Origin of the sequence: Bremerella cremea (genome assembly GCF_003335505.1) — a bacterium.
Classification (GTDB): Bacteria; Planctomycetota; Planctomycetia; order Pirellulales; family Pirellulaceae; genus Bremerella; species Bremerella cremea_A.
Genome location: NZ_QPEX01000028.1, coordinates 173,015 through 230,685 on the forward strand (window position 1 = coordinate 173,015; position 57,671 = coordinate 230,685).

The window sequence follows — 57,671 nt, forward strand, 5'->3', positions numbered from 1 at the left end:
TGCCCCTCTTAAATGATGAAAACAATTGTCATTTCCAGCGTTGGGGCAAACTGTTTTCTTACTTCTGGCGTTAACAGCCGAGTGTTTCATGAGCCTATCCACCACGATCGTTGCCTACTTGCTGCTATTTACCGTAGGTGGCTTTGGGTTTGTGTTCTTGAATATCGTGCTCGGTAGTCTGTTGCGGCCCAAGAACGCGCACGAAGAGAAGCTGGAAATCTACGAGTGTGGCGAGCCGACGATCGGTTCCAGCTTCGTTCAGTTCGATCTACGGTTTTATGTGGTCGCTCTGTTGTTCATTATCTTTGAAGTCGAGGTTGCCTTCTTCTTTCCATGGGCGGTGGTGTTCGGCAAGTCGACGCAGTTGGCCCAGTCCGATGTGCCGGTCATTGTTCAGGCGGCCGATGGCCAGGAGACGCTGGGGCCTGCTTATCGTGGTTTGATGACTGAACTGGGGCTTCCGACGGATGAGGCCAGTTTGCTCTCGGGCAAGGATGCGGCCGAGAAGGAAGCTCAGATAAAATCGGCCGCCTCGAAGCTGGTGTGGACTTGTATTGCTGATATTGGTGTTTTCTTTGCGGTGCTACTGGTCGGGTTTGCCTACGTTTGGAAGCGGGGTGACTTGGACTGGGTTCGTTCGACAGCCGGTCATGCGAAGAAAGCCAGTTCTGCGGAAAACGGCTGGCGCGATCCAGTCCCGGTTGTTTCTAGTTCGCAAGGGTAGAGGTCGATGGTGATTGACGAGAGCTTGGTTCAGCGATTGAAGCAGCAGTTCGGCGAAAAAATCGTCGGCGCAAATCTGGAGAACGTCGACCCATGGATCGAGGTAGCCCCGGGCGGGCTTGTCGAAGTGTGTCGTTTCTTGCGAGACGAGCCTGCGACTCGCTGTGATTATTTGAACTCGATATGCGTCGTCGATTATTGCGAGGTTGACCCCAAGAAGGCGGCCAAAGCGAAATGGGAGCCTCATCTTGAGGTGGTTTATCACTTGTCGAGTATCCGACTGAAGACGTCCGGTGTGCTGAAGGTGAAATTGCCACGCTGGCAAGATAACGTGGAAGGGCAATTGCCAGAGGTTCCTTCTGTCTGCGAGATTTGGCCCACGGCCAATTGGCACGAACGGGAGGCGTACGACCTTTCTGGCGTGAACTTTGGCGGGCATCCTGATTTACGCCGCATTCTTTGCCCGGAAGATTGGGTTGGTTTCCCGCTGCGTAAAGATTACGAAATGCCGCTCGAGTACCACGGCATTCGCGGACGTTGAGCCAGAAAGAACTTGTTCATGAGTAACGCAAACCAGTCCGAAGTCATTGAGCTCGATGTCCGCACCGACGAGATGCTGGTCAACATGGGCCCGCAGCATCCCAGCACACACGGCGTGTTGCGATTGGTGCTGCGGACTGATGGCGAAGTCGTTTCAGAAGCGGTACCGCATATTGGTTATCTGCATCGCTGTGCTGAGAAAATCGGCGAAAACCTGACGCCACGACAGTTCGTTCCGTATACCGACCGGATGGACTACTTGGCTGGGATGAACATGAATCTCGGTTGGTCGCTGGCCGTCGAAAAGTTGTTGAATTACGACTTGCCCGACAAGGTGCGGCACACCCGGGTTATCATTGCCGAACTGAACCGCATTGCCAGTCACTTGGTCGGCATGGGAACCTACGGACTCGACTTAGGTACGTTTAGTCCGTTTCTGTATGCTTTTCGTGAGCGGGAAAAGATTCTGGACTTGTTGGAATATGTCTGCGGAGCGCGGCTGACCTACAGCTATATCACCCCTGGCGGCGTGACGGCCGACTTGCCTTCTGGGTGGCTGGAAAAATGCTCGGCTTTTCTCGATCAGTTTGAGCCGCAAATTCCAGGCTATCACACCCTTTTGACGACCAATGCCATCTTTATTAAGCGAACCACAGGCATCGGTCTTTTGCCGGCAGAAATGGCCATCGGTTACGGCTGCTCGGGGCCAGTATTGCGAGGTTCTGGTGTCGACTACGACTTGCGCCGCGACGGTGACGCTCGATATACCGCGTTGTACCAAGGGTACGACTTTGAAGTGATTGTCCAGAAGGATGGAAGCTACCCCAAGGATCAGGTTTACCCTGCGGTGCCAGACGAGGCTGTCTTGGGGGACTGTTGGCATCGTTTTTATGTACGCATGCTGGAAGTCATTCAAGCGATCAAGTTGATTCGGCAGGGGATCGGGTTCTACCAACAGGCGACCGGCGACTGGGGAACTCCTATCAAGCTGAATACGAAATTGCCACCCGGCGAGGCCTACTTAGAAACCGAATGCCCGCGTGGGCAAATGGGGTTCTACGTGGTTTCGGATGGGGGGGAATCGATCCCGCGTCGGGCCCGGGCACGCAGTAGTTGTTTTAGTAACCTTTCGATTGTGGAAGAGCTGTGTCGAGGCTGCTTGATCGCCGATATTCCGGCTATCGTGGGCTCGCTGGATATTGTGATGGGAGAAATCGACCGCTGATGTGGTCGTAAGTCTTGGCAGGAAAGGGCGATAATGCCGGCCAAGTAGTTTTCGTCGGACGGCTGTGCCGTTATCATGAGGCCGGTACGCGGCGAGGTTTCGCCAGCATCAAGAACGCACAAGGGACGCGCGCACGTGGGAGAGTACTTCGCAGGCTGGTTTCCCGCCGGATGGGAATTTCTGGGGTACACGCTTGCCGCGCTTATTCAGGCCGTTTTGCTGGTACATGTGATTGCCTTGGGAGCGTTCGTCTTTATCTGGGCCGAACGGAAAGTCTCTGGCCGTATTCAAGATCGCCTTGGCCCAACCCGCACTGGGGGGGCGTTCGGTTGGCTACAATCGCTGGCCGATGGGATCAAGCTTCTCTCGAAGGAAGACTTGATGCCCAAAGATGCCGATCCGATTCTCTTTCGCTTGGCTCCCTATGTCTCGTTTGCAGCTAGTTTCGCGGCTTTCATGGCCCTCCCTTTTGCCTTCGATTGGGTGGCCTTGCATCTCAACGTCGGGCTCTTTTTCCTGATTGCCGTGTTGGGCTTGGAAGTCTTCGGCGTGATCTTGGCTGGCTACTCGTCCGGTTCAAAGTGGTCTCTGTTTGGTGCCATGCGTCAGGCCGCTCAGGTGGTTAGCTATGAAGTTCCGCTGGGGATTTGTGTGGTCGTGCCCTTGATGATTTGCGGCACGATGGATTTGGTCGCGATTGGGGAGCAACAGCGAGGACTGTTTACGAACTGGCTGATCTTCCACGATCCGTTTATTTTCGTGGCATTTTGGGTTTACTTTACCTGTGCCGTGGCCAGTGTGAACCGGGCTCCGTTTGACCTTGCTGAAGCCGAAAGCGAACTGGTCGCCGGCTTTCTCACTGAATACTCTGGCATTCGCTGGAGCTTATTCTTCATGGCTGAATACGGTTCGATGATTCTCGTTTCGGCTTTGGCGGCGATTCTCTTTTTTGGGGGATGGAACGGTCCCCTCCCTGTTTTCAGTGGCTTGATGGATCTGGCCCCCAATTACTTGGGCAACTGCTGGTGGTTCGGAACGCTGGCGAATTTGTTTGGCGTGTTGAACTTATTGATCAAAGCCTCGATCGGTGTGATCGCGATGATGTGGGTTCGCTGGACGTTTCCTCGCCTGCGAGTCGATCAAGTCATCACCATGTGTTTGAAGTATTGCGTCCCCATCGCGGCGGTCTGCTTGCTGGGAGTTTTGTGCTGGACGGCGCTCGGTGTTCCCTTTTTTAACGATTTGCTTCCGTCGCAAGATCGCTCGCTTGTCCGAGAAGGCTGGGTTCGCGACGCTGAGAAACGTGCGGCCAAACGGATCGAGCAAATGGAAGCCAATGCCAAGCAGGGTTCACAAGGAGATGTCGAATGAATCTCCTCGGTGCCGCGATCGACGCGACCATCAACTGGCACAGCGTCATGTTCTACGTGACGTCATTAATCGCGTGCGGTTTTGCGTTGGTCGTTTTGCTCACGAACAACATCGTACGAATGGCCTTCGCGCTGATCGTTTCGCTCTCGGCGATCAGTGGACTGCTGTTTCTGGCAGGGGCCTATTTTGTTGGCACGATGCAGCTGATGATCTATGTCGGCGGAACCGTGGTGCTACTGATTTTCGGCGTGATGCTGACCGCCCAAAAGGCCTTTATTACCATGCGTACCAGCGCCGGCGATTGGCTATTGGGCTTACTGGTGGGCGGGACATTTCTGGCAGTGCTGGTGCAGTTGGCGTTCTCGATACCGCAGTGGGAAAGCTCGAGCTACCAAGCCAAGTCAGATCAAGAGCTAACGGCCTATGTCGCGGAACTGGAACAAGAGATTCAGTCCGGCAAGACGTTGTCGCAAGATCAGCGTCAGAAACTAGTCCAGCTAGAAGTCGAGGCAACCCAGGGCGAACCCCAGCGAACCGGCGAAATTGGTTTGGCACTGGTCGGCTTACGCCCTGACAAAGATCCGCAGCAAAGCGAAGGGCTTTCCGGCTATTTGTTACCGTTCGAGATCGTGTCAGTTCATCTACTAGTTGTTTTGGTAGGTGCCGCTTACCTGGCCCGAGCACGACGACAACAAGGCTAAGTTAGGAAAGGAGGATCGAAGAACCATGCAATTTTTATACGAACCAATCGGGCTATCGCATTTCCTGGCCGTCGGAGCGTTCCTGTTTGTTGTGGGAATTATCTGTATGGCGACGAAGCGGAATGCGTTGGGCATTTTAATGGGCATCGAACTGGTCCTGAATGGCGCTATCCTCAACTTCGTCGGTTTCGCGAGTCCTTATTTCCGAGAAGATAACCTGGGGCTCGATGGTCATTTGATTGCGTTGTTTGTGATTGTCCTTGCGGCCGCAGAAGCTGCCGTAGCGTTGGCGATCGCTTTGAACTTCTACAACAACCACGCGACGATCGATGTCGACAAGGCTCAAGAATTGAAAGGTTGATGGAGACGTTCGCCCCTTACCTTCCGACGCTTCTGGCGACTGCGGTATTGTTACCGTTGGTTTCGTTCTGCGTGATCTTGTTGGCTGGCCCTCATTTGGGAAGTCGAGGCCGGGGGGCATCGTATGTCGCGACGACGGCGATCCTGGGCTCGCTCGTTCTGTCGATCTTCGCGACCGGTATTTGGTTCGGCATGTACCAAACGCCTTCGTCCCATCATGGCGAGGATGCCGCGTCCGCCGAGCATGCTGAAGAAACGCATGCCGCCCCCCCGCATGAACCTCCGCCGGTAATTACCGGGCATGGCTACACCATCGCCACTTTGGCCGGGACCGAGGTGTCGATTAATTACTACATCGACGGCCTGACGATTTTAATGTTTGGCTTGGTAACGTTCATCGCCACGTGCATTCATTTCTACTCGGCAGGCTACATGCACGACGAATTGCATGGCGTTGTCGATCATGAAGCGATTCGCCGCGATGGGGAATCGGTCCGCAGGCCGGGGCGTTATGCTCGCTTCTTTCAGGCCTTGTCGCTGTTTTGTTTCAGCATGTTGGGCCTAATCATTTCAGGCAACTTCCTGATGACGTTTGTCTTCTGGGAATTGGTTGGCTTGTGTTCTTGGTTTTTGATCGGCTTCTACGTCGAACGTCACTCTGCTTCAACAGCCGCGAACAAGGCGTTCATCGTCAACCGCGTGGGTGACTTCGGGATGTTGATCGGCATGATGACCCTGTGGGCTAGTCTGGGGACGTTTAATTTCGGGGATATCGAACGCGAAGCGGACAAGCCTGGTGTTTTTTCGCAGATGCGCAGCGAGAAGGATCATTATCAGTTGGTCGTCCCCGATGGTATGGTCGCGCTGGCCGCGAAGCAAAAAGTCGAAGAACTGGCGCTGTCTGCCGAAGAGCCACTAAGTGCCGCTCAGTTGCAAGCGAAAGTTGACGAAGCGATTCCCCTTTGGCGAGATGGAACCACCGAAGGGGATTCCACACGATACGGTTACATGCTGTTGATCATTGCCGGACTGGGAATCTTCTGTGGCTGTGTGGGAAAGAGTGCTCAATTTCCTCTACACGTTTGGTTGCCAGACGCCATGGAAGGACCGACGCCTGTTTCGGCCTTGGTTCATTCGGCGACGATGGTCGCTGCTGGCGTGTTTCTCGTGGCTCGCTCGTACCCGATTTTCGTGCCGGAAGTTTTGTTGGTAATTGCTTGTATCGGTTGTCTGACACTGCTGATTGGGGCCTCAATCGCCCTTGTCGCGACCGACATCAAACGTGTGCTGGCCTACTCCACAGTAAGCCAACTTGGTTACATGATGCTGGCACTGGGCGTTGGCGGTTGGGCCGCCGGTGTGATGCACTTGGTAACGCATGCTTGCTTTAAGAGCTTATTGTTCTTGTGCTCTGGCTCGGTGATTCATGCGGTGCATACCAACGAGATGCCGCAGATGGGCGGTCTTCGTCATAAGATGCCTTGGACGGCATACACCATGCTGGTGGGTTGTTTGGCGATTGCTGGCGTCGGAATTCCTTCTGCGTTTGGAATTTCGTGCGGGCTAAGTGGCTATTACTCGAAGGACGCGATCCTCGAACAGATATACTCGTTTCGGATTATGAATCCCGTCTGGGGAAACATCTTCTTCGGAATCGCCGCTGGCGGAGCCGTGCTGACGGCGTTTTATATGTTCCGCATGTGGTACCTGACCTTCGCTGGCGAACCTCGCGCACGCAAGAAATACGATCATGCTCACGAGTCACCAAGAGTGATGGTGCTTCCACTGGTGATGCTGGCCGTTCTTGCTGTGGCGGTCGCTTGGCCGATTTACGATTGGTTCGGGTTGCCGACCCTCTCTCGCACGATCGAACAGGCACGCCCCGCTGGAATCTGGAGCGACATGACCGGCTTGGCCTGGCATGTGGTGATGCCCGAGGAATCGAAAGGCCATGCCGCATCGGTAAAAGGACCGGTGGGGCTGATTGCTTTTGCAGCGGCCTTAAGCGGGATCTTGTTGGCCTCGGTTTTTTATCTGTGGCGAACGCTCGATGTGGCGGATGTTCGCAAGACGTTTGTGCCGATTTATGGTTTCCTGTTTGGGAAATGGTATTTCGACGAGATCTACCAGGTTGTCTTTGTGCAGGGAACACTGTGCATTGCGGCCATGGTGGCTTGGTTCGATCGTAAGGTAATCGATCGCCTAGTCGACGGACTGGGCTGTCTGGTCGTGAAGCTTGCCCAGGCGGGCGACTTCTGGATCGATCGACGCGGCATCGATGGCTTGGTGACCTGGCTGGCCGATTCCACCTACGACCTGGGAAGTTGGCTACGCGGCTTGCAAACAGGGCACCTTCGGCAATACGTGATGTTGATCGTGGCGAGCACGGTTACGTTGTTTTTGATCCTGAGCTTTTGGACTTATTCCTTAGCACGTTAGTAAACCCGCGCTGGACTGCCGAAAGGCAATCGCATGGATAACCTCACACTTACCGTCGTTACCTCGCTGATCTTCACGCCTGTGTTGGGCGCGGTCGTGCTGTTGTTCTTTCCTTCCGAGAACAAGCCACTGATTCGCTGGTTTACGCTGCTGATTACCTTGCTAGTAATGCTGCCCACTTTGTGGATGGCGATGCCGTATAGCGAGCAGTTGAGTTTTCAAACCGAATTGGCCGGTGTGCAGAAGGTGATTCAGGTACCTTGGATCCCTTCTTTTGATATCCAATTTTTCCTCGGAATCGACGGAATCAGTTTTCCGTTGTTGATGCTGACGGCGGTGATTTCCTGCCTGGCGATGGGGGCGAGTTGGACGATCGATAAGTACGTGAAAAGTTACTGCGTGCTGTACTTGCTGCTCTTGGCTGGCATGATGGGCGTATTTCTATCGCTCGACTTCTTCTTGTTCTACATCTTCTGGGAAGTCATGCTGTTGCCGATGTATTTTTTGATTGGCGTTTGGGGTGGCCCGCGCAAGGAATACGCGGCGATCAAGTTTTTTCTGTACACGCTATTGGGTAGCGTGTTGATGTTGATTGCCTTGCTGATGCTTTACTTCAATAGCGATCTGAGGCAGCTTTCGGCAGATCAACTCGACGTAGCGCATGTGGCGGCCTGGGACGAGGCTGGGCAACGGCTTACCAGTGAAGCGTACAAGCAGCAGTTGGATGAACAAAAATACCCGGTGCATACGTTTAATATTTTAGCGCTGCAGCAATTGGGGCAGCACACCGATGTTTTCGATCAGGCGATCTTGGCCGGCAAATCGATTCAATGGTGGGCGTTTGTGTTGCTGTTCATCGGTTTTGTCATCAAGGTGCCGAGCGTGCCTCTGCATACTTGGCTGCCCGATGCCCACGTCGAAGCCCCCACGCCCATCTCGATGATCTTAGCCGGCGTGCTGCTAAAGATGGGGGGCTATGGGATTGTGCGAATTTGCTACCCGATTTGTCCAGATGCTGGATACGATTTGGTGTGGCTGGTTTGCTCGATCGGCGTAATTAGCATGGTCTACGGAGCGTTCGCTGCGTTGGCTCAAAAAGACTTCAAGCGGATGGTCGCCTACAGTTCGGTGAGCCACATGGGCTATGTGGTGCTGGGACTTGGGGCATGGAGTGCCACCGTGGGTAACGTTTTCGATCCGATCTCGTGGAGCATGGGCGTCAAAGGGGCTTTGTTCCAAATGATTGGACACGGCATCAGTTCCGCCGGAATGTTCTTCATGGTAGGCGTGATTTACGATCGTGTTCATCATCGCGATCTTGATAAGTTCGGCGGCTTGTACGGCAAGATGCCGGTTTACACGGCGATGGCCATGCTGCTCTTCTTTGCCGGCCTAGGGCTGCCAGGTCTGTGTGGTTTCATTGGGGAAGCATTTGTGGTGCTTTCTGTTTGGAAGTTAAGCGGAGCGTTGGCTGTCGTTGCCGCTTTTGTCGTGATTTTGGCGGCCGCTTACATCTTGTGGGCGATTCAACGGGTTTACCTTGGCCCTGAGTATCGCGGTCCGCATGAAGACGAGCTAAGCGAAATCACCCCGCGTGAGTTCCTCATTGCCCTTCCCTTGTGCGTGTTGGCGGTGGTGTTGGGTATTTTTCCCTCGATCATGTTTCGCTACATGGACAGCACGGTCGACCAGCAGATCGCCGATTTGACCGAGTGGACCGAAGAGGTGAAATATCCTCGCCTGCGTGCCGAACGTGAGGCCGCGCAAGTCGATGAAGATGAAGTTGCCTCGAAAGATTAGCACCGAGCCGTTGACCTGATATGTTCTTCACTTTGGTGAATCATCTGACGTCCGATACTCTCGCCAGCCTCTTGGGCTTTGGGGCGGAGTTGGTCTTGTGCGCGACGATCGTGGTGATTTTGTTGGCTCGGATGTTCCGCTTTTCCGAGAAGATCGATTCCGTTTACTTGGCATTGATCGGAACCGTCGCAGCAATTGCCATTCTTTCGCCTCTGGCTCCCTGGGATATCAGCCAGAGCCCGGCTCGGATGGTTGCCATCGGCGAACTGCCACGCGTGGAACTGTTCACCGGCATGTTGGTTCAAGATGGTTTCGCCGTGGTGACCAAAACGACCTTGCTGGTGTTTCTGCTGTTGTTCTTTTTGCTGGTAACGCTCACAAAAGTTCATCGCCAGGAAGACAACACCGACTTCATCACGCTTATTCTGGGTTCGACCTTGGGCATGTTTCTCATGGTCTCGGCGAACCACATGCTGGTCGTGTTCTTAGCGATCGAAATGGCATCCGTCCCTTCTTACGCACTCGCGGCGATGCGGCGAGGTGATCCGAAAGGTTCTGAAGCCGCGCTCAAGTATGCCGTTTACGGAGCCGGGACGGCTGGCGTAATGCTGTATGGAATGAGCCTACTTTGCGGGATGTTAAACTCGGCCCATCTGCCAACCATGGCGATTCGGCTGAGCCAGATGGCTGGCGAAGGCTTTACGCCAGCTCAAACGGTCATTCTGGTGATGGCCGCACTGATGCTGTTTGCCGGGCTGGCGTTCAAGCTTTCGGCGGTCCCTTTTCATCAGTGGTGCCCCGATGTGTTTGAAGGGGCAACGGCAGAGGTCGGTGCGTTTTTGTCGGTTGCCTCGAAGGCAGCCGCTTTGGCATTACTTCTCCGCGTGGCCTTGGGTTTAGGGGCGATCGAAAGTGCTCCCCAGCCGTTGATTGCTACCGGAGAGGTGGCGGCGAATGTGGTCGAGACGAATCGTACCAGCGAGGTCGCAGCCGATTCGCAAGCGCCAACGGAAGCCATGCAACCGGTGCGAATGTTTATCTCGCTATTGATTGCCGCGATTGCGGCGGTGACTTGCACGTTTGGCAATCTGGCGGCGTTTGCCCAGACCAACATCAAGCGGTTGTTGGCCTATTCCACAATCGCCCATGCCGGTTACATGATGATGGCCGTACCGCCAATTCTTATTCTGGCGCCGATCAATCCGGAGGTCGCTGGTTCCTGTGCGGGATATTTAGCGTTGTATGTGGCGATTTATTTGTTGATGAACCTGGGAGCGTTTGCGGTTGTCGCCTTGGTACGCGATGTTACCGGCAGCGAAGAGATTTCGGACTACGCCGGGATGATCAAGCGGAGCATGCCGATTGCGATTTGCTTCACGATCTTGCTGGTGAGCCTCGTCGGGCTGCCTCCTTTGGCGGGCTTTATCGGCAAGTTCGCCGTTTTCGGAGGCTTAGCTCATGCTTACCTACTTACCGGCGAAACCTATCTGGTTGCCTTGTTAGTGGTGGGGTGTTTGAACACCGTAATCAGCTTGTTCTACTATCTTCGCGTGGTGAAGATCATGACGATCGATCCCGTTCACTCCGAGGCTGCCCCAATGCAGGAGTCGCCTGGGGTGTTGCAGCTAGGCTACTTATGGGGGCTGACGGTGCCGGTGTTGGGGTTGATTGCCGGTTGGGACTTCCTCAATGTCTGGCTCCAGGCAGCCGTGCGTGGTTTGGTAATCTAGCCTAGAAGGACCTGATCGGCATGTTGCCAGACAATCAACACCAGTTGCTTAACCGCTTGGCGGCTCTCCACCATCGTTCGTTGCCGACCTACCTGACGTATGCCAAGCCATGGATACCTGTCGGCCAAGAAGACGATGCCCACGTTATCGATGACATCGCCGCCGATCATCACGAGTTGGTGGAACGTGTTCTGCAGGTATTGGAAAAGGACGATCGGCCGATTCACCTGGGGGACTTCCCCATGGACTATACCGACCTGAACGATTTGTCGCTCTCGTATATTTTGAATGAACTGAAGATCTACGAACGGAAGCTTTTGGCAACGCTAGAAGAGATGGCGCTCTGGGCGGATAAAGATGGCCCCGCTTTTCGCCTCGTTCAAAGAGCTACCGGACTTGCTGTTGGGCATCTGCAAAACTTGGAAGAAATGGGAACCCAAGCCCCTTCGATTCGTCCGTAGATCGTGCCGCCATTTGGGTTCGGTGCGATAGGCTGTTAGAAATTCGCCTTTAGATTCCCCTGGGAGAAACGCAACTCGTGGAATGGTTCGATACGCATGCCCATTTGTTTAATGAAGGGCTGTTACCGCAAATCGACGATGTACTTGCCCGGGCGGAAGCTGCTGGTGTGGCAACGATGGTCGCTATCGGAACGACGCTCGAAGATAGTCGCATCTGCGTCGAATTGGCAGAGCGTTTCCCCCAGGTTTATGCCTCCGTAGGAATTCATCCGAATCATAGCGCCGAGGCTCAAGCTGGGGACTTAGACCAAATCGAAAAGCTGCTTACGCACGAAAAAGTCGTGGCTCTTGGCGAAACAGGGCTCGATCGACATTGGGACTTCGCCCCGATCGAACTGCAGAAAGAGTACCTGCAGTGGCATGTGGCTAAGTCGCGCGAGTATGGCAAGCCGCTAGTCATTCACATGCGAGATTGCCGCGAAGACGTTGTCGAGTTCCTGCAAGCCGCGCGAGCGGATGGCCCTCTGGCCGGAATCTTGCACTCTTACACCGGCGATGCCGAACTGGCGGAACTAGGTGTCGACTGTGGTATGCACATTAGTTTTGCAGGCATGCTGACCTTCAAGCGAAATCAAGAACTGCGCGACGTGGCTAAGACGATTCCGCTTGATCGACTTCTGGTAGAAACCGATTGCCCCTATCTAAGCCCGGAGCCTTGCCGTAAGCAGCGGACTAATGAGCCAGCTCTCGTTGTTCATACCGGTACCTGCCTGGCCAACCAGCGCGGGATCAGCCCTGACGAGATGGCACGAATCACCACGGCAAACGCCCGGAAATTGTTCGGCATTGCATCTGCTTAGCGATGCCTGGGGAGGCTGCCTTGGTTGAGGGATGTCGCTGGTTCGTTAGAATACGGAGACACCACACGAACAAGTCGAACCCCCAAACCTAGGACGTTTATCGATGGTTAAGACCGCCAGCACTATGCTCCCTTTGGGAACATCTGCCCCTGATTTTTCTCTGCTGAATGTCGATTCCAAGACCGTCTCGTTGGCGGACTTTGCCGATGCCAAAGCGCTTGTGGTGATCTTCATGTGCAACCACTGCCCTTTCGTGAAACACTTGGCACCAGCGTTGGCTGAGTTCGGTCGTGAGTGCCAAGCCAAGGGAGCGGCGGTTGTCGCGATTAGCTCGAACGATGTTGCTAGTCATCCTGACGACTCGCCTGAGCAAATGGTTCACGAAGCTGAAAATCGTGGTTACACGTTCCCTTATCTGTACGACGAAGATCAAAGCGTTGCCCAGGCCTACAAGGCTGCTTGCACGCCGGACTTTTACGTTTTTGATGCTGAAAAGAAGCTGGCCTATCGTGGGCAGTTTGATGCCAGCCGCCCTGGTAACGACGTTCCGGTAACTGGCGACGACTTGCGTAAAGCGGTGGACGCCGTGCTGGCTGGGCAACCGGTTCCCGAACCGCAAATGCCCAGCATCGGTTGCAACATCAAGTGGATCGCTGGTAAGGAGCCTGAATACTTCAATCCGGCTGGCACCGTTTAGCTTTATTGCGTGCTGTTATCGAACTAGGCCCTGACGGTGCCTAGTTTTGAGCGGAATCGGCGGCCTTGGAGAGACGTGATCCTTCCGACAAGATCCGAACCATTTCAGCCGCCGAGCCTGTTTTTTGTAGCAGCGTGCGCTGCTGCGAGGCCCAGCTAGGGCGATTGGCAATAACGTTGCAATGCTCTAGATAATCAGTGCATTGCAGCCGTTTGGCCAAAGGAGCCAAGGTGGTAACTAGCCGCTGCGTCATTTGGGGGACCGTTTCGACATCGAAGGTAAACGAATTGACCAACCGTGCCGCAGTACCAAACCTGGCTGCCCGCCATTTGTTTTGCCGAACCATCATGGGGTGGCAGTCGTGCTGATAAGCCCCTTCGTCGATCTCTCGCGATAGATGCACGATCAGGCATTGCGTCATGGCCGTCAGCGCTAAGACATCTTCCAGGCTGCCTGGCATATCGCAAACACGGACTTCCACTGTACCGAAATTATGATGAGGACGAACGTCCCACCAGATCTCGCGAATCGTATTGATGAAGCCGGTGTCGACCATGTGGTTGACGATCCAAACGTACTCGCTCCAGTTACGCATTAAGGTCGGAATGCCAGCGGTTGGCAAGCCTTCCATGATCTTGGTCCGATGCGAAGCCAGGCCGGTATCGCGTGCTTCCCAGAATGGGCTGGAACTGGAAAGGGCGAGTAACAGCGGCAGGTACTGCATAATACGGTCACAAATCATGACCGCTTTATCGCCCGATTCGACCCCGACATGCACGTGCAGGCCTTGAGTGACCAAACGCCGAGCCATCTCTTGTAGAAGTTCCAGCAGGTCGAGGTAACGCTGGTTGGGCGTAACTTTTTGCTCGCTCCATTTCGAGAAAGGATGCGTTGCGCCCCACCACAAGCGAAGATCTAATTTGTCGAGCACCCCTTCGATCTGCTTGACCCGTTTGGTCAAATCTTCTTCCGCTTCGGCCACGGTATGACAGATGCCGGTGTTAATTTCTAGACAGCACTGCATCAGTTCGGGCTTGTAAAGCTCGCGCTGATCCTCTGGCAGTTGATCGAGCACACGATGAATGGCCGAAGCCAATTCCATCGTTTTGCTATCGATCAGGCCGAGTTCCAATTCAACTCCGAGGGTGGGGTAATGGTTGGAACGAAACTCGATTTTTGTCATGGGGTTCGTCCTAGTCCAGGGGCGAATCGTGATGAGTAGGCGAGCGTGGTGTCAGCAATTGATCTTGCCAACGCGAGCCAGGTTCAAGGGCGGCGACGGTGCTGCGTGCCAATAGATTCGCTCCAAAGGCCAGCACGCGTTCGTCGATATCAAAGTTGGTACTGTGCAACATGGGCCAATTGCTTGTCCCAGGCGTTGCGCACCCTAAGCGGATCATCGCGCCTGGGACATGGTCTAAGTAAAACGCAAAGTCTTCTCCGCCCATGCTGGCACGTGGAATTTCGTGAACCGAGGGCATACCCATAAACTCCACACAGTTCTCTTTGAGCAGATCAATCAAGTTGGAATCGTTTCGAACCGCATCGGTGCCCAGGTCGAATTTGACCTCAATCTGGGTTTGCGTTGCCATGGCGATGCCATCGGCGATTCGGTGAATATGACGGATCGTGTCTAGGCGAGTCTGGGGAAGTAGCGTGCGGAGCGTCCCTTGCAGTTCAACCGTCTCGGGAATGACATTGGGACTTGCTCCGCCGTGGATCTGCCCAAAGCTGGCCACTACGGCTTCGTGCGTTTGGGTAACACGCGGCAGGGCTAGGTAAAGTGTGTTAATTAACTGGGCAGCAGCAGCGATCGGGTCGTTGGCTTCGTAGGGGCGGGCCCCATGACCACTAGAGCCGTGGATCTTAATCCAGATCTCCTCACAACTGGCCGTTAGCTCTCCTTTGCGAAAGCCAACTTTGCCAAAAGGAAGGCCTGGCTCCATGTGAGTGGCGATAATTGCCGAGACATCTTCCAAGGCCCCGGCCTTGATCATGTCGCGGGCGCCGGTGCAGATTTCTTCCGCAGGTTGAAAGATAAAACGAGCCCGGATCGGCCAAGGAAGCTCGCCGTTGCGCGCTAACTGCTGTAGAGCTTGAGCGGCCCCAAGGACGACGGTGGTATGGGCATCGTGACCACACGCATGCATGATGCCCTCTTTTTGACTGCAATAGGGGACGTCTTTGCAATCATGTATTGGCAGGGCATCGATATCACCGCGCAGAGCGATTACGCTTGACCCTTCCTGGTCGAACGTATCGAGATCTGCGATGACGCCGCGACCATCAGGTCCCATGCGGACCGATAGTCCTAAGTCCCCCAGAATTTGATAGAGGGTCAGGCTGGTCTGAAATTCTTCGCCGGAAACTTCCGGATTGCGATGTAGGCTGCGACGAAATTCAATCAGCGAATCATTGATTTGGTCGATTTGAGCACATAATCGCGATTGCCAGGCGGTCATTCTGTTGGGAGTACCTCTCAAAACGGGGAATCTGGTACTCCAATCCTACCATGCAATTGGAGTACCAAGCATCCTCAATTTGAAAGGAGGTTGACCCTTAGCCAGAAACGAATTCTGGAGTGATCAATTCAGGGATCGCGCCCAGTTCGTAACCTTCTTTCAAGAATCGCGTCACCGATTCCCGGCCACGGTCGCCGAAATCTATCGTCCAGTCATTCACATACATCCCGACGAACTTGTCGGCTAGTGAATTATCGAGCCCACGGCCGAACTGCAGGGCGTAGTCGAGTGCCGGTTGGCGATTCTCGAGTCCGTAGACGATGCTTTCTTTGAGAAGACGTGTGACTTCGCGAATCGTCTCTTCACCGAGATCTTTGCGAATGCCGTTGGCACCCAGCGGCAACGGCAAGCCATCGGTGCGATCGTGCCACCAAACGCCTAGGTCAACAATTAGTTGCAGATCTTGTCGTTGGTAGGTCAACTGGCCTTCGTGAATGATCAGACCAGCATCAACTTGCTTGCCTTCGTACTCACCGGCGGCGGTAACTTCGATGATTTCGTCGAACGGAACGACCACATATTCGAATTCCGCACCAAGATACATGCGCAGGCCAAGGAATGCCGAAGTGAGCGTGCCGGGGACGGCGATCGTCTTCGACTTCAACTCGTCTCGCGAGTACTTCTGCTTGGCAATGACCATGGGACCATAGTTGTCCCCCATGCTGGCTCCGCACGAGCAGATCGCGTACTTATCGTGCAGATGAGCATACGCGTGGATGCTGATCGCCGTTAGTTCTAACTCGCCAGAGAAGGCACGGCGGTTAAGCGTTTCGATATCGACCAATTCGTGCTCGAACCGGTAGTTGCCGGTGTCGATTTTATCGCAGGCCAGTGCATAGAACATGAAGGCATCGTCCGGGTCTGGACTGTGCCCCACGCGGATCAGTTGTTTCTCGGCCAAGATTCTGGGTCCCTGCCTGATTGGGTGCGCTATGGAAATTCAAACCGTCCATTGTTGCGTGGATTGGCGCTTTCCATCAACCAGGGAACCGAGAGGAAATGGAAGCAATAACGCCCGATTTTCCCCTAGCAGGGGGAATTCTCGAAGTCTGCGCACGAAATCAAACTCTTCGTTCAAGCAAGTGGCCGCAATTTCCTCCGTTTTCGGGATTTACCCCTAAAATCGGCGACGCGGCGATCGGCATCAAGCATCGAACGAGATGCCACCACTATTATTGCCGTAGTAGTCACCGCCATTGTCGTACCCGTAGGAAGTACTGGAACGGGCGGAGGACTCCTCTGAGGACGCGTCGAACTTGCCCATGATCTCTTCCGCATCGGACGAGGTGATTTCACGTTCCTGTTGCGAGGGACGCTCTGGGGCTTCGGGCATCTGCAAGCAAAGTTCTTCCCACGTTTGGCGTTCTTCGTCGAGAACCTTGATCACGCCGTCTAGACGATGATATTCGTCTTCGGCATGCAGTTGGGTAAGTTCCCGGAAAATGAATGTGTAAATGCCAGCAACATCCTTCATTAACTGGCCACCATCCGGGCTGATGTTCGACAGGATCAGCGCGACGATTTCACGACAGCGAAGCAGTTTTTCCCAGGCGGCTTCTTTCTCACCTTGATCGTGCAACTGCTGAGCCTGGTAGGCGTAGCGAATTGCGCCGTTGATCATCATGAGTTGCAATTTCTGCGGAGTCGCCGTGAGAACTTCCGTTTCTAAATAGCTATTAGGAGAATCTGTGCTGAAGGTCATTTAGGTCTCGTCTACAGTCGGGAGAAGTTTTGCGGGGACCACTCTCGGGGTTTTATCGACCAATCAGTGGACTGCCTTTGAGCGAATCGGCATTGCTGCGGTTTTTACGTCCCATCTGCCGAGATGTAACCGATACCAGCGAGCGCAGTCTGGTTATTCTGCAATTTGCCGATGGTCTCTTCTAAGTTGTAGAACTGAGTCAAAAGTTGTTCCTGTTTGCGGGCCAGGCGATCGTTCATCGCCTTGATGCGTTCGGTGTTTAAGTCGGCCCGTGCTTGCAGTGTCACCGCTCGGCTGACCAGCATCGAGTTGCCTCTGCCGGCAAATTGCTCGGTGAGGTTAAATACTTTATCCGCAAAACCGGTCGTTTCCTCGGTAAAGAACTTCTCGACACCTTCTGAATCGCTTGCAAATGCAGCTTTGAGTTTGTTTGTATCGAGGCTCAACTTGCCGGAATCGCTCACATCGAAACCAAGTTGTTGGAGCGACTGGATTTTCCCTAGGCTCGAGAATCGCGAGGTGAGAAGCCCGCCAAGTTGCGTGTCGATTCGCAAGGCTTCGTTCGAACCGAACAAGACACCGGTCGAGTTGTCCGACTCGTTGAAGAAGGTCTTTTCGGACAGCTTATCTCGCAAGGCGTTGTATTGCGTGACGAATTCATCGGCAACTTTCAGGAGCGATTCGTCCGAACTTTGGATGTTGATGTTAATCGCCGATGTTGACGCTTCGTTGACTTTCAGCGAAACGCCATCCAGCACTTCATTAAATGTATTGGTACTGGATGAGGTCAGAATGCCCGTCGAGGCATTCGACGCCGAGCCGAAAAGAAGCAGCGCGTCCTGAGCTTCGACAATTTCATCGAAACCGAATTGTGACTGGCTTGAATCGAGCACGACACGTCCCGATTTTCCCGAGATGTCGCTGACCAAGGATAAACGGTACGGGTTTGTGCCGGTGCCTGTATTCAGGATGCTAGCAGTAATACCGACATCGGCGTCGTTCAACTTCGAGACCAAGTCTTCGATCGTGTCCCCGTCTTCGATCTCGATCGTTGTGACCTCAGAACCTTCGATCACGGTGCGCGTGACACCATCGACCTGTTTCTCGACGCCGGTTCCCAGTAGGCCAAGATCAGCGGCTGTATTGGTCGATCCTCCCTCGGTTACCGTAAGGGTACCGGTCCCGGTCGATTTGTCAATTAAGACAATTCCGTCCCCTGCATCATTGATGCGGGCTTCGACATTCAAGGTGAGTTCCGAGTTGACCTTGTCGATGAGGTCGCCGACCGTTTCAATCGACTGATCTGTCAGATCGAAAGTCCGTGCCTGGCCATCGCTATTACGAATCAGGAACTTACCCCGTTCGATACCCTTGCCACCTTTGAGATCGGATAGCTTCGTATCTTCGTTGACGAACTGGCGATCTAGGCTGCCTGAGTTTACGCTTAGGGCGGTCGAATCATGTTCGATTTTCAGGAGCGTGGCGCTCTCGGTGCCGTCGGCATTGGCAACGATAAAGTTGCTGTTGAACTGTCCACTGGTGTCGGTCAGCGAAATGCCGTTGCCAGCTTCATTGATTTTCGCTTTGACGGCCAATCCCGATTCGTTGATCAGCTGCAAGACATCTTCCACTGTTTCGGCGGAAGAAAGGTCGATATTCGCCGAGACGCCACTGCGGTCGGTGATAGCGATTGTGCCTGGGTCTCCCAGACCATTGCCACCGCCGAGCGACGAAAGCAGGGTGGTCTTCAAGCCTGATTGGAGACGGTCGCTTGTTAGGGTTCCTGCAGAAGCCGTCCCGGTAAGTCCTAGATCTTCGGCAGTCGAACTGTTATTGATGCTTGCGACCGAGAAAGATCCACCGTTGTCCGTCGACAGGTCGATCAGTTCAATGTGATCTCCATCGGCACTAATTTGGGCCCGAAGTTTCGTGGGATCGGTGGCGTTTATCGCATCGATCAGTTCCCCCAGCGTTTGTGGAGTGGAGGCTTCGGAAGCTGCTCCTGCGGTAGTCTTGGCGGTTGCCGAAGCTTTGACGATCCGGTCACCCGCTGCACCGCTTGGCTTGGTGGCCGTGAATCGCGAACTGACTTCCGCATTGTTATTCAGGGCGGTGGCGATATCGGTGGCGGTCGATGCGCCTGCTTCGATTCGAACGGTGATCGTCTTCGAGTCTTCATCGAATTCGACGACCTCGTTGCCTTGGGTGACTGCTCCGTCGGCGACGTAGTTGAGGACGTAGTCGTCGTAGTCGCCCCCTTTGATTTTCGCCGTAAGCGTGACTTGCCCATTACTTGAGTCATCAGGCGTAGTGGCCGAAGACTGCTGAATGCCGCCTGAAGTAACGGCGGTGTCGGTGACATCGACCAGGCCGCTACCATCACTGCCACTGCCGTTGGATGCCGTGAATATAGCGGAGGCGGTCGGATCGTTGTTGATGGCGTCGATCACATTGGTGCCGGTCGAATTGCCAGCATCAATATGAACGGTTAATGTCTTGTTCTGAGGATCGCTGTCATCGTAGACAACCGTTTCTGAGCCGGCGGTGACTCCTGCATCGTCCACGAAGAGAATCGTAACGTCATCGTAAGTGCCACCGGTAGCGTTGGCTGTCAACGTGATGGCCGCGTTGGAATCTACGGCAGTGGTGGTGGCTGTGGCATTTCCTGTCGTGGCGACGGTGGTGACCGAATCCTTATTCGGATCGATGATTCCATCCCCCAGGCCGCTATTGACCGTGCTGGCAGTGAAGTATTGACTCGCCGTGGCGTCGTTAGCCAGGGCAGAGACAATGTCGGAAGCGGTCGTGTTGCCGGCATCGATTTGGAATGTCAGCGTCTTGGCGTTGCCGTCAAAGACGACTGTTTCGTTTCCTTTGGAGACGGTCGCATTATCTTGGAAGATAATCTGCACGCCATCGTATTCGGCACCGTTTTGGACGGAGGTGAAATCGAGACGGGCATCACCAGGTTTGATCGTGGCTGTTGCGAAATCTTCTGGCGCGGCAGCTTTGCCTAGTTCTACTTCCAGCGAAGTGCCATCACGCAGCGAAACCGAAAGGTCGGCTCCATTCCGATTTAAACTAATTCCGTTCCCGTCGTTCAGGGTAGATAGTAGCGTGTTGGTGTGCAGGTTCAGGAGGTCATCGCCCGTGACGGAATTGGCGGCAATGTTGATGCCTTCTAAGCCCAGGTCAGCAGCGGTTGTGCCACTGCCGATTGCTTGAACGATCAGGTTCGAGGTCGTTTGGCCGGACGTATCGGTCAGTTTGATGCGATCGCCATCGACCGATGCGGTTACCTGGATGGTGTCGTTATTGTTGATGGCATCTAAGACGTCGTCGATATTTTGAGCGTAGCTAAGGTCGATGGCCGCGTTGGCCCCGCTACGGTCAGTGATGCGGATTTTTCCTCGTTGAACGCCCTGGCCATTGTTCAGTTCATCCAGCGAGATGCCGTCGTCCAGTTTGGGCCCGTGACTAATTTGGATCGAGCCACTGCTGAGTGGCTGGGTCAAGGATGAGACGCCAGAGCTAAGCAATTGCTGCGATTGAGCAGTGCGCACTGGGGTAAACTGGTAGCTGCCTGTCTTAGGAGTACCGGTAACGGTGGCCGAGAGGAAAGAAGTGTTCGAACTGGTCGCCTTGGCGGCAGTGAATAGGCTGGTTTGTTGAAACTTCTTCGCGGTGAATTGAAAGCTGAGTACGCTCGCGGTCAGCTCCGCGATCGCCTTAGCTTCGTCATTGATCAACTCCGTTCGACTGACGAGAAGGTCGCGTGGTTTTGCTTCAATTGCTAGCAGTTGCTTAACGGTGTCCTGAATCGGGATGCCCGTTACAAGTCCGGTGCTTGCTTGAATGCCTGCCATGGAAATCGATCAAGTGGGTGAGCCGAAACTCACGCAGTAGTCCCAGAGGTTCTCCGCGTCATCTTAATTATCGACTACTAAACAAGGCTGGCTGGATGCTTTTTCTGATTAGGTAAACTTTTCTGGCTGCTGTTTTCCACAAAAAACGCCCGACCAATAATGGCCGGGCGTTTTTTCGTAGGCTTAGGAATTGAGTTTCCGTTATCGGAGGAGACTCAAAACCGATTGTGGGTTCTGGTTGGCGATACCCAACACCGAAGTACCCGATTGGACCAGAATCTGAGCACGCGTCAGCTTGGCCGATTCCGCTGCAAAGTCAGCGTCACGGATCGAGCTTTCGGCGTCGGTCAGGTTGGCCAACGTGTCGTTCAGGGTGTAGATATTCGATTCCAGAGTCGTTTTCTGGAATGCACCCAAGCGACCGCGAAGCTGTGTCACCACACCAATCACTTCGTCGACGATGCTGGCCGCACCACCCACGTCAGCGGTTAGGCTCTTGGCACCGCCAGATCGCAACTCGAACAAACGTCCGTTCACGCCACCCAAAGTCGCCGTGCTGACGCTTTGAATACCGAGACGAGCTTGCTGGTTGCTGACCACGTCAGGACCAAGTTGGAACAACGCACCACCGCCCGAAATTTGGAACTCAAACTTCGAGTTATCGCCGACATCGGCACTCAGCGAGAAGTTAATGTCGAGCGACGAGGTGTTGATCGAGGCTCGCAAACCATCACCAACCGCTTGAATACCGTTGATGCGAACATCGATGTCGGTACCGTCCGAACGATCGGACGAGGCACCAGCTTCGTTGGTCAGGTTGAACGTTCCGCTCAAAGCCTTGACGCTGACAAAGCTGTCTGTACCGTAGCCGGTGGCCTGGAAGGTGAGTCCCAGGTTTTCGAGGTCGGAGTTGCCTTGGAGCTTGGCACCTTGAACGCTACCGTTATCCACAACACCGCCAGATAGGGTCGCAGTATCATCGCTGGTGACCACGCCGGCACCGGTACCGCCGGCAGTGGCAGTAAACAATGCGGCGATCTCAGCGTCGTATTGCGATTCGCTGGAAGTGAAAATGTCCTCGATGTCCGCTGCCGTTGTCACGCCCTCTTCGACAAAGAAGGTCAGTGTCTTGGCGGCCGCATCATATTCGGCTCGTTCATCGGTACCACCGGTAACCGAACCATCGTTGACGAATTGAATCGTCACGTCGTCGTACGCAGCACCTGTGCTAACGGCAGTGAAGGTTAGTTGAGCATTTTCGCCGTTCACCGCGAACGTGGTGCCGGATGCCTGCGAGTCTTGCAGATCGGTGCCGTTAGTCGCGAACGTGATATCTTCGGTGGTGACCGAAAGAACGCCCGAACCATCGCTTCCGCCAGAGTTGGTAACGCTAATGCCTCGCGTGGTCAATTCGGCCAAGGCATCGGCTGCATCGCTGGGGTCGCTGATGAACTGGCTTGGATCGTCAAAGAAGGCGATCAAGTCGTTCGCTGTGGTCTTGACGATACCGTTTTCATCGGTTTCCAGGTTAACGATCAGCGTACCCTCGGAAGTGATGCCACCGGATGTACCACCGGTAGGAACGGTCAGGTCTGCGATCGTCACAGCATCCGAACCGTCGCTCGAACCGAAATTCTCGGCTCCGAAGAACTGACTGACGTAGGCATCGTTGTTGACGGCATCGATGATGTCTTGAGCCGTCGAAACGGTATCATCAATGTTGATCGTCAGCGTCTTATTTTCTTTGTCAAGGATAACGTACTCGTTGGTCGCACCCGTGACGTTCGCATTGTCAACAACGGAAACGGTATAGCCGTCGTATTCGCTTCCCTTCAGCTTCGCTTTAATTGCAAAGCTGCCGTTGGCGTCGTCATTTTGAATAACGGTGCTTGAGAAGTCTTCGACCTTAGGATCCGTGGTCGTATCGATGCTGAGTCCGGTACCCGGATTGGAAACAAAACGGATATTAGGATTTTCGCCTGGTGCAAGGAACTGCAATAGCGTGTTTTGCTCAGCAACGCCGCTGTATGCGACATCCGTGAATTCCGAAACAACACCGTAGCCATTGTTGCCGGCTTGCAGCGAGGCAGTGACCTTGTTATTGCCCGTTGCGGCGTTAATCGCTGTCACGACATCATTCGCGGTTGCGATGATGGCACCACCATCGACACCGTCTGCGGTTGTGCCCGAGGCACCTGTAGCAGTAATTGCACCCGCACCTGTACCACCAGTTTGCTCAACCAGTGCAGCAGTGAACAAGTCAGAAATGGCTTCGTTGTCGAAGGCGCCGGCATTGTTGACTGCGGCCACGACCTGGGCAGCAGTCGAAGCGGCATTCTTGGTAATTGTTAGCGTTTTTGCATCGGCGTCGTAAACAACTTCTTCCGAGCCGGCGGCAGCACCATCGGCCAAGATGACCGAAATACCATTGTAGTCGGCCCCCTTCTGCTTCGCCGTAATGGTAAAGTCGTTGTCCGTGCCGGCCGTGTCGACGGTAACGGTGGCGGCTTCGTAGTCTTGCACGCCTAGGGCGACTTCGATCTGAGCCGGATCGCTACCAACCGGAGCTGTGTAGGTTGCCGTCGTGGTGGACGAAGAACCTTTGGTGTACTTGATGCGAACGTCGCCCGCTTCAAAGCCGGCTTCGTTGGCGGTCAAGAGAACATCGTTGTTTTCGCCGTAACTGGAAGCAACAAAGGTACCCTTGGTAGCGGCTGTTTCGAGAACGGCTTCCACACCGGTGGCGTCCGAAACCAAGTTCACAGCGGAAGCAACTTCTTCGATGGTCGAACCCTTGGCGAAGTTGAACGCTTCTGTACCGTTGCCGCCGCCGATTTGCAGCACGACGTCTTCGGCGATGGCACCGAAGTTGTAGTTGAGTTGGCCACGGGTAGCTTGCTTCACCACGTTGACTTCCACGCCAATCGCCGAGGAGGAACCGAAGTTCGCCTGATCAATTCGCAGACCTTCGATCGAGGACGAATCAACGTTCTGCGTGATGAAGTCCAAGTTGCCGTCGAGTAGACGCTTGCCTTGGAATGAAGTGATTTGGGCGATACGGTCAATGGCTTCCAGCGACGAGTCGATCTGCAACTGGTTCGCAGCGACTTGGTCGTCACTCAACGCACCCGTATTGGCGGCTTCTGAGATCAAGCCACGGATGTCATTAAGCAGCTGGCTAACCTGGCCGAGGGCACTGTCGGCCGTAGCAATCAACTGGTTCGCACGTTCACTGTTGGTGATCGCCTTTTCCACGTTGGTGATATCGCTTCGCAGCGATTCACTTGCGATCAAACCCGCGGGATCGTCCTTACCACGGTTGATACGCAGACCGGTACTCAAACGACCAAGAGCCGTTTGGAGGTCATTGTTCGATCGCGCCAGAGTATTCTGGGCAACCAAAGAGCTGACGTTGGTATTGATTCGGGTCATTTTAGGACACCCCTCCTAGTTGAGGACTACGTTTGTTGCCAACCGAGACGGGGAGTCGTGACTCAGCTGGTGCGGCTGCAAAACGCAGCCCCGAAATATTGGTAACGAACGACTATCTTTTTTGAGTGGGCCACTCGTCGGGCTTACAAATCATGTAGCCAATCTGGGCTTGCCCCTTCGTTTCGTTTCCTTTGAGCTAGCTATGCAGACAGCGCAGCTTGTTCGAGGATTCCGAAACATCTAAATGGGAAGATCGTCACACTTTGACACTAGCTTGAGATAAAGGAATCCTTTTTCCTTAATGATCGAGTTCATGGGACTTGCACGGCTTGCCGATTCGGAATAGTTAGAAAATGCCCTACAATCGAGCTTGCGAGGCAGAACCACTTGTGGCCATGCTACGAGAGAAGAAGAGGTCTTGGGGCCAGCGGTAGAACCGTAAATTTACGGTGTTTTTAGCCGTCCTAGATAGAATTCGCGCACGAACCTACGGTTAGAATTCTAAACGAATCAAGCGAGTAGAGTTCGAGGTTTGCGCCCCGGGAAAAAACGGCGTGGAGTGGCTACGGTTTGCCGCAGTAAAACGCATTGCGACCAGGCAAAAACGAAGATAAGACGCGAGATAAGTGCGGGAGGTCGTCCTGCCTAATGCTGGATGCTCGACCTCCGTGGGATTAAGCCGCTATTACTTGCGGCTTTTCTTCATCATGGCGGTATCATCGGGCTGCACGCCAGAGGCTTGCATGTTTTCCCGTTTGATCGCTTCGTAGACTTCCTGGCGGTGAACCGGGATGTCTTGCGGGGCTGCGATGCCCAAGCGAACCTTGTCTCCACGAATGTCTACAATCGTGATGACAATGTTATCGCCGATCATGATGCTTTCGTCGCGGTGCCTCGAGAGTACCAGCATCTCTGGCTCCTTCCTACTTTTATTTCAATCAAGGTATTGGGCATTGGTGCTTCTAGATTCCGTCCAGCCCCGAATGACCACACGAATGCAGTCGCTCGCCAGCAATGATAGCAGTGCATTGCTATGACTCGACGTGTTGAGTATCGGATGCTGGAACACCAGGAATCAATTTTCGATTCGTGAATACTGTTCTGACGGCAAGTCCGAATGTTCACGCACTGCGACGCAGAGCGATTGTTTCAGTCGCAATGACGTGTCGCAGAGGCTGTTCGTCGGTCGTAATGACCTGACGGCCCAATTGCAAAGAGAGATTGACCAGTAGCGGAGCCCGTAAATTTACGGAGATTAAGCTGTTTTCGCGGCTAACGATAACCAGGACGAAGGTTTCCATCCCAGCATCCAGCTTGAGCGAAGTCGCCTGTTCGGGGCTGATTCGCACTTTGTAGCCGGGGACATAGCGGCGTGGACTAACGACGGCAAATGCGAGATCTGCCTGATCCATCGATTGCAACCAACCTACGGAATCGTTCGATTCATCCGCTAAGATTGCCCATTTCGTGTGATGTTCAAATCCGATCAATCCTTGCGGAAAGACGATTGTTTCATCCTGACGAATGCTCAGCTTGCCAAATCGAGTGGTTTGAAATTCCATGGCCCGTTGCGTCCTTGCGCGTCGTGTGCGGCTAATTTAATAAAGGACGCATGGAAAACGCCCTGTTCTATCTATCGGCGAATCGATCCCAAGAATCCACAAAATCGTCAAAGTCGCGCTAAATGTAATCCAATAGCGTCAATTGATAGAGCTGCCCAGCGGTTTTAAGGGAAGCTTGAAACGATGCTTGCTTAGCTGACATATCAGTGAGGGCTTGAATGATGTCAACATCGACTTCCAGGGAGAGGTTCGATTTAAGTTCGAGAATCTCGTCTTCGCCCCGGGCTTTCAGGACATCTACGTGCTGATCGCGAGCCCCCAGTTCGCCACGTGTGAAGCTGAGCCGCTGGATATCGTCTTTGATGAGCCCCGCGACACGCGAAATTTCACCCACGTTTTTCGATGCAATTGCATCCTTCAAACGTAGCAGCGAGTTGAAAACGCCCTTCGTTTCCAGTGAGTTGACATTTCTTCCTGAAAGAACTTCCGCCGTTCCTCCTGAAGTTGTCCCCACGGTACCGGTCGTGTTGACGATACCCGACCCGTCGTTGGTGGCGTCGGTGGTAAAGAGCAGTTTGGCGTCGAAACTGCCTTCCTGGTCGATCGCAGCGACTACCTGATTGGTTGTTGTAACGCCTGCCTCAACCCTAACGGTGAGCGTATTTGCGCCGGGTGCGAATGTCGCACTCGGAACTCCGCCGCTGGGAAGGGAGTCGTCGAAGATAATCCGGACATCGTTCCGAATCGTACCAGCATCTTTTGCCACGATCGTAAACGCGGTGTTCAAGTGATCTGGCGAAGCAAAAGTGACATCGGCAGTGGCCGAAGCAGAGTCTGCCAAAGGGGTGCCGCCGTTGGTCGTAGCCAAGACTCCGGTTTGTGTAATCAAAGCACTGCCAGAGTTGGTGGCATCTTCCGTCGAATATAGTTCGGCGTTAAAGGTGCCCTCAGCTTTGATCGCCGCGATAACCGTGCTCGCAGAAGTTAGAGTTGGATCGACGTCAATGGTTAGTTTCTGAGTCGCCTGGTCGAACGTGACCAATGCCTCATTGCCATTAGCGGAACTGTTGACGAACTCAACTTGAACATTGTTATAGCTGGTGCCAGGGGCATTCGCTGTCAGCTTGAATGCGTTGTTTACGTTGTTAGGAGGATCGAACTTAACAATCGCCGTTGCAGGCTGGGCGTCGGGTGAATCTGATACGGTTGCTTCCGTTTGGCCAGCTGGAATCAAGCCCAAGTCAACACCAGCGCTGCTCAATACACCCTGAGACACCTTGAGCCTGCCAAAGCCCGCAGGATTGTCGTCGATTAATTCGATACCGTTTCCGTATTCCGAGAGACGAGCGACGAGTGCGTTGTTGCCATCTAGATTTTGAGGATGGTTGTTGATCAGGTTCAAAACATCCCCTACCGTCTTCGCAGTGGCCAAGTCGATCTCTAGTTCGACGCCGTCGTTGCGGGTGATGGTAAGATCGGTTCCGTCGGTGCCTCGCACGCCAATCCCGAAGTTTAGGTCGGTAAGTACGGTGTCGTTACTAAAGCTACGAAGACCTAACTGAGTCGCCGTGCTTCCGCCGTTTTCTCCGATCGAGAAGTTGCCACCACTGATATTTGAACGGACATTGATCCCGTTGCCGGAAGCATTAATTTCGGCAACCACACCTACCCCGCTGCGGTTGAATACGTTGAGCAGGTCTTCCACTGTTTCGACGTTCTCGAACGTCAGAACCGTGGTTTCCTCCCCATTTTGAACCTGTACGCCAGACTCGGCATCGAAGACCACACCGGAGCCGCCACTGGTTTCTCCGATAACCGTAGTGCTGACCGCACCACTGCCAGCAAGAAACTCAGCGGTGGTATCTTTGGGGTCTATTGTGGCGGTGAAATTTTCTGCGAACTCGGTGTGGTTGTTTAACGCACGCAGAAGGTCGTCTGCCGTGGTCGTTCCGGAGGCAACTTGCACATAGTACGAATCGGCACTGCCACCTGTGTTGCCGGTGTTGCCAATCGTTCCGGCACTGGTACTTGGTATTGCCGCTGCTAGGTTAAACGACTCGCCGTTTCCATTGTCATAGGTAACCGAGAAGGTCCCTTCCGCTGCAATCGCATTGATAACCGATTGCAGCGAGGTTTCGCTCGTGTCGTCGATTTGAATCGTCAAACGGCGGGTGGAACCGTTGTCGCTATAAGTCGCCGTAGCGGCATCGCCCAGATCGCTCGACGAATCAACGACAATCTCGACGTTATTGAATAGATCGCCAGCTTGATTCGCGATCAGCGTGAGATCGTTTCCGCCACCGATGAAAGGAAGTGAAGCCCTGGCTTTGACGGCATGGGTGGTGACACTCGTCGTGGAAATACGCCCATCGTTTGAAGACGCAATGATGCTGGCCGGATCAAAGCCTTCCCCCGAACTTGGGTCACTGCTGATGGCAAAGCGGCCGTCCGTGGCAAACGCATTGGCGAGTGACTGAAGTGTTGTCTCGTCGCTGTCATCGATCTGAACGGTGATTGTGGGAATACCATCGACCAACGTCGTGGGACCGATAATGGCAGAATCCCCGATGTCGTTCGAAGCGTCTAAGACAATTCGGACCCCATCCAGACTGCCATCGGTGGAATTGGCCGTAAGCAGCAGATTGTTATCGACGCCCGCGAGATTCAACGTCGTTTGGGGACGTAGAAGATCGGTCCCTTTATTGACGATCTCGTTGCCGCGAGTGATGCCAGATCCGGCTTTCAACTGGTTGTCATCAACCAGATGAATCTTGACTCCGTTAAGCGATTCGCCGTTGTCGTTGGCTTTGACGAGGATGTCGTTGTTCTCGCCGGGATACTCAATCACGGCGTTTGCACGCGTTCCTAGCAAGTTGGCGACTTTAGTGGTAAGTGTAATCCTTGGATTCAGATCGATACCAACGATCGGATTGGTAAGGTTGCCATCGGTATCGAGAATACCAAGCTGAGCCGCAACACGACTTCCTCCTAACTCACGAATTGTCAAGTTGCCTCCGCCTGCATCATCGATATCGACAATCAGGCCTGTGTCACTAACGCGCGCAGTGACTTTGCGTCCTGCTGGTGGATTGGCCTCAATCAGCTTGGCCACATCCCCCAGTGTGTTCGCTTTGGAGATGTCGATCGTAACCGCAGGCGAGATGCCATCGGAGATCTGAAAGCTACCTTTTTCGATTCCCTTTCCACCACGCAAATCAGTGAGTTTGGTTGATGAGGTAACGATCGGATTAAGATCGTTCAGCCCTTTGAATTCTTGACTGATCGCTCCAAAGGCATCGTGTCCATTAACGGTGGTATCGAACAGGAGGTCGATGTCCGCAAAGCTTTGCAGCCCGGTGGTGTTGCCTGAGTATTGAATTAGCCCGTTATCGAGTTCCTGAAAGGGAATCGTGGTGGTGTTTGAGCCTGAGAAGAGGTAGCGTCCGCGGAACTGCTGATTGGCGAGATCCATCATTTGTTGGATCGCGCGCTCCAACTGTTCGCCAGCGGCGGCCAGTTCCGAATCGGAGAAAGTGGTATCGCTTAAACGAACGGCCAGTCCGCTCATTTCATTAAGTGTGTTAGAGGCGTTGGCTAAAGCGACGTCGGTAGCCGCCAAGTACGATTGGCTCGTGGTGAGGTTGGTTTGAATCTGCGTTTTTTGTTCTAACAACGACTGCAGAGTTAAGCCGCGAATTGCCGCCGGAGCATCATCGCTTAAAGAAAGTATACGACGCCCCGTAGTTATCTGCGTTTGTAAACGCAGTAAGTCGAGCTGATCGGCGGACATTTGGTTCGTCAAACGTTGCGACAACAAGTAGTCGCTTGTTCGACCAGACGGAACCGGAATGATACGTGTCATGTTCGTTTATCCATCGCGGCAAGGCGAGGCCGAAGCCCAGGTTCAAGGAAGTGCCGCGTAAGGCCTGCCTTACAGGTTGACCAAAATCTCTAAAAGGTCGTCGAGTGTGGAAATCATGCGCGACGAGGCTTGGAATTGTCTCTGGAATGTGATCATACGCACCGCTTCTTCATCCAGGTTCACACCGCTAACCCCCATCTTTTGTGCTTCGAGGGTGTCTTTAAACGTACGGAATCCTTCGGTGATTCCTTTCGTGACGGCCGCGGATTGGGCGACGTTTCCTACCATGTCTTTGTAAAACGAAGCGATCGATGTCCCCGCAAAGGAATCGAGTTTGCGATCGGAAAACGAGGCTAACGCAACCGCGTTATCGGTGTCTTTACCGATGCCAGATCGGCTGGCGGCGAATTTCGAAGGATCGTCGCTGACTGCGGAATTTACTCCGATATCTAACGCAGACGAGCCGGTAAAAAACGTGCCGATTCCTAAGGCCGCTAACGCGCCACTGGTATCGTCTGCGAAAGCAAACTCTACATTGGGTTGATCGGCTTCGATGGAAAGCTGGCCATCCAGCGAGATGGAAGCCGTTAGCCCGTCGATGTTGTCGAGTTCGGCCCGCAAGTCTTCCAGCGAAGTATCGTCGTTGGTGCCGTTAAGTTGGACGAAGATTTCGTGCGTTTCGGTAATCCCCGTTTGGCGATTGAGCAGTTTGACTTGAAACGAACCATTCTCAGGCGTGAACGCAAGCCCTGCTTGATCGAGGGGTGAGCCGACTTGCCCCGAGTCGACAAGGTGTTCTGCCTCCAAAGACTTATAGCCGGTAAGCCCCTGACCGCTGCTGAATACCTTATTGAATTCGAAGACGAACGACTTCGCGAAATCATCGAGTTGTCCGAGGAAGTCACCGAGAATGTTATCGCGTGAATTGACTAAGCCAGCCAACTTGCCGGTGTCGGTTTGGATAGGGGAATCGAAGTCCGCGATTTTCACCTCGGTGAAGGAGTAGCCATCGCGAATCTCCTCGTCGGCAATGACCTCGCGGGAAAGCCCATCGGTAACCAGGTATTCGCCTCCAGCAAAAACCGACATCGATCCGTTGGGTTGTTCGACTGCTTTCACGCCGATTAGCTCGGAAAGGGCGGTTAGCTTTTGTTGCCGCTGATCTCGCAGGCCGACGGCGTCGCTTTTCGTAACGCCCCCTTCCATGTTGACGATCTTTTCATTCAGATCGGCGATGTCGGTCAGCAGGCCGTTGATATCGCCTGCCGTGTCTCGAATGCGGTCGTCGGTATCGGACTGAACTTGTTGTACGCGTTCGTACAGCCGCTTGATGTCGTCTGCTAGCGTTTCGCCTCGCAGGATTGTCAAGTTGCGAACGCCCAGGTCTTCTGGTTGGTTAAGGATGTCGTTGATCGAACCAAAGAAGTTATTGAGGGACGTGCTGATATCGGTATCGCTCAGTTCCCCAATCAAGGCATCTAACTGCGTGTAGGTGTTTTCCTGGGCTTCCCCTTTGGCCAGGTCGCTTCGAGAACCACGTAGCCGTTCTTCCAGAAACTGGTCGACCTGCTGAACGATTGCCTCGACTTGGACGCCCAAGCCTAGACGAAGATTGCCAATCGCCTGCGTCGGCGCAGGGGTATAGATCACCCGCTGCCTTAGATAGTCAGGCGTGTTGACGTTGGCGATATTGTTGCCAGTGACTTGAAGCCCAATCTGGGCTGCATTCAAGGCATTGCTGGCTTGTTGGAGTGAACTAAATAAAGACATCCCTGTTTACCTCGTTAGGTAAGTCGTGTTGTGGCGACTCACGCATCCTGATCCATCAGGGTTCCACCCTGGTTCGAGGCATTCTCCGCTTCATATGTCGGTTTAATCTTTCCGCCGGTTGCAATGATTTGTAGCAATTGGGAAAGATGTAATACGGTTTGTTGTGCTAGCACAAAGTTGGCAAGCGTCTCGTTTTGAATATGACGCATTGCATCTCTTGCTGTGTGCGTCTTTTGCGTCAGACCGTCGGCCTGAGAGTTGTCGTTTTCGAGTGCTTTGGCCAGTGACTGCAAGCTATCTGCTGGCAGCCCCTTCCCTTTGGCATTTTCGAGCAACGCTTGACGCGAATCACGCAGTTGCTCTAGGCGGTCGAGCAGGGCCTGTTCGCCATTCATGGTTTCCTGCATGCCTGCGATGTCGTTGGCAACCATTTGCTCGCGTTTGCGGTGCAGCACGTTGAGCAAGTCGGCTTGAACATTCGAAAGTTCTTGCAGAAAGACAGCGGTCTCGTTTTCAAGATCGAGTCCCCGGGGTGCGTTTAGTTCTGCGGTGGCGGATATCGAGGAAGTCATAGCAGTAACAAACCACTGGTTGGGAGTGGGTAGTAATCGAAATTAAATGGAAAGATCCAATCGCGACATAATCGTCGAATCGGTCTGGCTGTCTTGCGACTGCGTTTGTCGTTGCAGGTTGTCTAGCTGACCGATAGCATCTTGAGCTTCTTGCTCGTTGACGAAGTCGGTTAGCTGTGAAGCATCGTGGCGTTGACCCATGTTGGCGGCGAACAGTTCATACATTGGTTCGGTGATCTGCTCGGAACTGGCATCCGAGATCTTTTCGACCAATAGTTGATCGAGCTGTGATTGGAAAACTTCTTCAGCCCGGCCACCATGAAAGTAAGCTGGTTTGCCCAGAGACTTTCGCATGCTTTGCAGCATTTGCCCGAACAACGATTCACCGACGAACTGGTCGAAGCGATCACGCAGCTCGCTTTGCGGAGCGGCGGAGTTTGCGTTCGGGGTGATGCTGTTGACGTTCATAGTGACTCTGCTCGGTAAAATCTTCGGGAAGAACTTAGTTGACGTAGACCAGGTCGCCGTAAACTTTGCCTTGGTGATGCAAGGCTTCGACAATCGTAATGATGTCGCCAGCCGGCACTTTCAAAGTTGTGAGCGCGTCTTCCAGATCTTTTAAACGGGTAGCGTACGACTTTTGGGAATCGACCGTCACAAACTTCGAAGCCTCCGGATCGGTTGTTTCGACCTTGATTCCGTTATGGTTGATCACCACCGGGCCAATCTCGACATCGCTGCCGATCACAATCAGGCCTTGCTGTTTGTTAATTACTACCTTGTTGTTCAGCAGGCTATCGACGATCGGCGTCTCCATCAAAATCGAGATGAAGTAGACCGGCTCGTCTCTGTATTGAGGGGGAACGGAGACCTCGATCGTTTTCTGATCGATCGCTTTGGCGATTTGGCCACTGGTGCCCCGGCTAACGTTTTGTTCGAGGTTATTCACGCCGAACACAATTTCCTGGGCCATCCGAAAGTCTTTGTGGCCATCTTTTATTACCAAGAAGATCTTGCCGTCCGCAGTGACAAATGGGTTGCGGATGGTGCGTTCAAAACGGCAACCTTTCATGACATGCCCCCGCGTCGGGATGTCGTCGTTGGCCAGTTTGACCGGACCGCTGGCGATCGCCCAAACGGTTTTGTCGTGTGGGTTTGGACCTTGCAAGGTCGAGATGGCCAGCGTGCCACCTTCCAGGCTTTTCGCGGAAAGTGCACTGACTTCGCAGTCGATGTGATCCCCTTCTTCGGCCCCTTCAGCAGGAACATTGGCCCGCACCAAAACCAGGGCTGTGTTTTTTACATTCTTCAACGCTTCCGGCAGGTATTCGCCATCGGGGCCTTCACCCGAATTACTGCCGAGATATTTGAGCATCAACGACAAGGCACGGTGCGTTGGGGAAAGGTTGGTATCGCCAGTTCCCTTCAAGCCAACCACCAAGCCAATCCCTTGCAAGTAGTTGCCCTCTTGCCCCTTCACTCGCACGAAATCCGACAGTGGGCGATTGATTTGGAACCGCTGCGAATCGATCGAGCTGTACTGAGCTTGAGTAACCTGGGCTTCCACGGTTTGCCCACCAATCAGGATCAGCCCGCAGACGATCAGTAGTACGAGTTGTCGAATTGTTGAAATCATGGAAGTCACTTCGATGGGTTGGGCATGAACGGTGAACAAAGGGAACGACGACTAGAACCAGTGGACGCTATCCCACAACTGCAGCAGCCAGCCCCGGCTGTAGGCGTTGCGAATCGCTCCCTTTTCTTCCTTGGTAATCGAAAGCTCGGCTAGTTGTTCGCTGAGCACGGTGTTGTTGGGGTTGATGTCTTCCGTCCGGCAAATTCCGCGAAGGTGATAAACCCAAACTTCATCATTCACTTGAATGGTCTTACTTGCTTCCAGCTTCAAGGTGCCGTTCGGCAAGATCTCTTGGACTTCCGAAGCAATGGTGAACTTGAGAGATTCGTTCGTTTCCATTTCGGCTTGCGATTGAAGACGGTTGGTCAGCGTGCCAGCAATTGCCGGGTCGCCATTAGGCTGGGGGGCAGGTGTCACGCCATCGAGACCGTCTAGCTTCAACCAATCTTTGAGGATGGCCGTGTATTGGCCGCTCTTACGTGTGTTGAACTCGCCATCGGAAAAAGTCTGCGCACGTTCATCGACTCGGATATGAATCAAGTCGTGAACTTGAACCTTGCGTGGTGGCGGCAACTCACGATAGAACCAGTTCATGTTCTTCGTGGTAGCGTTGTAAGGGACGCCGTCAGAGCCTGGCAGTTGTGGCATGTTTCGTTGCGACAAGCTGGAAACGGGACCACTTTGTTGACCGAACGCCATTGCGGCAATTAGGGTCAAGGCAATCGATGTCAGCAAGGTAAGAAACGTTTTCATCGACGGGCTCCCTGGGGGGCGATAGGGTGAACGGCTGGTGAAGGATGAACCTTCGTGTAACCGGTTAGCACAACGGCTTCGCCGGGCCCAACGACTTGAGCTTGAAAGCGTTCCGATTCGCGAGCGCGGCCATAAGTTTGCGGAGTGATCGGTTGAACTTCGACAAGTTCCCCTTTGCCGGCATCGTTTAGGGCCAACATTTCGCGACGCACGATGATGTTGCCAGCCCGTGCCAAAATGGTGACGGCCTCGTTGCGACGCACAATGACAGGCTCGCGAACGTCTTTGGAGGCGATGGGACGATCGGCAGAGATACCGCGAGCAGCCTCTTTGCCAATCACGCTTGTTAAGTTCTCGGGGTAGCTATCTTCGCGACGAATGACCGAAAGCTCTCGCATTTCAACATCATCGGGCTGAATAATTTCACCACGACGAACATTCCGCACGACGTGCGCCACCGTGATGACCTCTTGCTCTCTCGGCGAGGAAAGCACCTGTCCTCCAAAGGTCCGTCGCGGTAGTGAGCGAGCGGGGGCTTCGTCGGTCGTTGCTTTTACTGGGGTGACTACCGCTTCAAGTCGTACTCGGCTTGAACCGGAAACGGCAATTTGTTGCGCCGAATAACCACGGGCTGCCAAGATTGAACGGATGTCGTTGATTGTCAGATAGGTAGACTGGCCTACGGTCGGGGCGGGTGATAGATGCAGCTTGAGCAGTTGTTCTCGCAGAACTGGATCGGCAACATCGATTACCGCGATTTCTCCAAGGCAAGTAATCGGCCCGGAAATCATCGCCGCTGTTTTCAGCGTGACCTTGCCGCTTTCAGCGTGAGCTACCGCTGCCAGAGCAAAGCTGACCAAGACGGCCAAGGTGAATCGAATTGAATGAGCGATTTTCATAACGCTTTTGTTAAATCCTATCGACGCAAGTTCGAGATCAGTTGCAGAATCTGGTCGCCGGCTTGAACGGTTTGCGAGTTCAATTCAAACGATCGCTGCGTGGTGATCAGATCGATTAGCTCTTGAACAGGTTCGACGTTCGAGGCTTCCAGCATGCCTTTGCGAATAGTACCCAAGCCGTTGGTTTGCGGGTTCGCCGTAATAGGAGCACTGGAGGAAGCCGTTTCGGCGAAAAGTCCGTCACCCAACTTGATCAAGCCTTCAGGGTTGATGAACGTTGCCAACTGAATCTGGCCAACTTCGTTCAGCGTGTTGGAACCAGGCTGGCGAACCGATACGATGCCATCGGTGCTGACTTCAATGGCGGTCGCATCTTGAGGAATCGTGATCGCGGGCTGAATGGGGCGTCCGATCGAGGCCGAGCCTTGCACGACTTGGCCGTTGGAATTGACGGCAAAATTCCCTGCTCGCGAATAAACGATCTCACCACTTGGATCGCTCAACTGAAAGAAACCTTCTCCTTCAATCAGCAGATCGAGCTCTCGATCGGTTGAGATGAATGCCCCTTGGGTATAGTCGGTTTGCGTACTGGAAACGCGAACCCCCAGACCTACTTCGGTACCGGTGGGGGTTAGGTTACCGGCAGCGTCCCGGTTGCCTGGCAGGGTGATGTGATCGTAGAAGAGATCTTCAAAGTTGGCACGATCCTTCTTGAAGCCGTTCGTGTTCACATTGGCCAGATTATTGGCAATCACGTCGAGCTTTGTCTGCATCGACTGCATGCCGGTGGCTGCGGTGTAAAGGGTTTGAACGCTCATGGCTTACTTCCTTGTTCGCCGTTGGTTCGCTATTTCGTATGCGAAGGGGGGAGTTTAGTTCTGTCGTAAGACGCGGCTTAGCAAGTTGCCAAGCGTCTCGTCCTGGGTTTTGATCATGCTGATGTTGGATTCGTAGGCACGCGTCGTTTCGATCATGGACATCATCTCGGTAATCGAGTTGGCCGACGATCGTTCCAGCATGCCAGGAGCCGCCAAGCGATCTTCGTCTGGAATTTGGCCGGCTGCTCCCATGGAGCGGAAAAAGTTCTGACCGAACTTCACCAGGTCGGCATTCGAGGTTGGCTTGGCAATTCCCAAAGGAATAATGTCGCCACCAATGACAACTTCGCCGCGTTCGTTGAAGTAGTTGCCGACGTGAACGGCCTTGGCTTCCGGATTGACTTGAACCGGTGTGCCATCGCTGCCTAGGACAGGAAAACCTTCTTGCGTGGTCAAGCTGCCATCGGGCATGAACATGAAGTTCCCAGCACGCGTCAGTAAGACCTGACCATCGTTGAGAACCTGAAAGTAACCTTCGCCTCGGATCGCGATATCAGCTGGGTTGCCGGTCGGAGTGATCGGGCCACGATTGAAATTCGTGGCCGTCTCGCGAACCATCACCCCGCCGCCGATGTTGTTGATGCTGCCCGAACCAGGTGAGTCGAGGTATTGATTGATGGCTTCCGAATCGCGTGCTTCGAGGATCGCGAATTCGTTTTTGAACCCAGGCGTATCGACGTTCGCGAGGTTATTCGAGATCACCTCGAGTCGTCGCGACTGAGCTTGGGCTCCTTCCGCCGAAATGTATAGGCCGTAAACCATGGCAAACGATTGGTTGAAACATGCCCCCCCGGACACGCTCACTTACCATGGCAATCGGTGTGCCAAAGAGAGACAACACCGCAAAGAAAATATCAAGAGATCGCCAAGTGCCGACAGACAAAAGAGTTATCGTGCTGATAGCATCAAGTGCTGGCAAGCCGGTAAGAATTTCCTCTCACCCGGCAACCGGAAAAAGGTGCCGGGTGAGGTCGGCAAAGATTGCGATAGCAGGACGTATTAACCGCGTCCGCCGGTGTTCCGCGCGTAGCTAATAATGCGTTGAGCGCCTTGAATGATCAACTGCGAAGCAACTTGGCGGCCAATCTCTTCCGCTTTCTCAGGCGGACCGCAGGCATAAGCCGAGATCTTTTGCACGCCATCGCCACTGATGACGATGCCGTCCAAGTGAAGGAGGTTGCGCTCGACTTCAATGCGTCCCCAAGCACCCACAGGAGCAAGACACCCACCACGTAGTTCCGCTAAGAGTCTGCGTTCCGCCTGAACGCAGTGATAGCTATCGGGGTGATGCAGCACACTGACTGCTTGCCGTGCCCGGTGATCTTTTTCGCGGACTTCGATGCCGAGGGCACCTTGGCCTACAGCCGGCAGCATGATTCGTTTGTCCATCACATGGACAATGCGTTCAGCCATTTCCAAACGCCGCAGTCCGGCTTCAGCGAGGACGATTGCATCGTATTCACCCTCGTCCATTTTTCGCAAACGAGTCTCTACGTTTCCGCGAATATCACGGATATCGAGATCAGAGCGGACGTGCAGCAGTTGAGCGCGTCGTCGGACGCTGCCGGTACCAATGATAGCACCATGGGGCAATGTATCGACATGAAAACCGCCGCGCGAAACCAAGACATCGCCACACGCTTCCCGTACCGGTACGGCTGCTAAAGCGAGCCCTGGCGTTTGCTCTGTCGGGAGGTCTTTCAGGCTGTGGACCGCGATATCTACGCGGTTATCCAACAGCGCCGCTTGGATCTCTTTGGTGAAGAGCCCTTGGCCACCAATCTCGCCGAGCGGACCGGTGGTTACGTCGCCGGTGGTCGAAACATGCACGATCTCGACGGGCTGGCCACTCTGGCGTAATTCCTGGGCGACCCAAGTTGCCTGCCAAAGGGCTAAAGGACTGCTGCGCGTACCAATGCGGAGAGGCTCACCGTTCATGCGTGCAATTTCGTTCCATGGATCAAAGGCAGGACGAGATGGAGGTCTTTTTTCTTACACAGGATTGGGATGGTTAGTGAAGAAAAAGACAAATTGCCGAAGGGCTCAGGGTCAAATATGAAATCTAGCTTCCAATAAGCTAAGCTAATGACCTGAGCTCGCTCATTAGCATACATAAGAAATTGTTATTCGGGGAGTTGGGGTAATCAACAAAGATGTACATTCCGCGAAAGCGATGTTTGAAAAACATTCGCTGTAGTAAAGGTTCAGCCGTTTTCCGAGTGGAGATCGGTGTCGTTTGATTCCTTTTCCTGTTTTTTTAGCCGGGCCTGAATTTGGCCCGCGACGGGCGACCCTTGCGTATTTTGGTGTGGAGGAACCACCACTCCACAGCTAACAATAAATTGAAAGGCTTGATCGAGCGTAATGTTTAATTCAATCGTTTCGCTTTTTTTCGCATTGACCGTAAATCCGGTCGCAGGCATCGGAGAGGTCGGTATCAGCACCGTAACCACGGGCTCGCCTGCTTTATCTTGAATATCGAGCAGGCTTTCGCTTGTGACGAAACCTAGCGACCACATCCCTTTTCGCGGGTATTCCACGGCGACAACGCGGGTAAATTGAATCTCCTGCTCGTTCAGGAGGAAGTCGGTAACTTGCTTCACCGAGCCATAAACGTTGCGAATAATCGGCAAGCGGTTCATGATCTGGTGCTCTGAGGCATTCCAAAGAATTCTACCGAGACCGCCAGCGAGAAATTTGCCAGCGAAGTAAAGCGCCAGAATGCATACCGACAAAACACACGGTATCGTCACCTTCCGCTTGAGAAACGTTTGCTGCACGTACTGCTCGTAGACACCGTAGCCGGTCACCGGCATCAGTTGATCGTGCAGGTTATTGTAAACCGCGTTGTAAATTTTTGCTGGTACCCACTGCCCATTTACCGTTTTGTGATATACGGTCGAATCGTAAGTCGTTGTTACATCTTCTGGCGCCGCACCTGGTAGGTCGCGGTGGATGTCCTGAATGAACCACACAATTGCTGTGCGCGCGGTCGTTTCTATAGGAACCAAAATATAGTTTTGGATTGTTGCAAAAATCCAAATGAAGATCACGATGGTCAGCAACGGAGGAGCTGCAATCGCCAGACCACGTAAGACCGCACGGCGAAAACTATGAAACCCGTTTATTGGCGGCGGGTTGGTATTCGAGAGTTCTTTGGCCATGGATGTGAGCGTCTCTTCGTCGCGTATTAGGAAAACCGACCGTTACGTCGAGGGAACACCATCCATGGCAGCACCCCATTTTGTGGGGGAAGTCATCACGTTGTCTCTTGCGGCAACGCAGCTTGCTTCCATGCCGTTCCTTCTTGCTTCGATTTTTAGTACGCGGAGAAAACAGTCAAATCGGTTTCATTTTTTTGAAATTTGCTGGTAAAGGTCTCTTAAACGTCAGAGAACGCCCCAGTAGACCGAGCCACCACGGCAACATGGATAGCCGCTGCTCCTGCTCGTCGCAGCGTTTTTGCCAGTTCCGATAACGTCGATCCAGTCGTTAAAATATCGTCGACCAGCAGAATCGGTTGATCGGTGGCAAGTGCCCCGACTACTTGAAACGCGCCTTGCACGTTCCTCTTGCGAGCCGTGAAAGAAAGCTCGCTTTGCTTGGCCAGACGGCGATGGCAGGCGACCAGCTTTTCGCTTTTCCAATTCTTGTAGGCTGCTAAAGATTGTGCGATGACCGCAGCAGAGCTCATGCCGCGACGAATGCGGCGCGTCCAGTGCATCGGCACGGCAACAACCATTGGCTCTGGCGACCAGTCCGTGGGCAGTTGTTGAGCAAGTAGCTGCCCCAAGTCCCACGCACTAGCGGCTCCACGGCTGGTCTTGGAGTTGAGGATCGCTTCTCCTAGCGCACCTTCGTAGTTTCCTACGGCCGTGATGCTCTCAAACGGAAGAGACAGGTGGTGGCATGCCGGACAGTTCTCAGACGAGAGCTCGTTCGCGTGAGCGAGTACCGCCGAACAGCGAACACATTTACGCCACTGGGGAAGCTCCAGCTGGCATCGATCGCAAAGAACATACGGGTGTCGATAGTTGGACACTTCGCCCTGGCACAGGCAACAAGCCCCTGGGAGCAGAATCTCTAGCAAGTCGCGACCGACGCGACGAACCGTCTGCGAGGCTTGTCGTAGGAAAGAAGTTCGCATTGATAAGGATCGCTCATGAGATGGGCTGCTTGAGAGAACGTTTGTTATCCCCCATCGTCGTGGTGCCCGTCAAACGATTGACGGGTTTTCGTCTTTGGCGATTTCGCCGAAACCGGTATAAATCGCATCCCTGACCTTTTACTCGCTGCTAGCAAGCCGGACGGGCGGCATAAATCCATGACCCTGATCGACCGCTACCTGCTGATTCAATTCCTCAAGTCGTTTCTGATCTTCTTTGTCAGCTTTACGGGGCTGTTCATTGTGATTGACTCGTTCAATAACCTGGACGAGTTTTTGAAATACGGCGACATGACCGGCAGTACGTTCGGTGTGCTGTGGGACTACTATAGTCCGCGGGTGTTTACCTTCTTTGGGATGACCAGCGGTATTCTGACGTTGATCGCTGCCATGTTCACGGTCACGTGGATTCAGCGGCATAATGAAATGACCGCTTTGATGGCGGCAGGAATCTCGCAGGCCAGAATCGTAAGGCCGATTATCATCGCGGTGCTGGTGATTGCCGTGATGGGTGTATTGAATCGTGAATTGTTGATCCCGCGTTACATTGATCGACTCAGCCGAAACGCCCAGGACTGGATGGGGGAATCGAAAAAGGCTTTGCAGCAGAAGTACGACAATCAAACTGACGTGCTTATCAACGGGGCCTCAACCTACGCTAACGAACAACGGATCGAGTCTCCTAATTTTCGTTTGCCGGACAGCTACGAAGGCGTTGGCGACCAAATTTTGGGGGCCAATGCTTTCTATAAGCCACCCACTGCCGATCGACCGGGGGGGTTCCTGGTAGATGGACTAACGAAACCAGAAACAACCGCAGGGGTTCCTTCCATTGACCTGAACGGTGAACCGCTTGTCTTAATGCCAGGCGACAATCGTTGGCTTAACCCGAACCAGTGTTTTCTGGTAACCGGCTTAACATTCGAGCAGTTGACGGCCAGCAGCCAGTGGCGAGATTATGCTTCGACTTACGATCTTATTTCGACGCTCAGCAATCGGAGCCTCGACGTTGGGGCAGACGTACGAGTAGAAATTCATAGCCGTATCGTACAGCCGTTTCTCGATATCACGTTGCTCTTTCTCGGCTTGCCGATTGTGCTGCGAAAAGAAAACCGCAACATCTTCGTCGCGATTGGCTATTGCCTATTGGTCGTTATCGGCTTCTATGCGGTGACGTTGGCTTGCAAAGCGATGGGAAGCAGCTACTACGGGATCCGCTCCCCTGCCCTGGCCGCGTTCATCCCCTTGATCATCTTTGTGCCGATAGCAACGGCCATGTCGACGCCGCTGCGAAGTTAATCGTTGCCCCAGTGCTGGGCGATTTTCTGACGAAGAAAATCGGCGCTGCGCCGAAGCTGCTCGATGCCGTCCACGCCATCTTCAATGCTGATCCAACTGTCGAAGCCTTGGCTTTTCAGTTCGCTGAAGATCGCATCGTAGTCGTTAAGCCCTTTGCCGATTTCGCCATGACTTAGACGCTTAGCGTAACCTTGACTTCCCCCTTCTTCCCGCCGCAAATCTTCCAAGGTTCCTTCCAGCAAGTAGCGATCGCTGGCGTGCATCGTCACGACTCGATCGGATACTCGCTTGAGCAGTTCCAACGGATCGTCTCCGGCCAGAAAGGCGTTGCTCGGGTCGTAGTTCACGCCGAAGTTCGGGTGATCGATCGCGGCGACTAAATCGCAGAAGACATCCATCTTCTGCGCGAATTCAGGGTAGTCCCAAAAGTCGTCTTTGTAGTGATTCTCTAGAATCAAAGTGACGCCACGCGCTTGGGCGAACGGCAGGCAAGCACTAATGCTATCCGCTGCCAGCTTGACGCCTTCTGCTACGCTTAACTCAGGACGCCGCTGCCCACTAAGCACGCGGCAATAGCTGCCACCCAATGTGTAGGTCATTTCGATCCAACGTTTCTGCTTGGCAATCTCCGCTTCCCGAAAGCCCACATCGGGATGCGTGAAGTCAGGCGAACAGCAGAGCATGGGGATTGTCATGCCGAGGTCTTCCACTTGCTGGCGGAATCGAGGCCAGTTTGCTTCATCCGCCATTTCGAGGAAGCCCGCATAGAACTCGAGACCGTCGATATCGAGCGTGGTAGCTAGATCGAACCACTCGGTTAGTTTCATCGAGCCATCTTTGCAGAGAGCTTGCATGTAGGCTTTGGGAAAGGCGGCAAGTTGAGGCATGGGGAGGCTGCGGGGAAAGAAGAACGAGGAATTGGGTACGCAAACGGCAACTGTGGCTAGACCGGTTTGAGGACGGACTTAACGACCTCGCCATGGTGCATTTTCTCGAAAGCTTCGTGCCATTGGTCGAGTGGCCAGACGCCGCCGATGATTGGTTTGACGTCGAGTTGTCCGCTGGTGAGCAAGGCCAGCACGCGTTCCCAAATGGGCCAATTGTGGCTGAAGCTCCCTTGGAGGGTCACGTTCTTTTGTACCAAAGGATCGAGATTGAAGCCTAGGGGCTGCGGTCCCCAGCCTACCTTGCTGATCCAGCCAGCGGGACGCACGACTTCCATGGCAATCTTTAACGTGGCACTGGCTCCGGCGGCGTCGATTACCCCGTCGCAGCCGAGTCCGTCTCGCGTGCGCGCCCATTCGGCTGGGCTGCCGATGATCCCTTCGCAGCCGTAATGTTGCTGGGCAATTTCCAGACGCCGACGATCTGCCTCTAGGCCAACCAAGGCCACCTCGGCACCGCACAGTCGAGCCATAGCCGCGCACAGAATCCCGATGGTACCGGGACCAAGCACAACAACGCGATCGCCTGGTTCGATCCGAGCATTTCGCACAACCGCGTTGTAAGCAACGCAGCACGGTTCCGTTAGGCAGGCATATTCAAACGGTAAGCTATCGGGGACCGAATGCAAAATTCTAGCGGGAACACGGACGTAGCGAGTCATCGCTCCATCGACCCCATACCCGAATCCCTTGCGGCTGGGATCGAGGTTGTAGAGGCCACGACGCGTCATGGGGCTGCGCTGATCGATGATGGCAGCCGTCTCGCTGACGACACGGTCTCCTTTCTGCCAGCCTTCGACAGAGGAACCGACCTCGAGGATCTTGCCGCCGAATTCGTGACCAAGGACCACGGGATAATTCACTGGCCAAGAATGGTCGGCGGTCCATTGGTGAAGGTCGCTGCCACATACCCCGACATTGGCGACTTCCAAAAGAACATCTTCGTGCCCAATCTCAGGGCATGCGATTTCACGTAATTCGACCGCTCCCTTTTCCGGAGCAAAATTGACCACGGCTGCAGATTTCATGGACGGGGAGTCCTCTCTTAGAAAAGGGGAGGGAGGGGCATCTGTCTGTGCTTATGCAACATCCTGGGCATGCACGGCGTCGCAAATCATGCGGAGCGAAGCTTCCAGATCTCCATCGGCGGTCTTGAATGCGTCGGCATCGATCGTCAAGGGAGCCCCAAGCACGACTAGCGGCGCGCCATACTGAGGACAAGCGATCGCTTGTTCGAGTGACAACCCGCCGACCGCTTGCACCGGCACGCTAACCGCTTGAACGACTTCACGCAGTTGATCCAAGGGGCTTGGCATCCTTAAGCCACGTGCCGCAATCCCACGGCGTTCGTCGTAGCCAATATGGTGAATGACATAGCCGCAGCCAAGATCTTCCAGCCGCTTTGCTCCGGCGACCATGTCCTCGGAGACCATGTTGTCTCCCATCACTTGGCAACCGAAGTCGGCACCAGCTTTGACCACGCAGCGGATCGTTTCTTCGTGGGCGCGGGCCATCACCACCACGTGCGTAGCCCCAGCTTTGGCCATCATTTCGGCTTCCAGGTAGCCGCCGTCCATCGTTTTTAGGTCGGCCACGATTGGGGTTTCGGGAAAAGCTTCGCGCAGCTTGCGAACGCCATGCAGTCCTTCCGCCAAGATCAACGGCGTGCCAGCTTCCAGCCAGTCGACTCCGGCCCGCATCGCCAAGTGGGCCGTTTCCAGGGCTTCGTCAATATTGGTCAAGTCGAGAGAGATTTGAACGATGGGGCGCATGAACGTCGTTTCCTCTGATTGAGGGCGAGGGATGTGAGAGGCAGAGAAAAGTCATTTCAGCGAAACGTATGACAGAGGAAAACGAGGAGGGGCAAGAATGTCACGGCTATCGCTGACTAGATAATCGAAGAGAGAGCAAGTCAGAGAAACACAAACCGTCTCTGACTTGCTGGCGGCTGAAGTGTGGTTAGTTCTTTGGCTGAACCTTAATGGTATAGCGAACCGGCACGACGGCGTCTTTCGCTTTGGCGTACGCTTTGTCGTCGACGGCAAACATCTTGTCGCGGAGAACATCCATGGCCGATTGGATTTCAGGGTCTTCTTTACTCAGCCCCTGGAACTGGCGGAAATTAGTGACCAAGCTTTTGATCATGCTGGTCTCGAAAGCTTGTTTCCGCGCCACTTGATTCATCACGTTATCAAAAGGTTGCGAGAATGGATTGTCGAGGAACTCGGCAGCCAAATTAATTCCCGTCGAGAGCTGTTCTTTGGTGAACGTTTTGGTTTGATCGCCAAAGGTAACTTCCGCTTCGGGTGCCGAAAGATTGTTAACTTTCAGGGTGAAACGGTTTAGGTCTTCGTTGAAGGGGGTAAACGGCAAGATGCTGACCGTGCCGTTGGGGTCCTTGTCGTTCCCGGTGAAGCAGAACGGATACCGCGTGCTTTCGATTTCGACGGTACCTTCCTTGTCGGCTTCGACAATCTTATGCCCGGCCGAGGCTTCCGGATCGCCACCGATGTTGATGGTGATGGTACCAATGTCGCCACTGACGCCAAGGGCCTTGAGAAAGGCATAGGCCATGATCAAGTGGCCGTTGGCACTCGGGTGAACTCCATCGTTACCGGCAACGGGGTATTCTTCCCCCAGTTTCCCTTTGGCGGCCACCATCGAATCGTGCATTTCGCCAAAGACATCGGCATGCGAGAAATTATTTTCCTCTGCGAGCGACTTAGCGATCTCGCCGAGTTGTTTCAGGTTCGCGTTGTAAACTTGATCGAAGTCGGCACGATCACGGGCCCAGGTGAAGCTATCGACGACGCCTGGTGAACCGACAACCACCGTCACTCCTTCCTTCTTCATGCGGTCGATGATGTCCCGCATGCCCTTTTCATAAGCTTTGCCGATGTTGTCGTCGTATGCGCGATACGAACCATCGTTCATACCGTAGCATGTGGTGATGACATCGGGGTGCCACGGGATTAAATCGTTTTCCATGCGACTGGCAAACCCAGGGGCTCGTTCACCACCCCAGCCGAACTGGAAGCACTTGATGTCCAGTTCGGGGTGGCAAGCCAAAAGGTAGGTTTCCATGAACTTGCTGTATTGTTTCTGTTCGGTGATCGAATCGCCAATGATGGCCAGACGATCTCCTTGTTTCAAAATCGGCTGCTGAGCAGCGGCGACATTCAACAGGCTAAACAAAAGTAAACAAGCCAAGGCAGTACGCATGAGGGTAGCTCGCATGATAATGGGATAGAAAGAAGGAAGGAGATGGGCAGTTCGAGATTACTTCAAGGGCTGCACTTCCACTTTGCGAATGCTGACCTTGCTACCAGGATCGTGTTGCTGGAAAGCAAAGTGCCCTTCTTTGAAGGTCTTGTCGAAGTCGAGGTATTCGTACAGTTCGTCGCCATCGACGGTGACCTTGATACGGGTCATCTCGCGGCCACGCCAAACGTCGTCACGCACTTCCAGTTCATAGGTGAACCACTCGCCTGGCTTGACCAGTTCTTTGTAAACATGGCACATGCCATAAATCGAACCGGTACGAATGGGATCAGAATGCGTGCTGTCGATTTGTGCTTCGTAACCATCCATGAAGCCAGGACGGCGAGTGGTACGGAAGTACAGCCCTGAGTTGCCACCGTCGTTGATCTTCACTTCGGCGCGGTACTTGAAGTTTTTGTAGGGACCGGTGGTGTTGACCAGCATCGAAGCATTGCCGGTACCTTGGATGGCGCCCTCTTTTACTTCCCAGTGGCTGTCGTCGTTGCCGACCTTTTCCCAGCCATCGAGCGTCTTGCCATCAAATAGCGGGGTCCACTTGGCGTCTTCGGCTGAGATGGTGGAAACCAGGCAGATAGCAGCGAGCATTGCGAACGTACACGACAAAGAACGTGTGAGCATGTTAGACATTCCTAAACGAGAATCGAGTTGCAAAACATGGGGTTGCGTTTGTTAAATATCTCTCGATTGTACCTATTACAAATCAAATAGCCATCGCAGGACCGAGCGTGTGATTGACGCGGGATATCGCTCTTGACTGAGGCAACAAGTCCCTAAGATAAGGGGCTGTTGAAGATCAACGAATGGCTTCTACAACGCAAAACAAGCCAAAAACGAGAAGACGGTCCATTGGGTGGGGCAAGTCAGCGGCGCTGATTAAGAAGCCGCAGCCCAGAAAGATTCTCCGACAGTGGTCGCCAGCAAGGCCAAGATAATCGCTGTTCCCAAGGGAGGTTTCATGCAAAACAAAAACAGTCCGATCGGTAAGTACCGATCGGACTGGAAGGTGAAGCTGCGATGATTTCTGCTGCGAACCGAGCCCTGTGCTTAGGCCGACTTTCGCATGACTTTTAGTTCTGGCTTGGCGAAGCCAGCGAGTCGTTGCATGTCGTGGTCGACCATTTCTTCGACAAGCTTTTGGAACGACATTTTGGGTTTCCAGTTGAGCTCGGTTTGAGCCTTGGCGGGGTCGGCCAAAAGCAATTCGACTTCCGCCGGCCGATAGAACTTCGGATCGATCACAACATGATCTTCCCATTTCAAACCAACGCGATCGAAGGCGATTTGGACGAAGTCACCCACGCGGTAGGTTTCGCCGGTGCCGATCACATAATCGATCGGGGCATCTTGTTGCAGCATCAGCCACATCGCTTCGACGTAATCGCCTGCGAAGCCCCAGTCGCGGCAAGCATCGAGATTGCCCAAGCGGAGCTCATTGGCCAGGCCCAGCTTAATGCGAGCCACGCCGTCGCTGATCTTTCGCGTTACAAATTCCAGCCCACGGCGAGGTGATTCGTGATTGAACAGAATCCCTCCACAGGCAAACATATCGTAGCTTTCGCGATAGTTGACCGTCATCCAGTGACCGTATGCTTTCGCAACGCCATACGGACTGCGCGGATGGAAGGGGGTCGTTTCGCGCTGAGGTGTTTCGTGAACCTTGCCAAACATCTCGCTGCTGCTGGCTTGGTAGAAGCGAATGGAAGTATCGACTTGGCGAATCGCTTCCAGCAGGCGGGTAACACCCAGTCCGGTGACTTCGCCGGTTAGGATTGGCTGATCCCAACTGCTGCCGACAAAGCTCTGTGCGGCTAGGTTGTAGACTTCGGTAGGCATGACTTTGCGTACAAGGCGTTCCATCGAAGCCTGGTCTAGCAAATCAGTACAGTGCAGCTCAATCTTGTCGACCAAGTGGTGAATTCGCTCGAACGAATTCGTGCTGCTACGGCGATAACAGCCATGTACTTCGTAGCCCTTGTCGAGTAAAAATTCTGCCAGATACGAGCCATCCTGGCCCGTAATGCCGGTAATCAGAGCAATGTTCGCCATGACAGTTCTTATGCCTTTATTTGCTGACGTGGTTCCATCCAAGGGGAGACAAGATTAGCGAATTCTTTTGAACGATAAAACGTCAATTAAAGAACGAAATCGTTGCCCATGCTATTTTGACTAAGCGGCCGTCCTGGCTGCTTGAAGTCGTTGTTGTTGTATGTCTTTCGCAATTGCCCCAACGGTGTCTACCAGTTTGGGGAAAACGACCGACCAAGGCTCGTTGAGCGTTTGCTTGGGAGGGGCCGTTCGCCAACCTTGGGTGGCTTCGAATTGGGAAATTTGTTGGCTTAGTTCGCTTGGATCGTCCAAGGAGAAGAAGCTGCTGTCAGGACCGGCGACTTCACGGAAGATCGGGATATCGCTGGCAAAAACGTGGAGCCCATGATGGGCCGCTTCAACAATCGGAAGGCCAAACCCTTCGGCCTTGGAAGTCAAAACGAATGCTTTGCTATGCTCGTAGATATAGGAGAGCATTGTATCGTCGACGTTGTTCAGCAGATGTAAACGCTTGTCCGCCTCTGGGTGACTGGCAATTCGTTTCAGAAGGTCGTCGCACTTCCAGCCAATTTTTCCCACCAATACCAGAGACACGTCTTTCCCCTCGGCCCAGAGGCGATCGAACGCATCAAGCAGGTAATGATGATTCTTGCGAATCTCGAGGGTCGACACCATTAGGTAAGGAGCTTTGTCGCGGTTGGCGAATAGCTTAGCAATGTCGGCAGGGATATTCAGTTCACTCGTGTTTTGAGGAGCGTCCAGATCGCAGCCGAGACGGACGTGGCGAACTTGCCAGTCCGCAAGAGGGCCGTTCTTTTCGTGAACAAAACTGCGGAGATCGTCGGCAATCGCCTTGGCATCCCCAATCATGAAGTCGACCGTATGAATCAACCGCTCGATCCAGCTACAGAAGTTGTGCTGGACGTGGTTCGTAAAAAATTCTGGATAGCGGACCGGAATCAAGTCGTGCACCATCGCTCCGACGAGAGCGCCGTTTTGCTGGGCATGCTGAACCGCATCGAACATTTCAGGCAGATCCCACCAGGAATCTGGCATCAGAATGACATCACCGGGGCCTGGGTTGGCAGGTTCAAGCGATGCCTGAAACGAGCGAACCAGGTGGCGAACTTTTCGATCGATCGTCCGAGGATAAAGGAGCTTGCGAAGTCGAGTACCGAGTTTATTCAAACGCAAACGTGTCGAAGTGTTTACCCAATGGGGAAGCACTCGATTGGTGAGGGCTTCAAAGTCGATTTGATAACGACGATAACCTCTCGCTGCGCACCAGCGATCGACATGAACAAACCGCCCATTCACATGAACAACCGGGAAGCATTCAATATCATTGCGCTCGGAAAACGCCACGGCTTCACGAGCCAAGCACCGGGCAACTCGTTGGATGCCCGTGTTGTAGTCGTGCGAGGCGGTGTGCGTGATGTCGATCATTAATCGACGCATCGGTAAGTCCATTTACTTGTCTCGATCCAAGGGCACCAATTTGCGAAATGGCTCGAATTGGCGAGACGGATAATAGCACAACCGATAGCACGGCCAAACCCCAATGTTAGTCAGGCGATTCCAAGTAATTGATTGCGAGAATTGAGCCAGTAAAACTCGGGAAAAATCGCCGCAAAAAGCCAATAAAGTAGCCTACTTTCTCGCTACTCTTACTCAAGATGGCAATCTGGATGGGTGGAGCTTGTCAATGTGCCGATGCTAGCAACCTTTGGTGAAATCGGCTGTCGTATTTTTTGCTTAACCAAAGAGAGGTTGGACTAATTTCCAAACCATATTGCCGGAAAGCATGAGGGCAATAAGGAGTGAGCAGGAAGCGATCGCACAGGCCGTGATTTTCAGACCTGATTTCGGGAGATGAATTGAAAGAAAGAGCATCGCGAAAGCTAGCAGCGGGACGCCGACAACTGTCAACGCTTGAGCGGTCACGATTAAGTTGACTTTTGGCCACTGCAGCCAGTTGATGATGATTGCGGCAATCATCCCAATGACGAGGCCAAAGACGGTAAACAGCTTGACAGGAGAATCGTTCACGCTGGCCGGCAAGCCCAGGCTATCACTCAGTGCGGTTCCTCCGATGAGAGCATTAACTAGCAAAGAGCTAAACGCCCCAGCTGCCAGGCCGATACAAAACATCCATTCTGCCTGGGGCCCGATCAGCGGATTTAGCTGCTTGGCTACATCGGTGACGGTCGAGACATCGCTTCCCCGTAGAACCGTCGCGGACGTAACCATGATCACAAAGCTGATTCCCCCTAATACAAGGATCCCTGCGATTGAGTCGACGATTCCGTTGGCTAGGTCATTGCGTGTCCATTTCTTCTCGCGAACGCCGTAGATCTGATAAAAGGCTCCGGCGATCGAGTAAGTTGTGGCAAACATCCCTAGTAGCATGACGATGTTCCCCCCTTTAGGAAGTTGGGGAATGAACCCCCGGGCTACTTCACCAATAGGTGGCTGAACCACAATTAAGTTGATCACAAAACCGACCAACATGATGCCGACCATGACCATCATGAGCTTCTCAATGAATTGATACGGGGCCTTGCTGCCATAGAGGGCCCAGACGAGTCCTAGATTGACCAGGACGATCACAAGCAGCGATCCAAGATTGGCAATAGTCCCTCCCTCTTCTTGCCCGCCACTGGCGATGTTCACCACCGCGATGATGGCTAGGTTGTTCGTAAATTGGAAGCAACTGGTGATCAAAAAGAAGACGACCCCAATGACAACCGTAAAGGGACGCCCAAGGCGTTGAGCGATTTCAGTGAAGGGAGAATGCTCGTAACTGATTCCGAGGACTGCCGCTAGGAATACGGTGAGGGCCATGAAGAGCGAGGCCAGGGCTAAGACCCAGATCATGTCATAGCCGTATTCGGCACCGACTTTCGAGTTCGACAGAATACTGCCAGGCCCAAGGACAACCGAGGCCACAATGATCGCCGGACCAATTGCTTTGAGGATTCGTAGGAAGGAGATCCGATTTGAGCTTTCTGCAGCGACTTCGGACATTGAGTTCTCGCTTTTCAGACAGGTGATCGCTCAATCAAAAGGGATTACCTTTTTTGAGCGATCAGAAGTTAGACGGTAGGTGGAGAGGTATTATGGCAGGAAGTCAGGCTGATTTTCAAAGAGGAAAGTCGATGATATTTTCGCCGGCACTTACCTCTGCCTTCAGGCCCGACTGGCTGTCGCTACTGTACTTGACCGGCAAGATCGCTTCTACCGGAGCCTCAGGGCCATGGTCTTTCACGGCGATGATCATGACGCGATGCTTACCGACAGGTACTCCATTGCCAAAATCACGCGTTTGGGCCACATAAGTTCCATCGGTCTGAATTTCAGCGAAAGCATTAGGCAAGCCATCTGTTTCAGGCACAAAGGTGATCGTCCCGGTCGTGAGCGGTTTGCCCTTATAGGTCACGGTGCCTTTGACGTCTCCCATTTCGGGACCAGCACTACCACAACCGACGGCTGCGATAAGTAAGAGAACAAGCAGAGAAAGCGGCTTAGTCATACGTTTTTTGGGAACTCAAGTTGAAGACAAGTGAGATGGGGAAGAGAAGAAATAACAAAAAGCCACCACGGGTTCCTGGGGAAAGCGTGGTGGCTGATGAAGAATCGTCTGGATTAGAACGCAGGAATGACTTCCTGATTGTTCTTGGTGGCAAACGCTTTGAGAATATCGAGCCGCATTGTTTCTGACAAAAACGTAACGCTGCCGTCTGACATCGCGAACATGGCGCCCCCTGGATGATAGCTACCAAAAGGTGTCGAGTTCGTGGTAAAGACCCCTCGGTAATTGATGGGGAACTGCACCATTTTATGGTCGATCATTAGCCAATCGGTGGCGTTATAGCGGTAGTATCCCCACACCCATGGTTTGATCCCCCCAAACCCCGTGATCATATTTGGCGAAGTTGGCCAGCCCTGCGTGCTCGATATTTCTCCTAATAGCATTGTATTGGTCGTGCCGTCGACCATATCGGCAAAGCGGGTCTTGCTCATTGGGTAAAGCACCCCGGAAGAAGAATACCCCGGACGAGAGCTATCGGCAGGCGTATGGTACTCCGTGTCAAACGACCCACCATTGGCCCGATAGTGCAGTCCTCCTTGCTTATCTTGATACGGAAAATTACCAGAACCAGGCTGGTCCGAGGCTGTTTCGCCCAGTGGAGACGAAGGGCAAGTGATATTGGGTACTGGGCCGAAAATCGGATTGTTTTGATCGTTACTGCGGTAGGGACTACGAGTCATCATGTAGTCCTTGTTGAGCGACTCCATCGCTTCGTAGCGTGTGCCCTGTTCAAAAAACGGAAACAATCGCGGCACCCATCCCAACGGATAAGTGACACTTGCGTGAAGGCCACCAGGCATGAACTTGCCGTAGGTGTCGTGATAGTTGTGAAATGCCAGCCCCAACTGCTTCATGTGGTTGCTGCATTGCATGCGACGTGCAGCTTCACGAGCCTGCTGCACGGCAGGCAAGAGAAGAGAAATCAGAACGCCAATAATGGCTATGACAACCAATAGCTCAACTAATGTGAATCCCGGAGAACGTTTCATGGAAGACCTTAAAAAATGAATAGACAAACGTTTGCGTAAGAGAAAAGAGAGTTCGTGTCGTAATGCGTTTGAGACTAGGTCAATGTTTTTGTGTGGAAAACGCCTCTTTTTCGATGATGTCAGCTGATATCAAATTGGCCAAAAAAATAGAATGAAGGGTTTCACTTGATGTCGGTGCTACTTGTCTAAGTGACTCTCGGGACAAGCAAAAAAAGCTCAATGCAAAGAGTGGGCCATTGGAGTGTTTTTATGTTCCCAGGGGGAAGTTTCCTGGGAATGTGCCTAGGAATACTGCGATTTGATTTGAAAAAAGCAAGATCGTTGGCCGCGCGTTTTGAGTAGTTAGCTGATTATTTGCCCTGTTGCTCGCCTGTTTGCCTCAAAACTGGGCAGCTTCTTTGACCGGCGAGCATCTTGCAAGGGATGAAAAAGAAGCCCATGAACTGAACCCCGCCTTCGCTCAGACCACCCTGAAAAATAGCTAAGAGCGCAGTCATGGACATCTTGTTAAGGTAAATGATATCAGCTGACATCAGTGAGGCAAGAAAAAAGTACATTGCTGCGAGGAAATGCTGAGAACTTTCTAGCAGACCGGAAAAAAGGTCCGCTAAGTTTGCCGCGAGAAGATTCGGGCGAAGAAGTCAGCTAAAACAAAAAAAGCCGCTCCAGTTTCCTGGGCGGCTTTCTGTTGAAAAAGTTCGCTCTTGCACGATTAGTATCGGAAGATCATATCGACCATCAAGCGGCTGTTGGTGATATCTTTAAAGCTGGTTACTGGGAACTCGTAGGCGATGCCCGTTTCCAGGTGGCTGGATGGCTTGTATCGCATACCAACGTTCTGGGTAACCAGATTGTTGCCAACGACGTCGTTGCTACGCAGGTTAAACAGGTCTGTACCAGCTACGCCCAGGTTCGAGCCTCGCGAAGCGTCATCGGTCCAGTGCCACCAAGCCACTTCGGTGAAAGCGTAAACCGTGTCGGTCAACTTCACGTCCAAGTGGTTGGACCAATGGATGGCCGACGTTTGAATGCTGGTGTCAGCCGGCAAGCGATAGCCAACGCTCGACAGAATATGGGCGTTGCCGTCCAACAGCCGCTGGCCAGCGGTAAGGAACATGTTGAATTCGCCGTCGCCTTGGGCTTGCAGGGCTGCTGTGCTACCTACCGGCAATTCGTAGGTGAAACCAGCGGAAACGATGCGGCCTTTGAAGGGGTCGCGAATCAGGTTGTATTTCAAACCAGCCGAAACATCTGCCCAGCCATCGTTTAGCAGAGTGCCAAGTGTTCCGTTGGTGTTGTCGACAATGTAGCCGTCTTTGGTAGCGATAATGCTCAAGCGATCGGTCAAAGCGATACGAAATTGAGCGGCGTAAAGTTGAACCGATCCACCAGCAGAAATATTGTTTCCGACAGTGTTAGGAACCCAGTGATTCACAAAGATCGGCCGTAATTCGGTCACGGTACGCGGGTCTTCAAAGAAGACGAAGTTGATCATGGGGCTAATAAAGTCATCGAAGCAATGATCGCTCGGATGAAGGAGGCCCAACAGGCTCGAATCGCAGCCACAGCAGCTGTCGCATTCGCAGCACGATGCAATGGAGGAATCAATACCGCAATCGCTACAAGTTGCGATATCAGTAGGCTCAAAGAGCTCACCCGCATTTAGGGTGCGTTGAACCCCGCCCGTTGCCGCCATGGCAAGTAAAACTAACGTTGTAAAGCTGAACGAGATTCGCATGGTACTCCGCCCTTGATCATCAACCACTTAGTAATTCCCCTGGAAGCCAAGCACCTGGTTAGGAACTGGCTATGGGGATGACTATCGGAAGAAATCAAGTGAGATTGCCTCGTTTACGTTCTTGGCTGTTACAAAGTACCTAATTGCAACCAATGCATGGTGGCATCCGCCACGAAAGGTGATTTGTGTCGTGTTTTTTTCTTGGAATTTGTGTTAAATTCCGGTTCAATGAAGTTGGTTTTGTTGGGGGCTCCTTTTGCCTAACTTGTTAAATAGCTGTTAGTTAGGGATGCTTCGACGCTGCTGGTTGACTTAACTATTGATTGTGTCAAAATGATGTCTCGTGACATCACGTATAAACTGCTGATTCTCGTGTGTTACGGTAATTACCGACAATAAGTAGCTCTTGGAATAGAATATTAAACGCATGAAGATTCACGTCTTTGATGATGCTTCCCAACTCGGTTTTGCTGCGGCAAAACAAGGCGCGGAAGCGATCCGCCAGGCGATTGCCGAGCGAGGAGCTGCTAGCATCATTGTGGCGACAGGTGCCTCCCAGTTTGATACGCTTGCGGCGTTGGTGGCGGAACCAGGAATCGACTGGACGTGTGTGACCGGTTTTCATCTCGACGAATATCTAGGCCTAGATGATCAACATCCCGCTTCGTTTCGTCGCTACCTACGAGAGCGATTTGTCTCGCTAGTGCCTTTAAAGGCGTTTCATTATGTCGATGGTTCGAGTGACGATCCTCGCGCCGTTTGCGAACGGTTGGGTGAGTTGATTTCTCAAAGCCCCATTGATGTGGCCTTCGTCGGGATTGGTGAAAACGGGCACTTGGCGTTCAATGATCCGCCTGCTGATTTCGAGACGGCAACGCCCTACTTGATTGTTGAACTGGACGAGGCTTGCCGTCAGCAACAGGCTGGCGAAGGTTGGTTCGCAACCCTGGAGGAGGTGCCAACTCAGGCCATCAGTATGTCCTGCCAGCAAATTCTCAAGACCAAGAAGATTATCTGCAGTGTACCTGATCAACGTAAAGCAAATGCGGTTCGCAATAGTGTGGAAGGACCTGTTTCGCCTCAGGTTCCGGCCTCCATTTTGCAAACCCACGATGACGTCGGCTTGTTCCTAGATGTTGCTTCCGCTTCTGATCTAACGTCATCCCTTAAGTCCTGAGCCCTTTTTGGGAGACTCATGCCAAATACTAAATTCTTCGATCTGCAAATCAACGGTTACAACGGGGTCGACTTCAATCAAGACGCGATCTCTGCCGAAGATTTGCGGGAAGCATGCCGGGCCTTGCAGCGTGATAACGTTGAAGGTGTGCTGGTCACGATCATTACCGACGAGATCCAACGGATGGCGGCTCGCCTCTGTCGAATTGTTCAATTGCGAGCAGCCGACCCACTAGTGCGACGTGTGATCGCTGGTGTTCATGTCGAAGGACCATTTATCAGTGATGTTCCCGGGTATGTCGGGGCTCATCCGGTCGCGCATGCCAAGCAAGCCGATTGGGGCGAAATGGAGTCGCTGCTTGAAGCAGCGGAAGGGCTCGTCCGAATTGTCACCCTCGCCCCAGAGCAAGATCCTACACAAGAGGTAATTCGGCGTTTGGCGGACCAGGGGATCGTGGTTGCCGCTGGCCATACCGACGCCTCAATCGACGAGCTTGATGCGGCGATTGATGCTGGTTTGTCGATGTTTACTCACCTCGGCAATGGTTGCCCACGGCTGATGGATCGCCACGACAATATCATTCAGCGGGCCCTCAGCCGCTCTGATCGGTTGCACTTTGGCTTGATCGCCGATGGGGCCCATGTTCCGTTCTTCGCCTTGAAGAACTATCTAGAGATCATCGGTATGGATCGCGTCTTTGTGGTTTCCGATGCCATCGCTGCGGCAGGCTGCGGCCCTGGGGTTTACCCCTTAGGTGATCAGACGGTGACCGTGGGCGAAGATGGTGTCCCCAGAGCGGAAGACGACAGCCATTTGGTTGGCTCTGCCACCACCATGCAGCAAATGGCTGACAACCTGCGCCGCCATGTTGGCTTAGGGGCGGGGGAAATTCAACGACTTACCTCTGGAAACCCTCGTCGCTTGCTGGGTGAGACGGTTGCTATCCCCTTAGGCCTAAGCCTGAACAATGGCGACCGCCAGCCTACTACCTCTTAGGCTTCTCGCCAGAATGGCCGTTTCGCCACACCATAAAGCCGTGTGCGCGTTTGTCTCTAACAGAAGACTCACTCGTTGGCCTGGGGGCTGACGGGCGAGTCATTCTCCGATCACTTTCACCAAAACTCGTTTCGGCCTGCGACCGTCGAACTCGCCGTAGAAGATTTGCTCCCAAGGGCCGAAGTCGAGCCTACCATCGGTGATCGCTACGACGACTTCCCGGCCCATGATCTGTCGCTTCATGTGGGCGTCGGCATTATCTTCGCCGGTTCGATTGTGAGCATATCGCTGGGGAGAGGCGTCGAAAGGGGCGAGACCCTCCAGCCACTTCTTGTAATCCTCGTGGAGACCTGATTCGTCATCATTAATGAAAACAGACGCCGTAATATGCATCGCGTTGCCCATCCCCGATTGGGATACTCTTGATCTCCACCCGGAAACCGACGCCGCCGACACCAAAACCACGACGACCAAAAAACATCATAGCCGCTGAACTTCGAGATGTTTACGCCGAAGTTGCTGCCAAGGCCGCTGATCTTCGAGATCAAGGGAAGACAAACATGGAGGTGTGCGAAGCCCTCAATGACCTTGGCTTCAAGACTCGCACAGGCAAGCTCTGGCGGCATCCTCAGCAGATCGTGAAGCTGCTGCGGTCGTTCGCTCCTACTCAGAGGGCCGACGATTCAACTCGTCTCCAATCCGAAACCAAGGAGTGAAGCAGAACCATGCCTCACCGGTATCACAGTCCATCATCCGCTGAACAGCTTTCTTGCATGTTTCTCCATCGACGATAGACCAAGGACTCTTTTGGAAGAGTTTCTCGTCGTCTAGTCTGTATCCGTCGTCATCCAAATACCATGGCTGGCTTCCCTCTTCGTCTTCTTGCTCAAGCAGTGCGAGAAGCTGTTGTTTTTCGTCATCAGTCCATCGGAAGCACCCACGCAGGGAATCCCCCGTTCGCTCCAACACGGCAAACTGAAACCGATCATCTCGATACGCCAACGTGATGATCTCCTCGTGTTCAGGACTGGTCATGCCGGTTATTCCCCGATCACCTTCACCAAGACCCGCTTGGGCCTGCG

The 57,671-nt window shown here is 53.4% G+C and carries 49 protein-coding genes (1 of these 49 cut by a window edge); 15 read left to right on the plus strand and 34 right to left on the minus strand.

Features of this window, described 5'->3' with window-relative positions; all coding sequences use genetic code 11:
• The first annotated feature begins 88 nt into the window (after nt 1-88).
• The 12 genes from DTL42_RS14440 to DTL42_RS14495 all read left to right on the plus strand — a co-directional run bounded on the left by DTL42_RS14440 (nt 89) and on the right by DTL42_RS14495 (nt 12,907).
• Nucleotides 89-724: an NADH-quinone oxidoreductase subunit A gene (locus tag DTL42_RS14440; protein ID WP_114369437.1), complete on the plus strand. Its 636-nt coding sequence runs from the start codon at nt 89-91 to the stop codon at nt 722-724.
• Nucleotides 725-730: 6 nt separating this feature from the next.
• The gene (locus DTL42_RS14445) at nt 731-1,264 is read left to right on the plus strand and encodes an NADH-quinone oxidoreductase subunit C (RefSeq protein WP_114369438.1); all 534 of its coding nucleotides are present in this window, start codon (nt 731-733) and stop codon (nt 1,262-1,264) included.
• 18 nt (nt 1,265-1,282) lie between these two features.
• Nucleotides 1,283-2,488, plus strand: a complete 1,206-nt coding sequence (locus tag DTL42_RS14450; protein ID WP_114369439.1) for an NADH-quinone oxidoreductase subunit D — start codon at nt 1,283-1,285, stop codon at nt 2,486-2,488.
• Nucleotides 2,489-2,623: 135 nt separating this feature from the next.
• The gene (gene nuoH / locus DTL42_RS14455; protein WP_114369440.1) at nt 2,624-3,859 is read left to right on the plus strand and encodes an NADH-quinone oxidoreductase subunit NuoH; all 1,236 of its coding nucleotides are present in this window, start codon (nt 2,624-2,626) and stop codon (nt 3,857-3,859) included.
• On the plus strand, nt 3,856-4,560 hold the full coding sequence (locus DTL42_RS14460) for an NADH-quinone oxidoreductase subunit J family protein (RefSeq protein WP_114369441.1): 705 nt from the start codon (nt 3,856-3,858) through the stop codon (nt 4,558-4,560). Before nuoH ends, DTL42_RS14460 begins: the two co-directional genes overlap by 4 nt.
• A gap of 25 nt (nt 4,561-4,585) precedes the next feature.
• On the plus strand, nt 4,586-4,921 hold the full coding sequence (nuoK, locus tag DTL42_RS14465) for an NADH-quinone oxidoreductase subunit NuoK (protein WP_114369442.1): 336 nt from the start codon (nt 4,586-4,588) through the stop codon (nt 4,919-4,921).
• Nucleotides 4,921-7,359 (plus strand): NADH-quinone oxidoreductase subunit L, encoded by a 2,439-nt coding sequence (gene nuoL, locus DTL42_RS14470; protein WP_114369443.1) that lies wholly within the window; start codon nt 4,921-4,923, stop codon nt 7,357-7,359. The genes nuoK and nuoL overlap by 1 nt, the downstream gene beginning before the upstream one ends.
• Nucleotides 7,360-7,392: 33 nt before the next feature.
• Entirely contained in the window at nt 7,393-9,159 is a 1,767-nt protein-coding gene (locus DTL42_RS14475; RefSeq protein WP_114369444.1) for a complex I subunit 4 family protein, read from the plus strand.
• A gap of 20 nt (nt 9,160-9,179) precedes the next feature.
• Nucleotides 9,180-10,889 (plus strand): NADH-quinone oxidoreductase subunit N, encoded by a 1,710-nt coding sequence (locus tag DTL42_RS14480; protein ID WP_114369445.1) that lies wholly within the window; start codon nt 9,180-9,182, stop codon nt 10,887-10,889.
• Nucleotides 10,890-10,909: 20 nt separating this feature from the next.
• Entirely contained in the window at nt 10,910-11,350 is a 441-nt protein-coding gene (locus DTL42_RS14485) for a hypothetical protein (RefSeq protein WP_114369446.1), read from the plus strand.
• 77 nt (nt 11,351-11,427) lie between these two features.
• Nucleotides 11,428-12,210, plus strand: coding sequence for a TatD family hydrolase (locus tag DTL42_RS14490; protein ID WP_114369447.1), 783 nt, complete (start codon nt 11,428-11,430; stop codon nt 12,208-12,210).
• Between the two features lie 103 nt (nt 12,211-12,313).
• On the plus strand, nt 12,314-12,907 hold the full coding sequence (locus DTL42_RS14495) for a thioredoxin family protein (protein ID WP_114369448.1): 594 nt from the start codon (nt 12,314-12,316) through the stop codon (nt 12,905-12,907).
• Nucleotides 12,908-12,947: 40 nt separating this feature from the next.
• On the opposite strand, the gene DTL42_RS14500 is transcribed toward DTL42_RS14495, so the two are convergent.
• The 20 genes from DTL42_RS14500 to DTL42_RS14605 all read right to left on the minus strand — a co-directional run bounded on the left by DTL42_RS14500 (nt 12,948) and on the right by DTL42_RS14605 (nt 40,508).
• A complete protein-coding gene (locus tag DTL42_RS14500) occupies nt 12,948-14,090 on the minus strand; it encodes a carboxylate-amine ligase (RefSeq protein ID WP_114369449.1) in 1,143 nt (380 codons plus the stop codon).
• A gap of 10 nt (nt 14,091-14,100) precedes the next feature.
• On the minus strand, nt 14,101-15,369 hold the full coding sequence (locus DTL42_RS14505) for a M20 metallopeptidase family protein (RefSeq protein WP_114369450.1): 1,269 nt from the start codon (nt 15,367-15,369) through the stop codon (nt 14,101-14,103).
• A gap of 97 nt (nt 15,370-15,466) precedes the next feature.
• Nucleotides 15,467-16,330 (minus strand): MqnA/MqnD/SBP family protein, encoded by an 864-nt coding sequence (locus DTL42_RS14510; RefSeq protein ID WP_234824213.1) that lies wholly within the window; start codon nt 16,328-16,330, stop codon nt 15,467-15,469.
• A gap of 243 nt (nt 16,331-16,573) precedes the next feature.
• Nucleotides 16,574-17,131, minus strand: coding sequence for a flagellar export chaperone FliS (fliS, locus tag DTL42_RS14515; RefSeq protein ID WP_114369451.1), 558 nt, complete (start codon nt 17,129-17,131; stop codon nt 16,574-16,576).
• 104 nt (nt 17,132-17,235) lie between these two features.
• On the minus strand, nt 17,236-20,997 hold the full coding sequence (gene fliD / locus DTL42_RS14520) for a flagellar filament capping protein FliD (protein ID WP_114369452.1): 3,762 nt from the start codon (nt 20,995-20,997) through the stop codon (nt 17,236-17,238).
• Between the two features lie 201 nt (nt 20,998-21,198).
• The gene (locus tag DTL42_RS14525) at nt 21,199-24,429 is read right to left on the minus strand and encodes a flagellin (RefSeq protein ID WP_114369453.1); all 3,231 of its coding nucleotides are present in this window, start codon (nt 24,427-24,429) and stop codon (nt 21,199-21,201) included.
• 685 nt (nt 24,430-25,114) lie between these two features.
• Nucleotides 25,115-25,339: a carbon storage regulator CsrA gene (gene csrA, locus DTL42_RS14530; RefSeq protein ID WP_105355483.1), complete on the minus strand. Its 225-nt coding sequence runs from the start codon at nt 25,337-25,339 to the stop codon at nt 25,115-25,117.
• A gap of 211 nt (nt 25,340-25,550) precedes the next feature.
• Nucleotides 25,551-25,991 (minus strand): flagellar assembly protein FliW, encoded by a 441-nt coding sequence (gene fliW, locus DTL42_RS14535; protein ID WP_114369454.1) that lies wholly within the window; start codon nt 25,989-25,991, stop codon nt 25,551-25,553.
• A 118-nt stretch (nt 25,992-26,109) separates the two neighbouring features.
• Nucleotides 26,110-29,853 (minus strand): flagellar hook-associated protein FlgL, encoded by a 3,744-nt coding sequence (gene flgL / locus DTL42_RS14540; protein WP_114369455.1) that lies wholly within the window; start codon nt 29,851-29,853, stop codon nt 26,110-26,112.
• Nucleotides 29,854-29,922: 69 nt separating this feature from the next.
• Entirely contained in the window at nt 29,923-31,623 is a 1,701-nt protein-coding gene (gene flgK / locus DTL42_RS14545; protein ID WP_114369456.1) for a flagellar hook-associated protein FlgK, read from the minus strand.
• Nucleotides 31,624-31,661: 38 nt separating this feature from the next.
• Entirely contained in the window at nt 31,662-32,195 is a 534-nt protein-coding gene (flgN, locus tag DTL42_RS14550) for a flagellar export chaperone FlgN (protein WP_114369457.1), read from the minus strand.
• A gap of 42 nt (nt 32,196-32,237) precedes the next feature.
• Nucleotides 32,238-32,663: a rod-binding protein gene (locus DTL42_RS14555; protein WP_114369458.1), complete on the minus strand. Its 426-nt coding sequence runs from the start codon at nt 32,661-32,663 to the stop codon at nt 32,238-32,240.
• A 34-nt stretch (nt 32,664-32,697) separates the two neighbouring features.
• Nucleotides 32,698-33,831, minus strand: a complete 1,134-nt coding sequence (locus tag DTL42_RS14560) for a flagellar basal body P-ring protein FlgI (RefSeq protein WP_114369459.1) — start codon at nt 33,829-33,831, stop codon at nt 32,698-32,700.
• A gap of 51 nt (nt 33,832-33,882) precedes the next feature.
• On the minus strand, nt 33,883-34,584 hold the full coding sequence (locus tag DTL42_RS14565) for a flagellar basal body L-ring protein FlgH (protein WP_114369460.1): 702 nt from the start codon (nt 34,582-34,584) through the stop codon (nt 33,883-33,885).
• A complete protein-coding gene (gene flgA / locus DTL42_RS14570) occupies nt 34,581-35,483 on the minus strand; it encodes a flagellar basal body P-ring formation chaperone FlgA (protein ID WP_114369461.1) in 903 nt (300 codons plus the stop codon). The genes DTL42_RS14565 and flgA overlap by 4 nt, the downstream gene beginning before the upstream one ends.
• Before the next feature lie 17 nt (nt 35,484-35,500).
• On the minus strand, nt 35,501-36,301 hold the full coding sequence (gene flgG, locus DTL42_RS14575) for a flagellar basal-body rod protein FlgG (RefSeq protein ID WP_114369462.1): 801 nt from the start codon (nt 36,299-36,301) through the stop codon (nt 35,501-35,503).
• Between the two features lie 54 nt (nt 36,302-36,355).
• Nucleotides 36,356-37,123, minus strand: a complete 768-nt coding sequence (locus DTL42_RS14580) for a flagellar hook-basal body protein (protein WP_114369463.1) — start codon at nt 37,121-37,123, stop codon at nt 36,356-36,358.
• 237 nt (nt 37,124-37,360) lie between these two features.
• Nucleotides 37,361-38,299, minus strand: a complete 939-nt coding sequence (hemC, locus tag DTL42_RS14590) for a hydroxymethylbilane synthase (RefSeq protein ID WP_114369465.1) — start codon at nt 38,297-38,299, stop codon at nt 37,361-37,363.
• 266 nt (nt 38,300-38,565) lie between these two features.
• Entirely contained in the window at nt 38,566-39,525 is a 960-nt protein-coding gene (locus DTL42_RS14600; RefSeq protein ID WP_114369467.1) for a DUF502 domain-containing protein, read from the minus strand.
• 218 nt (nt 39,526-39,743) lie between these two features.
• A complete protein-coding gene (locus DTL42_RS14605; protein ID WP_114369468.1) occupies nt 39,744-40,508 on the minus strand; it encodes a ComF family protein in 765 nt (254 codons plus the stop codon).
• 177 nt (nt 40,509-40,685) lie between these two features.
• On the opposite strand from DTL42_RS14605, the gene DTL42_RS14610 reads away from it, so the two are divergent.
• Complete coding sequence (locus tag DTL42_RS14610) at nt 40,686-41,825, plus strand: LptF/LptG family permease (protein WP_114369469.1); 1,140 nt, start codon at nt 40,686-40,688, stop codon at nt 41,823-41,825.
• Here the strand turns inward: DTL42_RS14610 and DTL42_RS14615 are convergent.
• From DTL42_RS14615 to DTL42_RS14670, 11 genes are all read right to left on the minus strand, one after another.
• Nucleotides 41,822-42,712: a sugar phosphate isomerase/epimerase family protein gene (locus DTL42_RS14615; protein WP_114369470.1), complete on the minus strand. Its 891-nt coding sequence runs from the start codon at nt 42,710-42,712 to the stop codon at nt 41,822-41,824. The two genes, DTL42_RS14610 and DTL42_RS14615, sit on opposite strands and share 4 nt — an antisense overlap.
• A 56-nt stretch (nt 42,713-42,768) precedes the next feature.
• Entirely contained in the window at nt 42,769-43,797 is a 1,029-nt protein-coding gene (locus DTL42_RS14620; RefSeq protein WP_114369471.1) for a zinc-binding dehydrogenase, read from the minus strand.
• A 51-nt stretch (nt 43,798-43,848) separates the two neighbouring features.
• Entirely contained in the window at nt 43,849-44,541 is a 693-nt protein-coding gene (locus DTL42_RS14625) for an orotidine 5'-phosphate decarboxylase / HUMPS family protein (protein WP_114369472.1), read from the minus strand.
• Between the two features lie 187 nt (nt 44,542-44,728).
• Nucleotides 44,729-45,991, minus strand: a complete 1,263-nt coding sequence (locus DTL42_RS14630; RefSeq protein WP_158545386.1) for an SGNH/GDSL hydrolase family protein — start codon at nt 45,989-45,991, stop codon at nt 44,729-44,731.
• Between the two features lie 57 nt (nt 45,992-46,048).
• Nucleotides 46,049-46,669: a 3-keto-disaccharide hydrolase gene (locus DTL42_RS14635; protein ID WP_199590144.1), complete on the minus strand. Its 621-nt coding sequence runs from the start codon at nt 46,667-46,669 to the stop codon at nt 46,049-46,051.
• A gap of 426 nt (nt 46,670-47,095) precedes the next feature.
• Nucleotides 47,096-48,097: a GDP-mannose 4,6-dehydratase gene (gene gmd, locus DTL42_RS14640; RefSeq protein WP_114369475.1), complete on the minus strand. Its 1,002-nt coding sequence runs from the start codon at nt 48,095-48,097 to the stop codon at nt 47,096-47,098.
• 120 nt (nt 48,098-48,217) lie between these two features.
• Entirely contained in the window at nt 48,218-49,555 is a 1,338-nt protein-coding gene (locus DTL42_RS14645) for a glycosyltransferase family 4 protein (protein ID WP_158545387.1), read from the minus strand.
• A 297-nt stretch (nt 49,556-49,852) separates the two neighbouring features.
• Nucleotides 49,853-51,124 (minus strand): Nramp family divalent metal transporter, encoded by a 1,272-nt coding sequence (locus DTL42_RS14650; protein ID WP_114369477.1) that lies wholly within the window; start codon nt 51,122-51,124, stop codon nt 49,853-49,855.
• Between the two features lie 115 nt (nt 51,125-51,239).
• Entirely contained in the window at nt 51,240-51,629 is a 390-nt protein-coding gene (locus tag DTL42_RS14655) for a hypothetical protein (RefSeq protein ID WP_114369478.1), read from the minus strand.
• Between the two features lie 113 nt (nt 51,630-51,742).
• Nucleotides 51,743-52,678, minus strand: a complete 936-nt coding sequence (locus tag DTL42_RS14660; RefSeq protein ID WP_114369479.1) for a DUF1559 domain-containing protein — start codon at nt 52,676-52,678, stop codon at nt 51,743-51,745.
• A 712-nt stretch (nt 52,679-53,390) separates the two neighbouring features.
• Nucleotides 53,391-54,173, minus strand: coding sequence for a hypothetical protein (locus DTL42_RS14670; RefSeq protein ID WP_234824214.1), 783 nt, complete (start codon nt 54,171-54,173; stop codon nt 53,391-53,393).
• A 670-nt stretch (nt 54,174-54,843) separates the two neighbouring features.
• Between DTL42_RS14670 and DTL42_RS14675 the strand changes: the two genes are divergently transcribed.
• Both DTL42_RS14675 and DTL42_RS14680 read left to right on the plus strand, forming a co-directional pair.
• Entirely contained in the window at nt 54,844-55,593 is a 750-nt protein-coding gene (locus DTL42_RS14675; protein WP_114369481.1) for a glucosamine-6-phosphate deaminase, read from the plus strand.
• 18 nt (nt 55,594-55,611) lie between these two features.
• Nucleotides 55,612-56,589, plus strand: coding sequence for an N-acetylglucosamine-6-phosphate deacetylase (locus DTL42_RS14680; protein WP_114369482.1), 978 nt, complete (start codon nt 55,612-55,614; stop codon nt 56,587-56,589).
• 99 nt (nt 56,590-56,688) lie between these two features.
• On the opposite strand, the gene DTL42_RS14685 is transcribed toward DTL42_RS14680, so the two are convergent.
• The 3 genes from DTL42_RS14685 to DTL42_RS14695 all read right to left on the minus strand — a co-directional run.
• The gene (locus tag DTL42_RS14685; RefSeq protein ID WP_234824215.1) at nt 56,689-56,982 is read right to left on the minus strand and encodes a secondary thiamine-phosphate synthase enzyme YjbQ; all 294 of its coding nucleotides are present in this window, start codon (nt 56,980-56,982) and stop codon (nt 56,689-56,691) included.
• Between the two features lie 270 nt (nt 56,983-57,252).
• Nucleotides 57,253-57,624: a hypothetical protein gene (locus tag DTL42_RS14690; RefSeq protein WP_114369483.1), complete on the minus strand. Its 372-nt coding sequence runs from the start codon at nt 57,622-57,624 to the stop codon at nt 57,253-57,255.
• A gap of 5 nt (nt 57,625-57,629) precedes the next feature.
• Nucleotides 57,630-57,671: the final stretch of a secondary thiamine-phosphate synthase enzyme YjbQ gene (locus tag DTL42_RS14695; RefSeq protein ID WP_114369484.1), read on the minus strand. 381 nt of this gene lie beyond the right edge of the window; only the last 42 of its 423 coding nucleotides appear in the window; the start codon falls outside the window, past its right edge — the gene reads right to left on this strand; the stop codon is at nt 57,630-57,632.

Bases quoted from the DNA above. Each gene is read 5' to 3' on its own strand.
- DTL42_RS14690 (WP_114369483.1), bottom strand. From the start codon at position 57,624: ATGACCAGTCCTGAACACGAGGAGATCATCACGTTGGCGTATCGAGAT.
- DTL42_RS14660 (WP_114369479.1), bottom strand. From the start codon at position 52,678: ATGAAACGTTCTCCGGGATTCACATTAGTTGAGCTATTGGTTGTCATA.
- DTL42_RS14675 (WP_114369481.1), top strand. From the start codon at position 54,844: ATGAAGATTCACGTCTTTGATGATGCTTCCCAACTCGGTTTTGCTGCG.
- hemC (WP_114369465.1), bottom strand. From the start codon at position 38,299: ATGAACGGTGAGCCTCTCCGCATTGGTACGCGCAGCAGTCCTTTAGCC.
- csrA (WP_105355483.1), bottom strand. From the start codon at position 25,339: ATGCTGGTACTCTCGAGGCACCGCGACGAAAGCATCATGATCGGCGAT.
- DTL42_RS14650 (WP_114369477.1), bottom strand. From the start codon at position 51,124: ATGTCCGAAGTCGCTGCAGAAAGCTCAAATCGGATCTCCTTCCTACGA.
- fliS (WP_114369451.1), bottom strand. From the start codon at position 17,131: ATGACCTTCAGCACAGATTCTCCTAATAGCTATTTAGAAACGGAAGTT.
- DTL42_RS14460 (WP_114369441.1), top strand. From the start codon at position 3,856: ATGAATCTCCTCGGTGCCGCGATCGACGCGACCATCAACTGGCACAGC.
- fliW (WP_114369454.1), bottom strand. From the start codon at position 25,991: ATGGAATTTCAAACCACTCGATTTGGCAAGCTGAGCATTCGTCAGGAT.
- flgL (WP_114369455.1), bottom strand. From the start codon at position 29,853: ATGACACGTATCATTCCGGTTCCGTCTGGTCGAACAAGCGACTACTTG.
- DTL42_RS14505 (WP_114369450.1), bottom strand. From the start codon at position 15,369: ATGACCGCCTGGCAATCGCGATTATGTGCTCAAATCGACCAAATCAAT.
- flgG (WP_114369462.1), bottom strand. From the start codon at position 36,301: ATGAGCGTTCAAACCCTTTACACCGCAGCCACCGGCATGCAGTCGATG.
- DTL42_RS14655 (WP_114369478.1), bottom strand. From the start codon at position 51,629: ATGACTAAGCCGCTTTCTCTGCTTGTTCTCTTACTTATCGCAGCCGTC.
- DTL42_RS14560 (WP_114369459.1), bottom strand. From the start codon at position 33,831: ATGATTTCAACAATTCGACAACTCGTACTACTGATCGTCTGCGGGCTG.
- DTL42_RS14445 (WP_114369438.1), top strand. From the start codon at position 731: ATGGTGATTGACGAGAGCTTGGTTCAGCGATTGAAGCAGCAGTTCGGC.
- DTL42_RS14630 (WP_158545386.1), bottom strand. From the start codon at position 45,991: ATGCGTACTGCCTTGGCTTGTTTACTTTTGTTTAGCCTGTTGAATGTC.
- DTL42_RS14485 (WP_114369446.1), top strand. From the start codon at position 10,910: ATGTTGCCAGACAATCAACACCAGTTGCTTAACCGCTTGGCGGCTCTC.
- DTL42_RS14475 (WP_114369444.1), top strand. From the start codon at position 7,393: ATGGATAACCTCACACTTACCGTCGTTACCTCGCTGATCTTCACGCCT.
- DTL42_RS14495 (WP_114369448.1), top strand. From the start codon at position 12,314: ATGGTTAAGACCGCCAGCACTATGCTCCCTTTGGGAACATCTGCCCCT.
- DTL42_RS14450 (WP_114369439.1), top strand. From the start codon at position 1,283: ATGAGTAACGCAAACCAGTCCGAAGTCATTGAGCTCGATGTCCGCACC.
- DTL42_RS14440 (WP_114369437.1), top strand. From the start codon at position 89: ATGAGCCTATCCACCACGATCGTTGCCTACTTGCTGCTATTTACCGTA.
- DTL42_RS14670 (WP_234824214.1), bottom strand. From the start codon at position 54,173: ATGATCAACTTCGTCTTCTTTGAAGACCCGCGTACCGTGACCGAATTA.
- DTL42_RS14610 (WP_114369469.1), top strand. From the start codon at position 40,686: ATGACCCTGATCGACCGCTACCTGCTGATTCAATTCCTCAAGTCGTTT.
- DTL42_RS14565 (WP_114369460.1), bottom strand. From the start codon at position 34,584: ATGAAAACGTTTCTTACCTTGCTGACATCGATTGCCTTGACCCTAATT.
- DTL42_RS14605 (WP_114369468.1), bottom strand. From the start codon at position 40,508: ATGCGAACTTCTTTCCTACGACAAGCCTCGCAGACGGTTCGTCGCGTC.
- DTL42_RS14525 (WP_114369453.1), bottom strand. From the start codon at position 24,429: ATGACCCGAATCAATACCAACGTCAGCTCTTTGGTTGCCCAGAATACT.
- DTL42_RS14645 (WP_158545387.1), bottom strand. From the start codon at position 49,555: ATGCGTCGATTAATGATCGACATCACGCACACCGCCTCGCACGACTAC.
- DTL42_RS14600 (WP_114369467.1), bottom strand. From the start codon at position 39,525: ATGGCCAAAGAACTCTCGAATACCAACCCGCCGCCAATAAACGGGTTT.
- nuoK (WP_114369442.1), top strand. From the start codon at position 4,586: ATGCAATTTTTATACGAACCAATCGGGCTATCGCATTTCCTGGCCGTC.
- gmd (WP_114369475.1), bottom strand. From the start codon at position 48,097: ATGGCGAACATTGCTCTGATTACCGGCATTACGGGCCAGGATGGCTCG.
- DTL42_RS14680 (WP_114369482.1), top strand. From the start codon at position 55,612: ATGCCAAATACTAAATTCTTCGATCTGCAAATCAACGGTTACAACGGG.
- nuoL (WP_114369443.1), top strand. From the start codon at position 4,921: ATGGAGACGTTCGCCCCTTACCTTCCGACGCTTCTGGCGACTGCGGTA.
- DTL42_RS14635 (WP_199590144.1), bottom strand. From the start codon at position 46,669: ATGCTCACACGTTCTTTGTCGTGTACGTTCGCAATGCTCGCTGCTATC.
- flgN (WP_114369457.1), bottom strand. From the start codon at position 32,195: ATGACTTCCTCGATATCCGCCACCGCAGAACTAAACGCACCCCGGGGA.
- DTL42_RS14580 (WP_114369463.1), bottom strand. From the start codon at position 37,123: ATGGTTTACGGCCTATACATTTCGGCGGAAGGAGCCCAAGCTCAGTCG.
- DTL42_RS14500 (WP_114369449.1), bottom strand. From the start codon at position 14,090: ATGACAAAAATCGAGTTTCGTTCCAACCATTACCCCACCCTCGGAGTT.
- DTL42_RS14480 (WP_114369445.1), top strand. From the start codon at position 9,180: ATGTTCTTCACTTTGGTGAATCATCTGACGTCCGATACTCTCGCCAGC.
- flgK (WP_114369456.1), bottom strand. From the start codon at position 31,623: ATGTCTTTATTTAGTTCACTCCAACAAGCCAGCAATGCCTTGAATGCA.
- DTL42_RS14685 (WP_234824215.1), bottom strand. From the start codon at position 56,982: ATGCATATTACGGCGTCTGTTTTCATTAATGATGACGAATCAGGTCTC.
- DTL42_RS14555 (WP_114369458.1), bottom strand. From the start codon at position 32,663: ATGAACGTCAACAGCATCACCCCGAACGCAAACTCCGCCGCTCCGCAA.
- DTL42_RS14625 (WP_114369472.1), bottom strand. From the start codon at position 44,541: ATGCGCCCCATCGTTCAAATCTCTCTCGACTTGACCAATATTGACGAA.
- flgA (WP_114369461.1), bottom strand. From the start codon at position 35,483: ATGAAAATCGCTCATTCAATTCGATTCACCTTGGCCGTCTTGGTCAGC.
- fliD (WP_114369452.1), bottom strand. From the start codon at position 20,997: ATGGCAGGCATTCAAGCAAGCACCGGACTTGTAACGGGCATCCCGATT.
- DTL42_RS14615 (WP_114369470.1), bottom strand. From the start codon at position 42,712: ATGCCTCAACTTGCCGCCTTTCCCAAAGCCTACATGCAAGCTCTCTGC.
- DTL42_RS14620 (WP_114369471.1), bottom strand. From the start codon at position 43,797: ATGAAATCTGCAGCCGTGGTCAATTTTGCTCCGGAAAAGGGAGCGGTC.